Source organism: Mangrovimonas aestuarii, from assembly GCF_028767185.1.
Taxonomy (GTDB): Bacteria; Bacteroidota; Bacteroidia; order Flavobacteriales; family Flavobacteriaceae; genus Mangrovimonas_B; species Mangrovimonas_B aestuarii.
Window position 1 is genome coordinate 172,487 of record NZ_JARACK010000007.1, and the last position, 49,477, is coordinate 221,963.

The 49,477-nt window shown below is 36.8% G+C and carries 51 protein-coding genes and 1 tRNA gene (1 of these 52 only partly in view); 37 read left to right on the plus strand and 15 right to left on the minus strand.

Annotated features, from left to right (window positions below):
* Positions 1-72, minus strand: partial view of an NUDIX hydrolase gene (locus PWU04_RS10575; protein ID WP_274476071.1) — the 5' end (the start) only. The gene continues 510 nt to the left of window position 1, outside the view; only the first 72 of its 582 coding nucleotides appear in the window; its start codon is at positions 70-72; its stop codon lies beyond the left edge, outside the window.
* A 121-nt stretch (positions 73-193) separates the two neighbouring features.
* Here PWU04_RS10575 and pyrE point away from each other — a divergent pair, with 121 nt between their 5' ends.
* Positions 194-841: an orotate phosphoribosyltransferase gene (pyrE, locus tag PWU04_RS10580; RefSeq protein WP_274476122.1), complete on the plus strand. Its 648-nt coding sequence runs from the start codon at positions 194-196 to the stop codon at positions 839-841.
* A 14-nt stretch (positions 842-855) separates the two neighbouring features.
* Positions 856-1,251 (plus strand): SRPBCC family protein, encoded by a 396-nt coding sequence (locus PWU04_RS10585; protein WP_274476072.1) that lies wholly within the window; start codon positions 856-858, stop codon positions 1,249-1,251.
* Here the strand turns inward: PWU04_RS10585 and PWU04_RS10590 are convergent.
* Positions 1,248-1,979 (minus strand): biotin--[acetyl-CoA-carboxylase] ligase, encoded by a 732-nt coding sequence (locus tag PWU04_RS10590; protein WP_274476073.1) that lies wholly within the window; start codon positions 1,977-1,979, stop codon positions 1,248-1,250. The two genes, PWU04_RS10585 and PWU04_RS10590, sit on opposite strands and share 4 nt — an antisense overlap.
* Before the next feature lie 95 nt (positions 1,980-2,074).
* Here PWU04_RS10590 and rsfS point away from each other — a divergent pair, with 95 nt between their 5' ends.
* The 6 genes from rsfS to PWU04_RS10620 all read left to right on the plus strand — a co-directional run bounded on the left by rsfS (position 2,075) and on the right by PWU04_RS10620 (position 6,868).
* Positions 2,075-2,446 carry a ribosome silencing factor gene (rsfS, locus tag PWU04_RS10595; RefSeq protein WP_274476074.1) on the plus strand — a complete coding sequence of 124 codons (372 nt, stop codon included), beginning with the start codon at positions 2,075-2,077 and terminating at the stop codon, positions 2,444-2,446.
* A gap of 8 nt (positions 2,447-2,454) precedes the next feature.
* Positions 2,455-4,407, plus strand: coding sequence for an ATP-dependent zinc metalloprotease FtsH (gene ftsH, locus PWU04_RS10600; RefSeq protein ID WP_274476075.1), 1,953 nt, complete (start codon positions 2,455-2,457; stop codon positions 4,405-4,407).
* Positions 4,408-4,525: 118 nt separating this feature from the next.
* Positions 4,526-5,134 carry an LUD domain-containing protein gene (locus tag PWU04_RS10605; RefSeq protein WP_274476076.1) on the plus strand — a complete coding sequence of 203 codons (609 nt, stop codon included), beginning with the start codon at positions 4,526-4,528 and terminating at the stop codon, positions 5,132-5,134.
* Between the two features lie 3 nt (positions 5,135-5,137).
* A complete protein-coding gene (locus PWU04_RS10610) occupies positions 5,138-5,959 on the plus strand; it encodes a phosphatidate cytidylyltransferase (RefSeq protein ID WP_274476077.1) in 822 nt (273 codons plus the stop codon).
* Complete coding sequence (locus tag PWU04_RS10615) at positions 5,949-6,599, plus strand: phosphatidylserine decarboxylase family protein (protein ID WP_274476078.1); 651 nt, start codon at positions 5,949-5,951, stop codon at positions 6,597-6,599. The genes PWU04_RS10610 and PWU04_RS10615 overlap by 11 nt, the downstream gene beginning before the upstream one ends.
* A gap of 2 nt (positions 6,600-6,601) precedes the next feature.
* Complete coding sequence (locus PWU04_RS10620; protein WP_274476079.1) at positions 6,602-6,868, plus strand: acyl-CoA-binding protein; 267 nt, start codon at positions 6,602-6,604, stop codon at positions 6,866-6,868.
* Between the two features lie 50 nt (positions 6,869-6,918).
* Here the strand turns inward: PWU04_RS10620 and PWU04_RS10625 are convergent, their stop codons facing one another.
* Entirely contained in the window at positions 6,919-9,549 is a 2,631-nt protein-coding gene (locus PWU04_RS10625) for a valine--tRNA ligase (RefSeq protein WP_274476080.1), read from the minus strand.
* 187 nt (positions 9,550-9,736) lie between these two features.
* Here PWU04_RS10625 and PWU04_RS10630 point away from each other — a divergent pair, with 187 nt between their 5' ends.
* On the plus strand, positions 9,737-10,177 hold the full coding sequence (locus tag PWU04_RS10630) for a DUF1573 domain-containing protein (RefSeq protein ID WP_274476081.1): 441 nt from the start codon (positions 9,737-9,739) through the stop codon (positions 10,175-10,177).
* A gap of 56 nt (positions 10,178-10,233) precedes the next feature.
* Here PWU04_RS10630 and PWU04_RS10635 read toward each other — a convergent pair whose 3' ends face one another.
* Complete coding sequence (locus tag PWU04_RS10635; RefSeq protein WP_274476082.1) at positions 10,234-11,571, minus strand: retropepsin-like aspartic protease; 1,338 nt, start codon at positions 11,569-11,571, stop codon at positions 10,234-10,236.
* A gap of 124 nt (positions 11,572-11,695) precedes the next feature.
* Between PWU04_RS10635 and PWU04_RS10640 the strand changes: the two genes are divergently transcribed.
* The 10 genes from PWU04_RS10640 to PWU04_RS10685 all read left to right on the plus strand — a co-directional run bounded on the left by PWU04_RS10640 (position 11,696) and on the right by PWU04_RS10685 (position 21,540).
* A complete protein-coding gene (locus PWU04_RS10640) occupies positions 11,696-12,886 on the plus strand; it encodes a pyridoxal phosphate-dependent aminotransferase (protein WP_274476083.1) in 1,191 nt (396 codons plus the stop codon).
* On the plus strand, positions 12,886-13,899 hold the full coding sequence (murB, locus tag PWU04_RS10645) for a UDP-N-acetylmuramate dehydrogenase (RefSeq protein WP_274476084.1): 1,014 nt from the start codon (positions 12,886-12,888) through the stop codon (positions 13,897-13,899). The genes PWU04_RS10640 and murB overlap by 1 nt, the downstream gene beginning before the upstream one ends.
* A 65-nt stretch (positions 13,900-13,964) precedes the next feature.
* Positions 13,965-14,495, plus strand: coding sequence for an RNA polymerase sigma factor (locus PWU04_RS10650; protein WP_274476085.1), 531 nt, complete (start codon positions 13,965-13,967; stop codon positions 14,493-14,495).
* Positions 14,496-14,508: 13 nt separating this feature from the next.
* Positions 14,509-15,309: an anti-sigma factor gene (locus PWU04_RS10655; protein WP_274476086.1), complete on the plus strand. Its 801-nt coding sequence runs from the start codon at positions 14,509-14,511 to the stop codon at positions 15,307-15,309.
* Between the two features lie 115 nt (positions 15,310-15,424).
* Entirely contained in the window at positions 15,425-15,628 is a 204-nt protein-coding gene (locus tag PWU04_RS10660; RefSeq protein WP_274476087.1) for a membrane or secreted protein, read from the plus strand.
* Positions 15,629-15,634: 6 nt separating this feature from the next.
* Positions 15,635-16,747: a glycosyltransferase gene (locus tag PWU04_RS10665; RefSeq protein ID WP_274476088.1), complete on the plus strand. Its 1,113-nt coding sequence runs from the start codon at positions 15,635-15,637 to the stop codon at positions 16,745-16,747.
* Complete coding sequence (locus PWU04_RS10670) at positions 16,738-17,286, plus strand: RNA polymerase sigma factor (protein WP_274476089.1); 549 nt, start codon at positions 16,738-16,740, stop codon at positions 17,284-17,286. The genes PWU04_RS10665 and PWU04_RS10670 overlap by 10 nt, the downstream gene beginning before the upstream one ends.
* Before the next feature lie 104 nt (positions 17,287-17,390).
* Complete coding sequence (gene lipA / locus PWU04_RS10675; protein WP_274476090.1) at positions 17,391-18,269, plus strand: lipoyl synthase; 879 nt, start codon at positions 17,391-17,393, stop codon at positions 18,267-18,269.
* Positions 18,269-19,267: a type I glyceraldehyde-3-phosphate dehydrogenase gene (gap, locus tag PWU04_RS10680; RefSeq protein ID WP_274476091.1), complete on the plus strand. Its 999-nt coding sequence runs from the start codon at positions 18,269-18,271 to the stop codon at positions 19,265-19,267. Before lipA ends, gap begins: the two co-directional genes overlap by 1 nt.
* A gap of 47 nt (positions 19,268-19,314) precedes the next feature.
* Positions 19,315-21,540: an ATP-binding protein gene (locus PWU04_RS10685; RefSeq protein ID WP_274476092.1), complete on the plus strand. Its 2,226-nt coding sequence runs from the start codon at positions 19,315-19,317 to the stop codon at positions 21,538-21,540.
* Here PWU04_RS10685 and lpxK read toward each other — a convergent pair.
* Entirely contained in the window at positions 21,537-22,541 is a 1,005-nt protein-coding gene (gene lpxK / locus PWU04_RS10690) for a tetraacyldisaccharide 4'-kinase (protein WP_274476093.1), read from the minus strand. The genes PWU04_RS10685 and lpxK overlap by 4 nt on opposite strands.
* Before the next feature lie 52 nt (positions 22,542-22,593).
* On the opposite strand from lpxK, the gene PWU04_RS10695 reads away from it, so the two are divergent.
* The 3 genes from PWU04_RS10695 (at position 22,594) to msrA (ending at position 25,244) form a co-directional block, all read left to right on the plus strand.
* Entirely contained in the window at positions 22,594-23,688 is a 1,095-nt protein-coding gene (locus tag PWU04_RS10695) for a Nif3-like dinuclear metal center hexameric protein (RefSeq protein WP_274476094.1), read from the plus strand.
* A gap of 3 nt (positions 23,689-23,691) precedes the next feature.
* Entirely contained in the window at positions 23,692-24,471 is a 780-nt protein-coding gene (locus PWU04_RS10700; RefSeq protein ID WP_274476095.1) for a zinc ribbon domain-containing protein, read from the plus strand.
* A gap of 104 nt (positions 24,472-24,575) precedes the next feature.
* A complete protein-coding gene (gene msrA / locus PWU04_RS10705) occupies positions 24,576-25,244 on the plus strand; it encodes a peptide-methionine (S)-S-oxide reductase MsrA (RefSeq protein WP_274476096.1) in 669 nt (222 codons plus the stop codon).
* A gap of 59 nt (positions 25,245-25,303) precedes the next feature.
* Here msrA and PWU04_RS10710 read toward each other — a convergent pair whose 3' ends face one another.
* Positions 25,304-28,648, minus strand: coding sequence for a hypothetical protein (locus PWU04_RS10710; protein ID WP_274476097.1), 3,345 nt, complete (start codon positions 28,646-28,648; stop codon positions 25,304-25,306).
* A gap of 534 nt (positions 28,649-29,182) precedes the next feature.
* Positions 29,183-29,602, minus strand: coding sequence for a (4Fe-4S)-binding protein (locus tag PWU04_RS10715; RefSeq protein WP_274476098.1), 420 nt, complete (start codon positions 29,600-29,602; stop codon positions 29,183-29,185).
* A 121-nt stretch (positions 29,603-29,723) separates the two neighbouring features.
* On the opposite strand from PWU04_RS10715, the gene kynU reads away from it, so the two are divergent.
* The 8 genes from kynU (at position 29,724) to PWU04_RS10755 (ending at position 37,546) form a co-directional block, all read left to right on the plus strand.
* On the plus strand, positions 29,724-30,995 hold the full coding sequence (gene kynU, locus PWU04_RS10720) for a kynureninase (protein WP_274476099.1): 1,272 nt from the start codon (positions 29,724-29,726) through the stop codon (positions 30,993-30,995).
* Positions 30,988-32,391, plus strand: coding sequence for an FAD-dependent oxidoreductase (locus tag PWU04_RS10725; protein WP_274476100.1), 1,404 nt, complete (start codon positions 30,988-30,990; stop codon positions 32,389-32,391). Before kynU ends, PWU04_RS10725 begins: the two co-directional genes overlap by 8 nt.
* 22 nt (positions 32,392-32,413) lie before the next feature.
* A complete protein-coding gene (locus tag PWU04_RS10730; RefSeq protein WP_274476101.1) occupies positions 32,414-32,830 on the plus strand; it encodes a RidA family protein in 417 nt (138 codons plus the stop codon).
* Between the two features lie 45 nt (positions 32,831-32,875).
* Positions 32,876-34,318 (plus strand): aldehyde dehydrogenase, encoded by a 1,443-nt coding sequence (locus tag PWU04_RS10735; protein WP_274476102.1) that lies wholly within the window; start codon positions 32,876-32,878, stop codon positions 34,316-34,318.
* A 45-nt stretch (positions 34,319-34,363) separates the two neighbouring features.
* A complete protein-coding gene (locus PWU04_RS10740) occupies positions 34,364-35,149 on the plus strand; it encodes an SDR family oxidoreductase (protein WP_274476103.1) in 786 nt (261 codons plus the stop codon).
* A gap of 106 nt (positions 35,150-35,255) precedes the next feature.
* Positions 35,256-35,777, plus strand: coding sequence for a 3-hydroxyanthranilate 3,4-dioxygenase (locus PWU04_RS10745; protein ID WP_274476104.1), 522 nt, complete (start codon positions 35,256-35,258; stop codon positions 35,775-35,777).
* A 45-nt stretch (positions 35,778-35,822) separates the two neighbouring features.
* Positions 35,823-36,905 (plus strand): amidohydrolase family protein, encoded by a 1,083-nt coding sequence (locus PWU04_RS10750; RefSeq protein WP_274476105.1) that lies wholly within the window; start codon positions 35,823-35,825, stop codon positions 36,903-36,905.
* Positions 36,905-37,546 (plus strand): O-methyltransferase, encoded by a 642-nt coding sequence (locus PWU04_RS10755; protein WP_274476106.1) that lies wholly within the window; start codon positions 36,905-36,907, stop codon positions 37,544-37,546. Before PWU04_RS10750 ends, PWU04_RS10755 begins: the two co-directional genes overlap by 1 nt.
* A gap of 36 nt (positions 37,547-37,582) precedes the next feature.
* Here the strand turns inward: PWU04_RS10755 and PWU04_RS10760 are convergent, their stop codons facing one another.
* The 5 genes from PWU04_RS10760 to PWU04_RS10780 all read right to left on the minus strand — a co-directional run bounded on the left by PWU04_RS10760 (position 37,583) and on the right by PWU04_RS10780 (position 42,483).
* Complete coding sequence (locus tag PWU04_RS10760) at positions 37,583-37,873, minus strand: Sec-independent protein translocase subunit TatA/TatB (protein ID WP_274476107.1); 291 nt, start codon at positions 37,871-37,873, stop codon at positions 37,583-37,585.
* 81 nt (positions 37,874-37,954) lie between these two features.
* On the minus strand, positions 37,955-40,261 hold the full coding sequence (locus PWU04_RS10765; protein ID WP_274476108.1) for a M1 family metallopeptidase: 2,307 nt from the start codon (positions 40,259-40,261) through the stop codon (positions 37,955-37,957).
* Between the two features lie 68 nt (positions 40,262-40,329).
* Positions 40,330-40,839 (minus strand): DUF6702 family protein, encoded by a 510-nt coding sequence (locus PWU04_RS10770; protein ID WP_274476109.1) that lies wholly within the window; start codon positions 40,837-40,839, stop codon positions 40,330-40,332.
* Positions 40,840-40,904: 65 nt separating this feature from the next.
* A complete protein-coding gene (locus tag PWU04_RS10775) occupies positions 40,905-41,627 on the minus strand; it encodes a carboxypeptidase-like regulatory domain-containing protein (protein ID WP_274476110.1) in 723 nt (240 codons plus the stop codon).
* 58 nt (positions 41,628-41,685) lie between these two features.
* Positions 41,686-42,483 carry a carboxypeptidase-like regulatory domain-containing protein gene (locus PWU04_RS10780; RefSeq protein ID WP_274476111.1) on the minus strand — a complete coding sequence of 266 codons (798 nt, stop codon included), beginning with the start codon at positions 42,481-42,483 and terminating at the stop codon, positions 41,686-41,688.
* 170 nt (positions 42,484-42,653) lie between these two features.
* On the opposite strand from PWU04_RS10780, the gene pepE reads away from it, so the two are divergent.
* A complete protein-coding gene (pepE, locus tag PWU04_RS10785) occupies positions 42,654-43,361 on the plus strand; it encodes a dipeptidase PepE (protein ID WP_274476112.1) in 708 nt (235 codons plus the stop codon).
* Between the two features lie 36 nt (positions 43,362-43,397).
* Here pepE and PWU04_RS10790 read toward each other — a convergent pair.
* Positions 43,398-43,470, minus strand: a tRNA-Gly gene (locus PWU04_RS10790).
* Positions 43,471-43,540: 70 nt separating this feature from the next.
* Here PWU04_RS10790 and PWU04_RS10795 point away from each other — a divergent pair.
* The 4 genes from PWU04_RS10795 (at position 43,541) to PWU04_RS10810 (ending at position 45,338) form a co-directional block, all read left to right on the plus strand.
* Positions 43,541-44,479 carry a GNAT family N-acetyltransferase gene (locus tag PWU04_RS10795; protein WP_274476113.1) on the plus strand — a complete coding sequence of 313 codons (939 nt, stop codon included), beginning with the start codon at positions 43,541-43,543 and terminating at the stop codon, positions 44,477-44,479.
* A 76-nt stretch (positions 44,480-44,555) separates the two neighbouring features.
* Positions 44,556-44,714 carry a hypothetical protein gene (locus PWU04_RS10800; RefSeq protein WP_274476114.1) on the plus strand — a complete coding sequence of 53 codons (159 nt, stop codon included), beginning with the start codon at positions 44,556-44,558 and terminating at the stop codon, positions 44,712-44,714.
* Positions 44,715-44,726: 12 nt separating this feature from the next.
* Positions 44,727-44,855, plus strand: coding sequence for a hypothetical protein (locus PWU04_RS10805; protein ID WP_274476115.1), 129 nt, complete (start codon positions 44,727-44,729; stop codon positions 44,853-44,855).
* 18 nt (positions 44,856-44,873) lie between these two features.
* The gene (locus tag PWU04_RS10810) at positions 44,874-45,338 is read left to right on the plus strand and encodes a M48 family metalloprotease (protein WP_274476116.1); all 465 of its coding nucleotides are present in this window, start codon (positions 44,874-44,876) and stop codon (positions 45,336-45,338) included.
* A gap of 19 nt (positions 45,339-45,357) precedes the next feature.
* Here PWU04_RS10810 and PWU04_RS10815 read toward each other — a convergent pair whose 3' ends face one another.
* Entirely contained in the window at positions 45,358-45,756 is a 399-nt protein-coding gene (locus PWU04_RS10815) for an ankyrin repeat domain-containing protein (RefSeq protein WP_274476117.1), read from the minus strand.
* A gap of 261 nt (positions 45,757-46,017) precedes the next feature.
* Between PWU04_RS10815 and gpmI the strand changes: the two genes are divergently transcribed.
* Both gpmI and PWU04_RS10825 read left to right on the plus strand, forming a co-directional pair.
* Positions 46,018-47,535 (plus strand): 2,3-bisphosphoglycerate-independent phosphoglycerate mutase, encoded by a 1,518-nt coding sequence (gpmI, locus tag PWU04_RS10820; protein ID WP_274476118.1) that lies wholly within the window; start codon positions 46,018-46,020, stop codon positions 47,533-47,535.
* 122 nt (positions 47,536-47,657) lie between these two features.
* On the plus strand, positions 47,658-48,068 hold the full coding sequence (locus tag PWU04_RS10825) for a BT0820 family HAD-type phosphatase (protein ID WP_274476119.1): 411 nt from the start codon (positions 47,658-47,660) through the stop codon (positions 48,066-48,068).
* Between the two features lie 103 nt (positions 48,069-48,171).
* Here the strand turns inward: PWU04_RS10825 and ypfJ are convergent, their stop codons facing one another.
* The gene (ypfJ, locus tag PWU04_RS10830) at positions 48,172-49,071 is read right to left on the minus strand and encodes a KPN_02809 family neutral zinc metallopeptidase (RefSeq protein ID WP_274476120.1); all 900 of its coding nucleotides are present in this window, start codon (positions 49,069-49,071) and stop codon (positions 48,172-48,174) included.
* Between the last annotated feature and the right edge of the window lie 406 nt (positions 49,072-49,477).

Genomic DNA, 49,477 nt, shown 5'->3' on the forward strand with positions numbered 1-49,477 from the left:
CTTAAAGTGGGTTTCCTTTTCTACTTTATCCGTTAAAATAATTGGCTTATCATTTACAAAAATGGTATGCATACAGTAATTGTATTACTAGCAAAAATATTAAATTTTACCGAATCGCAAATTAAGGCATTTTTTCGCTCCAATCACATTTTTCAATTACGTTATGATTAAATTTATGCGTAGTTTTGCAACTATGATTTTCAATACACACACAGCCAGAAAAACCGCAGAAGTTTTATTACAGGTTAATGCTATAAAACTTAACCCTCAGACGCCTTTCACCTGGGCATCGGGTTGGAAGTCACCCATTTACTGCGACAATAGAATTATCTTATCGTTCCCTCCTATTCGCAACTACATTCGGGAAACCATGGCCAGACAAATAGAGGAAATTTATGGAAAGCCAGATGTTATTGCTGGAGTTGCCACTGGTGCTATTGGCATAGGTATGCTGGTTGCTGAATATATGGGCGTCCCTTTTGTCTATGTAAGACCCGAACCTAAAAAACACGGACGCCAAAACCAAATAGAAGGTTTTCTGCAAAAAGGTCAGAATGTTGTGGTGGTAGAAGACCTAATTAGTACAGGAAAAAGCAGCCTTAATGCCGTTAAAGCCTTGGAAGAAGCCAATGCAAACGTAAAAGGAATGATTGCAATTTTCTCTTACGGTTTTGATATTGCTAAGGAAAACTTCAAAAAAGCTAATGTAAACTTGCATACACTTAGCAATTATGAGCATCTTCTAGAACAGGCAGTAGCGACTAACTATATTTCGCCAAACGAATTAGAAACCCTTAAACTTTGGAATGCCAACCCTAGTGAATGGCAGGTAAACGCCTAAAACCTTATTTATTTATGAATCTTGAATCTCCTAAAGTAACAATAGACAAATCGGCACAAGATACTTTTAACTTTTTAAGCGATGTAAGAAACTTCGAAACATTAATGCCTGAAAACATTAGTAAATTTGAAATTCTTGGAGACGACACTTTTTTGTTTGCTCTTAAAGGGATGCCCGAAATCACTCTTCAAAAGAAAGAAACCATAGCCCCTAACAAAATTGTTTTAGGTGCCGCAGGTGGAAAAATCGACTTTTCCCTTACTGGACTGATAAATGAAATTGAAGCAGATAAAAGTGAGGTTCAACTTCTTTTTAGTGGAGATTTTAACCCTATGATGGCCATGATGATCAAAGGCCCCATCACAAAATTTATTGAAACATTAGCTGTTAATATGCCTAAGGCGGTTTAATACAGTAATTTGATTTCCTTGAGCTCATAGGTATTAACTACGTCATCTTCTAAAAGCAGTTCAAGGTTCCCATATTCAGTAACGCCCTTTATAATACCCATAAACATTCGGCCTTCTACATCCTTAAAAGTAGAAGGCTTGTTTTTTCTAAACAGCACAGATTCGTATTCCTTTTTTATCTTATCATATTCACCAGCCTCCAAATCTTTAAAATACTTCTTAATGTTTGTCACGAGTTTATCTAGCACTTCTTCCCTATTAAAATTAACACCACTCAACAACTTAAGAGAAGACGCTTGGGGCAAACCCTCGAAATTAGTTTGATTAAGGTTTAAACCAATGCCAATCACAGAGCCAGCTAACTGGTTGTGTTTAATGACATTTTCTATTAGTACCCCACAAACTTTCTTGTTATCTGCCAAAATGTCGTTCGGCCATTTTATACTTAAATGCTGTAAACCTAAATTTTTTAATGTTTTATAAATGCTCAATGCAGTTGCCATACTCAAATAAAAGCTACGCTCTACAGGCATAAAATCAAGCCCCTTAAACAAACTAACCATAAGATTTTCACCATTTTGAGACTCCCACTTTGCGCCCATTTGGCCTTTACCCTGTGTTTGATAGTTAGCCATTACAACAGTATAGTCTTCTACCTTCTCGACCGCACTGAGCTGTTTTAAAAAGGTATTGGTGGAATCGATGGCATCAAGTTTGATTATACGCATAATTAATGGTTATATTCGTATTGGGAAAACTTAAGTTTTTTTTAGAGAATAAAGAACCAAAAAATAATAACTTTGCACAAACTTAAATCAAATTAATGGCGAAAGAAAATACCAATGCAGACCAATTAATTGCAGTAATAATTAATGGAATTGAAGATGTAAAGGGAAAAGGGATTAATATTCTTGATCTGCGTGAAATTGAAAACACGGTTTGCGACTATTTTATTATCTGCGAAGGAACCTCTAACACTCAGGTGAACGCCATTGTAAACTCAATACAAAAGAAAGTTAGCAAAGAACTCAAAGATAAACCTTGGCATGTTGAAGGTACCGACAATGCCGAATGGGTTTTAATGGACTATGTTAATGTAGTGGTGCACGTATTCCAGAAACATATTCGTGAATACTACGACATAGAAAGCCTTTGGGGCGATGCAAAAACAACTGTTATAGAAACAAACTATTAATCGGATTAATGGCAAACGACAATAAAAACCTAAATAAAAAACCTAAATTCAGCCCTTACTGGATTTACGGAGCAATCATTGTATTTTTTATAGCAATGCAACTGTTTAGTGGGGGCACTTTACAAGAAGCCAATACTACAACCCCATCTCAGTTCATGCAATTCTTAAAAAACGGGGATGTTGCAAAAGTTGAAATTGTTAACAGGCGTGAAGCCAAGGTATATTTAACAAAAGAAGCTCAAGACAAGGATGTCCATAAAAAATCAAAGCCTTCTTCTTTGTTACCAAGTACGACTCCACTCCCGAACTACAGATTTGAATTTGGTGATCTTCAAAACTTTGAAGACAACATCTCTAAGGTTATCGAAGATAACAACCTAAGTCCAAAACCAAAAGTTGAGTATAAAACTGAGCAAAATCTTTGGGGTGATTTTATTATCAGTCTTCTACCTTTTATTTTGCTTATAGGGGTATGGATTTTCATAATGAGACGCATGTCTTCAGGATCTAGTGGAGGTGCTGGAGGTCAGATTTTCAATATTGGAAAATCAAGAGCTAAACTTTTCGACCAAAACACAGACGTTAAAGTATCCTTTAAGGATGTTGCAGGATTGGAAGGTGCTAAAGAAGAAATACAAGAAATTGTTGATTTCTTGAAAAACCCTGAGAAATATACCTCTCTTGGAGGTAAAATACCTAAAGGCGCATTATTGGTAGGTCCTCCTGGAACAGGTAAAACACTTTTGGCTAAAGCTGTTGCTGGAGAAGCTAAGGTTCCCTTTTTCTCCTTGTCTGGATCTGACTTTGTAGAAATGTTCGTTGGTGTTGGTGCATCACGAGTAAGAGACCTTTTCAAGCAAGCTAAAGAGAAATCACCGTCTATTATCTTTATTGACGAAATAGACGCTATTGGCCGTGCTCGTGGTAAAAGTAATTTCTCTGGTTCAAACGACGAAAGAGAAAATACACTTAACCAGCTTTTGACAGAAATGGACGGATTTGGCACTAATACAAATGTTATTGTTTTAGCGGCAACAAACCGCGCCGATGTACTCGACAAAGCCTTAATGCGGGCTGGTCGTTTCGATCGTCAGATATTCGTGGACCTTCCAGATGTTCGTGAACGTAAAGAAATTTTTGAAGTACATTTAAAACCTCTTAAGAAAAAAGAAAACCTAGACACCGAATTCTTGGCCAAGCAAACTCCTGGATTCTCGGGAGCAGATATTGCCAATGTATGTAATGAAGCAGCCTTAATTGCTGCTAGAAATGGCAAAAAAGAAGTTGATAAACAGGATTTCCTAGATGCAGTAGACCGTATTATAGGTGGTCTTGAAAAGAAAAACAAAATCATTACTCCAGAGGAGAAAAAAGCAATTGCATATCATGAAGCTGGTCACGCTACCGTAAGCTGGATGTTAGAGCATGCCGCTCCTTTGGTAAAGGTAACTATTGTTCCTCGTGGTCGTTCACTAGGTGCTGCTTGGTACTTACCAGAAGAACGACTTATTGTTAGACCAGAGCAAATGCTTGACGAGATGTGTGCCGCACTAGGTGGTCGAGCTGCTGAAAAAGTTATATTCAATAAAATTTCAACAGGTGCATTAAGTGACTTAGAAAAAGTAACAAAACAAGCACGTGCTATGGTTACCATTTATGGCTTGAGTGATAAAATAGGAAACCTTACCTATTATGATTCATCGGGTCAAAACGAATATGGATTTACAAAACCATATAGTGAGCAAACCGCAGAACTTATTGATAAGGAGATTTCAGATATTATTGAAGAACAATACCAGAGAGCGATTAAAATTCTTGAAGAAAACAAAGACAAACTAAGCCAATTGGCCGACGTACTCCTTGAAAAAGAAGTAATCTTTAAAGATAATCTAGAAAAAATATTTGGAGAACGTCCTTTTAAAAAGTCAAATACAGCTGAACGAGAATTGTTGGACAAGTAATTTCCTCTATTTTTGTTATCGGTAATTAAAAGTCTTAAATTGACCCAACGGTTAATTTAAGATTTTTTATATTTGAATAAAGCCCCATATATATTGAGATTAATAGCGAATTTTTTGAATGAGTCTATTTAGAAAAATTTTTGGCTCCAAATCCAATAAGCCAGAAGAAGAATTAAAATCGAATGATCACGGCAAATATATGCCAGAGGTTAAAATACCTCTAGATGAACGGTTTACAATAAATTTTAAGGCAAATGGAGGAAAGTTTCTTTACTGTGAAAATTTAAAGGAAATTTCCCTATGCATTGATCACATCTTAATTGAAAACGATTGGGAAGATGAAAATGCACTAATTTTAGACCATCAATTAAAAACTCAATTTGAAAAAAATGGTTTAAAAACAACCTCAACCATTGGAGATGCCGCTTTTTTCCTTACAACTTGTGAAAATCTTATTGCTGATGACGGTTCTATTCTAATTTCATCCAATCAAATTGCAGAAAAAAAGCTTCATGAACTTCCTGCCAATCTAGTAGTATTTGCTACAACTAGTCAAATGGTAGAAAACATTGGCGAAGGGCTTCGAGGAATAAAAAGCAAAAATTCGAAAAAAATCCCTTCTAACATTACTACTATAAAATTATTTAAGGCTGAAGACGACAAGGATTTTATGACTTACGGCAGTAGTTCAAAAAACCTATATTTGTTACTTCTTGAAGACCTCTAATAGATGAAGGAAATTTTTGTACGATCACTTTCGGGGCTACTGTATGTTGCCTTACTCTTGGCTTCTCTGTTTAATGAAATTGCATTGACTTCGTTGCTTTTTGTTTTTGGATTAGTTAGCATTGCTGAATTTAAAAAACTGATCTCTCTTAAGTCTCAGTTGCCCTACCTTATTTTCACCATTTTATATGCCCAATTTGGGTACTGGCAGTTAACAATAGAAACCAATACCTTCTTAGCTTATGGTACACAAATACTTCTTGTTATAAGCTTGTTTGTTCTACTATTCCTTATCAGGGATTTGTTTACCGAAAAAGAAATTCCCCTTATAGGGTCTAAGCCCTATTTGCTAACAACTTTTTATGTTGCTACAGGATTTCTCTTTTTATTACTCATCCCTTATTACAACTATACCTTTACACCTAAGATTTTATTTGGTACTTTCATCATTATATGGGTAAATGATACCTTTGCCTATCTTGTTGGTAAGAATTTTGGAAAACAAAAACTTTTTGAGAGAATTTCACCAAAAAAAACCATTGAGGGTTTTCTCGGAGGCCTCTTTTTTGCTTGCCTTGCAAGCTATTTTATCACTACCTTTACAAAAACATTAAATTTCAGTAACTGGCTCATTTTAAGCGTTATTATTAGCGTTTTTGGGACTTTGGGAGACTTGGTCGAATCCAAGTTTAAACGACAGGCCAATGTTAAGGACAGTGGAGTAATCATGCCCGGGCACGGGGGGTTGTTAGACCGTCTGGACAGTTTGATTTTTGCAGCACCATTTATCTATCTATTTTTAAGCATTTTAGACTATGTTTCATAAAGAAGGACAAAAAATAATTTTCTTTACGTTTGTTGCGGTAATCGCTCTTTTCTTTGTTGTAGATAATTTCATAGCCATAAATTGGTTACGAACATCTATTATGATTGCCCTTTTAATTTTTCTTATCCTGATTTTACAGTTTTTTAGAAACCCAAAACGCAAAACGGTAGTCAATGCCAACAATGTACTTTCACCAGTTGATGGTAAAGTTGTTGTAATAGAGGAAGTTTTTGAAAAGGAGTTCTTTAACGATAAGCGTATTCAAGTAAGTGTCTTCATGTCTCCTGTAAATGTACATGTTACCCGCCACCCTATTGGTGGAAATGTGGTGTTCAGTAAATACCATCCGGGAAAATATCTTGTAGCTTGGCACCCTAAGGCTAGTGAAGAAAACGAACGTACTACTGTGGTTGTAGAAAACGACAGCTTTGGTAAAGTGCTTTATCGTCAAATTGCAGGAGCTTTGGCGAAACGCATAGTAAATTATGCTAAAGTAGACCAAAAGGTAATTCAAGGAAGTGACTCTGGTTTTATCAAGTTTGGATCGAGAGTAGATGTGTTCTTGCCTTTAGATGCGGAAATAAAAGTAGAACTGAACCAAAAGGTACGTGGTGGAGAGACTATTTTAGCGTCAAGATAATAATGACAAACAAAAAATTAGATATGGAGTTTAAGGAGGCCGTTGATCGTATCAATGCGCATAAAGATCCTTTTCCTGCTGATTTTTTGTTACGCCTATATGCTTATTACAAACGTGCCACTAACGATTATAGCAGGCCTAAAAGTAGGCGCCCAATTATCAATGCCTTTAAAACAAATGCACTTTTTCAAATAGGAAATATTTCTGAAAAACAGGCCAAAAAAAAATATATAGAGCTGGTCAAGAATTACTTTCTGTATAGAAAATAAAAAAAGCGCTTACTGTGAACAGTAAGCGCTTTTTTATTCTAAACTTGCTCCTAGTTTAAACTGGCTAAACTAGCTTTAAGTGTTTCTATTTTCGCTAAAGCATCTGCTTCCTTTTTCTTCTCATTGGCTACCACCTGTTCAGGTGCTCCGCTTACAAAACGCTCGTTAGCTAATTTCTTTTGAACAGATTTCAGGAAACCTTCTGTATAATTCAACTCTTCTGTCAACTTTTCTCTTTCTGCCTCTACATCTATAGCTCCGGAAATTGGAATAAAATATTCGTTAGATTTCACTCTAAAGGTCAAGGCCCCATTAAGAGCTTCATCTACATATTCTATCCCTTCTAAATTCCCCATTTTAACAATCACGTCATTAAACAGGCCATCAACCTTTTCGTTATTGATTACCGACAACGCAATACTATCCTTAAACGAGATATTCTTTTCCTTTCTCACGGAACGGATTCCTGCAATTACTTCTGAAGCAAATTCAAATGATGAGATTAAATCGGCATCAATTTTCTTAACCTCTGGCCATTTTGCAACTATTAAAGCTTGTTCTGGGGTTCTTTCCTCCATATAATGCCAAATCTCTTCGGTTAAGAATGGCATAAACGGATGAAGAATTCTCAAATTATCTTCAAACATTGCAATTACCTGTTTGTAAGTAGTAGCATCCATTGGCTGGCCGAAAGCAGGCTTCACCATTTCCAACAACCAAGAACAAAAGTCGTTCCAGATTAATTTATAGGTTTCCATTAGCGCATCACTAATACGGTATTTGCTATAATGATCTTCTATAAGCTCTAAAGCTTGTTGGAACTTAGCTCGATACCATTCCAAAGCAATTTTGCTAGAATTAGGCTGCTCAATACTATCACTTACTTCCCATCCTTTCACCAATCTAAAGGCGTTCCAAACTTTATTGGCAAATGCCTTTCCTTGTTCACAAAGCGCCTCATCGAAAGGCAAATCGTTACCTGCAGGAGAACTCATTAACATTCCAACACGAACCCCATCAGCTCCATATTTCTTCATTAAATCGATAGGGTCTGGAGAATTCCCTAAAGACTTAGACATTTTTCTACCTTGTTTATCCCTTACAATACCCGTATAATAGACATTCTTGAACGGTAGTTCATTTTTATATTCATATCCCGCAATGATCATCCTTGCTACCCAAAAGAACATAATTTCTGGAGCGGTTACCAAATCATTCGTTGGATAGTAATAGTTTATTTCTTCGTTATCCGGATTGTTGATTCCATCGAACACAGACATAGGCCATAACCAAGATGAGAACCAAGTATCTAATACATCTGGATCCTGTTTCAAATCTGCAATCTTAATGTCAGGGTTTCCTGTTTTCTCTTTGGCTTTATCTAACGCTTCTTCGGCTGTTTTGGCAACAACAAAATCCTCTACTCCATCTCCATAAAAGAAAGCTGGAATTTGGTGTCCCCACCACAACTGACGGGAAATATTCCAATCGCGAACATTTTCCATCCAGTTTCTATATGAATTCTTGAACTTTGGAGGGTGGAACTGAATAGTATCGTTCATTACGTTATCCAAAGCTGGTTTAGCCAAATCTGTCATTTTAAGGAACCACTGTGCAGAAATCTTAGGCTCAATAACAGCTTTAGTACGCTCAGATGTTCCAACTTTGTGAACAATATCTTCGGTCTTAACCAAAATTCCCATTTCAGTAAGCTCGATTACCATGTCCTCCCTTGCCTGCTCTCTAGACTTACCTTCATGGTGAAGACCATAAACATTTAAAGTAGCATCATCATTTAAAATATCAACCACATCTAGTTTATGGCGATCTCCAATTTCCTTATCATTAACATCGTGAGCTGGAGTAATCTTTAAACACCCTGTTCCAAATTCTATATCAACATAATCATCCTGAATAATTGGCACGACACGGTTACAAACAGGGACAACAACACTTTTACCTACAAGGTGCTGATAACGTTCATCTTCAGGATTCACACAAACAGCCGTATCTCCAAGAATAGTCTCCGGACGTGTTGTAGCTATAGTTACAAACTCTTCAGTTCCTTCAACTTGATACTTTACGTAATAGAGTTTATCGGTTCGTTCAATATGTACAACCTCTTCATCAGAAAGTGTCGTCTTTGCCTCAGGATCCCAGTTGACCATTCGATAACCGCGATAAATCAATCCCTTATTGTACAAGTCAATAAAAACATTGATTACAGACTCAGATAAATCGTCGTCCATTGTAAACTTTGTTCTTTCCCAATCACAAGAAGCTCCAAGCTTCTTTAATTGTTCCAAGATAATACCTCCATGCTTATGGGTCCATTCCCAAGCATGATCCAAAAACTCTTCGCGACTTAGATCTGCCTTATTAATACCGTCAGCCTTTAACTTAGCCACAACTTTTGCCTCAGTAGCAATAGATGCATGGTCTGTTCCCGGCACCCAACAAGCATTATAGCCCTTTAGTCTGGCACGACGAATTAACACATCCTGAATGGTATTATTGAGCATATGCCCCATATGCAACACCCCTGTTACGTTCGGTGGAGGAATCACAATGGTATATGGCGTTCTTTCATCTGGTGTTGAATGAAAATAGTTGTGTTTCATCCAGAAGTCATACCACTTATCTTCTACTTGACTTGCATCATATTTTGATGGAATGCTCATACTTTGGAATAGTTTTTGAAAGTTAATGCGCAAAAGTACTTATATTTCTTTTTTCTGTGAAATTATGTACGGATTAATACTTGAGTCTCTAGGTATTGCCTGACAACTCTTGGCGCTTTGACCGTTTTATTTTGCAGAATGAAGAAAAGTAACTAAGTTTACAATCTATTTTTAAAAATCTAATGTGATGAAACATTTTATAACCATCTTGTTTATAGGGATAATAAGTTTGACCGTAAACGCTCAAGAGAAAGTAGCTAAAATTGAATTCAAATCTACTACAATTGACTATGGAACAATCGAAAAAGGTTCTAACGGTATTAGGACTTTCGAATTCACCAATACTGGTGATGCTCCTCTTATTATTTCTAAAGTAAGCTCAAGCTGTGGATGTACCGTACCAAAAAAACCAGACGGTCCAATCATGCCTGGAAAAACAGGAGAAATTCAAGTAAAATATGACACCAACCGCGTTGGTCCAATTAGAAAAACCATTACAGTAATTTCTAATGCCCAAACCCCAACTCTTGCAGTCAAAATAAAAGGAGAAGTATTTGACCCTTCTGCTAAGCCTACTAGTGAAACAAGTATCTTACAGAAAAAACAAAAAAGTGTTATTGAACAATAACAACAAGTAATGATATCAAAAAAAAAAAAAACCTCAAGCATAACCTTGAGGTTTTTTTATAATAAACTTTCCAACTTAAACTCGTAAGAGAGCACACTACCGTCTCTCTCAACCTCTAATTTTATACGCTTACCATCATCATCATAAAACATTTTGATAATTTCCTGTAAACTGTAGTGGTAGGACTCTTTGTTGTTTACCGATATAATAACATCTCCCACCTGTAGTCCTGCACGTGCTGCTGGCGAACCTTCTCTTAACTCTACAATACTAAATGCAGGTTTGAAAGCAAGCTTAAATGTTCTTGTAACATTAATGGTTTTCTGGTTTTTAGTCTCATAATCATTACTCAACAAGTTATCGGGTCCTTTACTTTCCACTTCTTCCTTAACCAATCTTATCCCTTCATGCTGTAATTCAATTCCACTTTTATTATAACTAAAGCTTTCTTTAAAGTATTTGTTCTTTTTCAAAGTGATCTTTTGGTTTGGATAATCTATAATCATATTAAAACGTTTTAATATATGCCCTGCTAAACTCCCGTTTCTCTCCTTAAATCGCTTAGCACCTCCTATGTAATTAGAATCTGGGTAGGAAACATTTACTCCATTGAGTTCAAAACCACTTAAACTGAATGTTTCTACTTTGGATCGCTTGCCATAAACACTACCTCCAAGCCCAAAACCTAAAAAATCATGAAAAAATTCATTACTTGATTTAATACCCTGTTCGTAATCTTCAAACAGCCATAAAGCATCAGCACCACCTGAATCTAATAACAACTTCACAGGAATGGTTTCTTGATTCAAACTTACCTCAGCATTGACATATGGCTTTTTATTATAAAAATCCAACGGAACAACCTCACACTTCTTGCATTTTTTATACTTATAAGCTTCTGGCTGTGTCAACCTAATATATCTAGAAACATAGTTTACCTCTACAATCAAATCCTTGAACAGGTCATATCCAATAATACCATGAACAGGAATCCCTAGTCGAGGGGCAAAATTCAATGCTGGATCAAATACGGCAAATATTTCCTGATTAACATTAACGGCATCACCTATTCTGAACATATTTCCCTCAGACCTTATAGCTTCTATAGCTTCTCTGTCGCCAAGCCCTCTTAAAAGCACTGTTTCTGCTTTATTCAACTCCAAAGAATCTGAATCATTAAGAAAACCAAATAAGATAGGTTTACTTACTCCTGTATCGAGTAAAAATGATAATTTCACCCCATTTATTTCAACTGGGACAATTACCAAATTACTTATTAACTGAAATCGAACCTTATCCGATTTCGACTTGTTCGGCACAGTAAAATGGCCTTGGGAATAGGATAAGAGAGAACTACAGCAAATAAGCATCAATATGAACACTAACCGTTTCATAATTAACCTTTCTGCTTTCCTCTCATTAATTTACGAATCTTAAAAAGAAGTTATGTTTTTAAGGCCCGTTTTTAAAAAAAATTTAAGATAAATTTCGCAACTTTGTGGCCTAATAAAAAAAGCCATGCCAGCAATATCACATAAAGGGCAACATATGCCAGAATCACCAATTAGAAAATTGGTGCCATATGCAGAACAAGCATACAAAGAAGGAAAGACGGTTTACCACTTAAACATTGGTCAACCTGATATTAAAACTCCAGAAATTGCACTTGATGCCGTTAAAATCCACTCTCTTGACATCTTAGCCTATACAAGATCTGAAGGTTCTGAAGAATACAGAAAGAAAATTGCGGCTTACTACCATAAAAACAATATTCCAGTAGAGCATAACGATATAATTGTAACCACTGGAGGAAGTGAAGCATTAATGTTTGCTTTTGGAACAATAATGGACTCTGATGATGAAATTATTATTCCCGAGCCATTCTATGCTAACTATAATGGTTTCTCTACAGCATCTGGAGTAAATATTGTTCCTGTTATTTCTAATATAGATGACAATTTTGCTCTTCCTGCTATTGAAGAATTCGAAAAACTTATCACGCCAAAAACAAAGGCAATCCTTATTTGTAACCCAGGTAACCCAACTGGATACCTTTACTCTAAGGAAGAAATCCAAAAATTGGCAGAGATTGTAAAGAAACATGATCTTTTCCTAATTGCAGACGAAGTATACCGTGAGTTTACATACGATGGTGTTAAGCACTATTCTATTATGGAAGAGGAAAGCTTAAAAGATCACGCTATAATCATCGACTCTGTATCTAAACGTTATAGCATGTGTGGTGCACGTATTGGATGCTTAGTATCTCGCAATAAAAATGTTATTTCTACAGCTCTTAAGTTTGCTCAGGCCCGTTTGAGTCCTCCAACTTTGGCGCAAATTGCAAGTGAAGCTGCTTTACAAACTCCACAGAGTTACTTTGACGATGTTATTACTGAATATGTAGATCGTAGAGATACTCTTATTGCTGAACTTAACAAGATTGAGGGTGTTAAGGTTGCCAAGCCAAAAGGAGCTTTTTACTGTATAGCTGAACTACCAATAAAGAACGCAGATAACTTTGCGCAATGGTTATTGGAGAGTTTTGATGTAGATAACGAAACGGTAATGGTTGCTCCTGCAGCAGGCTTCTATTCTACTCCTGGTGTAGGTTTAAACCAAGTTAGAATTGCATACGTTCTTAACAAAAACAGTCTTATTAAAGCCGTTAATATCATTAAAGAAGCGTTAAAAGTTTATAAAGACTAGTGCATATTCAACAAAACATACCCTTAAAACCATATAATACCTTTGGTATTGATGTAAAAGCCAAATACTTTGTGTCAGTTTCTTCCAAAGAGGAACTGATACAAGTATTAGGTATTGATGATTACCCCAACAAACTCATACTTGGCGGCGGCAGTAACATGTTGCTCACCAAAGACATTGATGCTTTAGTTATTCATGTGAATATTAAGGGCATTAATATTTCTGATGAAACTCCAGAAAGCGTTATAGTAACTGCCAATGCTGGTGAAAACTGGCACCAGGTTGTCTTGTGGTGTTTAGACAAAAACTTCGGAGGCATTGAAAACCTCTCTCTTATTCCAGGAAATATAGGTACTGCCCCAATCCAAAATATTGGTGCCTATGGTGTAGAACTAAAAGACGTTTTTGTTTCCTGTCAGGCTATAGACATAAAAACAAAACAAGAGATTACCTTCAAGCTAGAAGATTGCGATTTTGGTTATCGTAATTCCATTTTCAAAAATGGAGCAAAAGGTCAATATATTATCATCTCAGTTTCCTTAAAATTGAGCAAAGGTAACCATCAACTACATACAGAGTATGGAGCAATTCAGTCTGAACTACAAAACATGAATGTTAGTAAACCTACCATTCAAGATGTTTCCAAAGCCGTAATCAGTATTAGGGAAAGCAAACTACCTAATCCAAAAGACATTGGCAATAGTGGTAGTTTCTTTAAAAACCCAGTTATTCCACTTTCTCATTACGAAAGTTTAAAATCCAATTTCCCTGATATTCCCTGTTATCCAGTTTCAGATTCAGAAGTAAAAGTTCCCGCTGGATGGCTAATAGAAAAGTCAGGATTTAAAGGTAAACGCCTTGGCAATTATGGTGTTCATAATAAACAAGCTTTGGTTCTTGTAAATTACGGCAATGCTAAAGGTGGTGATATCTACGCCTTAGCAATTCTTATAAAAAAAACAGTTGCTAGACTGTTCAATATTTCTATTGAACCAGAAGTTAATGTGCTGTAATTTCAAAAGAAATCAATAAATTTGGTTTTACCATACCTACTTTAACCTACTAAAAGATTTAAACTTTGAGCACCCCTATTGAACAAGAAATCGTTGCACTGCTTAGGCTTAAAGACAAAAAGGCCATGACTTTGCTTTACGATAATTACGCCGACGCCCTATACGGTGTAATTCTCAAAGTGATTCGAGATGAGGATTTAGCGCAAGATGTATTACAGGAGAGTTTTATAAAAATATGGAAAAACGCAAAAAAATACGATGCCCAAAAAGCAAAACTATTTACTTGGCTGTATCGTATAACCTATAATACAGCAATAGATAAAGTTCGCTCTCAGTCAACCAAGACCAGTAAAGAAGTCCAAATTGAATCTTCAAACGTATATAGTATAAGCGCCGAGGGATTAAACCAAGATGTTATGGACATAAAAAAACACCTTAATACCCTCGACGAAAAATATCAAATAGTTCTTAACGCTCTCTTTTTTGAAGGGATGACGCAGCAGGAAGCAAGTGACGAATTAAATATTCCACTTGGTACTATTAAATCGAGATTGAAAATTGGATTACGTGAATTGAAGAAAATTTACAATCCTTAATGTAAAAAACGTCATGAATGAGAAAATAACTACTTTTTTAAATTCTGACCTATTAGAAAAATATCTAGTGGGTGCTACCACGGCCGAAGAAACAGCCTTGGTAGAATCTTATATTTCCAAATACCCAGAAGTTCAAAACGCATATAACACTCTACAGCACAACCTTGAAATTTTCGCCAAAAGCAATGCTGTAGAAGCCCCTAGGTTCATTATAGATTCTATTTTGGAAGAGTTGGACGAAAGCCCTGTAATTGCATTGAAACAAAGTACACGAAAACGCAAATATTGGCACAAATTTAGTGTTGCAGCTAGTATAGCTGCCTTAATATTTGCCGGAACATCGTTCATATTCTTTGTTCAAAACAAAAAACTCTCTAGGGAAAATCAGGTTGTCGTAGACGAGATATTCGACCTTCGTGGGGATATTGCCAAAAACAATGAACGTCTGGACGAAATCATGAAGCAATTTAAACAGCTTAATGATCCAGAAACACATAAATACATTATTAATGGTAATGAAAGAGCCAAAAATCTTAAAACGGTAGCTTATATAAATTCTAAACAAAAAACATCTATGATAGATGTTGTTTCGTTGCCACAATTACCAGAAGAACAATGCTACCAGATTTGGGCCGAAGTTCAGGATAAAATGGTAAGTTTAGGAATTCTTACCGAAACTGATAGACAACTCAAATCCATTCCTTACCCAGAAGATGCACTTGGCTTAAACATAACCATAGAACCTAAGGGGGGTAATAATAATGCCTCATTAGAGAATTCGGTAGCAGAGATTTCTTTAGACAAGAACGACTAGATTAATAGTTATATAAGGCCCTACTTCATACAAAGCCTCAACTTAATAAGTTGAGGCTTTAATTTTTTTACATTATTATTGAAATACATTATCTTTGCACAAAATTGTTTGACACATGAAGCTTCTTTTAATCACATTAGCATTATTAGGTTTGGGAATTGCCGGTATTGCCATAAAGATATGGGCAAAAAAAGACGGTAAATTTGCTGGTACTTGTGCCAGTCAAAACCCAATGCTAAATAAAGAAGGGGAAGCTTGTGGCTTTTGCGGAAAAACTCCAGATCAATATAAGGATTGTAGCGAACCTCAACACTCCTAATTATCCATGATATTTCTTGATATATTGTTCTACGCCTTCGTGGTAGTAGTCCTAATTCAAGTTTTTTACTACCTCATCATATTTTCCAGATTCGCCTTTGTTAAACCATTAAATACTACTCCTGGCGATCAAGGTATTTCAGTTATTGTTTGTGCTAAAAACGAAGCTGAAAACCTTGAGCGATTTCTACCATTAATCCTAGAACAAGATTATCCTAATTTTGAAGTAGTACTAATTAATGATGCTTCTTACGACGATACCTTAGAAGTTATTGAAGCATTCGCAGAAAAGGACAGCCGTGTAAAAATCGTTAATGTAAAAAACACCGAAGCCTTTTGGGCTAACAAAAAATACGCCTTAACCTTAGGAATTAAAGCAGCCAAAAATGAACAACTGCTTCTTACCGATGCTGATTGCAAGCCAGTTTCCAAACACTGGATTAGTGAAATGTATGCTCACTCTAAAGAAGGTAAAAGCATAATTCTAGGCTATGGTGCACATATTCCAGTTAAAAACTCACTGTTGAACAAGCTCATAAGATTTGAAACACTTCTTACGGCAATTCAGTATTTCTCTTATGCCAAATCTGGAATTCCATATATGGGTGTTGGTCGTAATTTGGCATACACAAAAGATGATTTTTTCAGTGTAAACGGATTTATAAACCATATTCAAGTTCGATCGGGAGATGACGATCTGTTCATCAACGAAGTGGCCAACAAAAACAATACGGCAATATGCTTTTCTGCTAACAGTTTTACCATGACTCCTGCTAAGTCAAGTTTTAAATCTTGGTTCAGGCAAAAAAAGAGACATATTTCTACAGCTTCTCTCTACAAATCCAAACACAAAACACTATTGGGTTTATTTTATTTATCACAATTTTTATTCTGGACCCTAAGCATCCTTCTTCTAGGGTTAACATTCCAATGGGAAATTGTTATAGGACTTATCGTGCTCAGATTCTTATTGCAATATCTCGTTTTTGGAAAGTCAGCAAAAAAATTACATGAAACGGATTTGCTTTGTCTGCTACCTCTTTTAGAGTGTTTTTTAATTGTTATGCAATTAACTATCTTTATATCTAACCGCATAGCAAAACCAAATCATTGGAAATAGAAAACGCCATTAAACAAGCTAAAAAAAACGACCAAAAGGCCTTTAATTTTTTATTGGACACCTTTTGGGATGATGTATACAGCTTTCAGTTGAAGCGCATAGAAAATGAAAATGATGCTGAAGACGTTACCATTCAAACCTTTTCTAAAGCATTTGATAAAATCAACACTTTTGACGAAAACTACAAATTCAAAACGTGGTTGATTACCATTTCCAAAAACATACACATCGACTTGGTTCGAAAAGAAAAAAGTTCTATTTCTCAACGTATTCATGATGAATCGAACGAAAAGCTACAACAAGTTTTAGATGAGTCACCTTCAGCCGAAGACAAATTAATCACTGAGCAAAATTTGGCAAAATTGCTTAGGGATATAAAGCAACTTAAACCACATTACCAAGAAGTCATTAACCTTCGTTATTTCCAAGAGCTTAGCTACAAAGAAATCTCTAGAGAACTTAACGAGCCTATAAACAACGTTAAAGTAAAATTACTTCGAGCCAAAAAGCTTCTTGCAGGAATCATCAAAAAAAATTAAAACACTAGGTAACTAAAGCTTTTTTACTGCAATCCAACTTAACGTTTACTAAGGATTTTTTACGATAATACTTTGTATCTTTGCCATTCGAAATGATAATCGCAATGGAGACACAAACAGTTTCAAACATATTACCAGAACGAGAGAGAAAACCAAAATGGCTTCGTGTAAAACTTCCTACCGGGAAAAAATATACAGAATTAAGAGGATTGGTAGACAAGTATAAGCTGAACACCATTTGTACTTCGGGGAGTTGCCCTAATATGGGAGAATGCTGGGGTGAAGGTACAGCTACCTTTATGATTCTTGGTAATGTTTGTACACGCTCTTGCGGTTTTTGCGGAGTAAAGACAGGGCGTCCTGAAGACGTAGACTGGGACGAACCGGAAAAAGTAGCCCGTTCTATTAAAATAATGAAAATCAAGCACGCTGTATTAACTAGTGTTGACCGTGATGACTTAAAAGATATGGGAAGTATTATGTGGGCAGAAACAGTAAAAGCTGTTAGACGTATGAACCCTGAAACAACTTTGGAAACACTTATCCCAGATTTCCAGGGTATAGAAAAACATATCGATAGAATTGTAGATGTTGCTCCTGAAGTTATTTCTCATAATATCGAAACTGTAAAACGATTAACTCGAGAAGTAAGGATTCAGGCAAAATACGAGCGTAGTATGGGTGTTCTAAAATATATGAAAGAACAAGGGCAGCGTCGTACTAAATCAGGAATCATGCTAGGGTTAGGAGAAACAAGAGAAGAGGTTATTGAAACACTTCACGATCTTAAAGAGGCCAAAGTTGATGTAGTTACAATTGGTCAATATCTCCAACCGAGTAAAAAGCATCTTCCTGTTAAGCAGTTCATACTGCCAGATCAATTTGAAGAATATAGGGAAATTGGATTGAGCTTAGGTTTCCGTCACGTTGAGAGTAGCGCTTTGGTTCGCTCTTCATACAGAGCTCAAAAACATATTAACTAATGATAAATGTTGCCATAAATGGTTTTGGCCGTATAGGCCGTCGCGTTTTTAGGCTCTTACAAAACCACCCAAATATTCGGGTTATAGCAATTAACGATTTGGCTGATGCTAGAACCTTAAGCCATTTATTAAAATACGATAGTATACATGGTATTTTCAACCATGATGTGTCACATAATGAATCTCACATCATTGTTGATGGCAACAAAGTTCCCCTTTTCAATTTCAGTCATCCTAGGGATATCATTTCATGGAAAAACCTAAACGTCGATTTTGTAATTGAAAGTTCAGGTAAGTTCAAATCGAAAATAGATTTACAATACCATATCGATAATGGTGCCAAACGTGTAATCTTGAGTGTCCCCCCAATTGATGATGATATCAAAACCATCGTTTTAGGTGTTAATGATACTATTTTAGATGGTTCTGAAACTATTATATCCAATGCGTCTTGCACTACAAACAATGCTGCTCCAATGATAGACATTGTCAACTCGCTTTGTCGTATCAAACAAGCATACATAACTACTGTACATTCATATACTGCAGATCAAAGTTTACATGACCAACCTCATCGCGACCTTCGCAGAGCTAGGGCTGCAGGTCAATCAATTGTTCCAACAACAACTGGAGCAGCAAAAGCCTTAACAAAAATTTTCCCTAATTTATCAGAAGTCATAGGCGGTTGCGGTATACGTGTACCTGTACCTAATGGGTCTTTAACTGATATTACATTTAATGTAGAAAAAGAGACCTCTATTCAAGAAGTTAACGAAGCCTTCAACAAGGCTGCAAATGGACATTATAAAGGCATTTTAGAATTTACTGATGTCCCTTTGGTCTCAATAGATATTATTGGCAATACACATTCTTGCATTTTCGATTCCTTAATGACTTCCGTAATAGGTAACATGGTAAAGATAATAGGCTGGTACGATAATGAAACGGGATACTCTAGCCGACTCATTGATTTAATCTCCAAATTATCCCCTGAATAGCCTCTTTTCTTGGATAAATATTTATATTTGTTTAAACAGCGACAACTATGTCCCATTTCAAGACCTTTATCTGTGCCATATTCTTGTTGTTAGGTTTTAGTCTTTTTTCTCAAAATTCACTGAGTGAAGACCCTGAAACCATTCAAAACAACATTAACTACCGTATTACTCAAGCACAATATGACCTTGAAAACAACAACTATTATCAAGCTCAAAAAACCCTCGAAGAAGCGCTTGATCTTGCCACTAAAATAGACAACAAAAAAAGCATTGGTTTAATTTATTCTAAACTGGGCAAGCTTCAGTATTTAATAGAGGAATATGACGACGCCATAAAATCGCTTATCAAAGCCGTTGAAGTTCAGCGTTTCGCTAAGGACAACTTGAACATTGCCGAAACTTATAAAACTTTTGGTAATGTTTATATGGAAAAGCATGACTACCAACAGGCATTAGATTATTTTAAGTCTGCCCATACGCTTTTTGAACAAGAAGAGCTCAACGATTATGTTTCTGAAGTTTTGCTAAACGAAGGGAAAGCATATATCGCTTTAAAACAATACAGAAAAGCAAGAGCCAGCTTGGAAAAGTCTTTGGCACTTTCCATACGTTACGAACTTCTTAAGGTACACAGTAGCGCCTTAATCAATTTAGGACAAACTCATGCCATGCTAGGTGAGATTGAAAAAGGCGAAACTTTGGCTAAAGAAGGCCTGCTCATTTCACAGAACAACCATTTTAGTGAAATATCTACAGAAGGATATTTAGCCCTAAGTGAAATTAGTAGAAAACTAGAAAACTACAAAGCTTCAAGCGAATACCTCCATTCCTACATAAAACTATCGGATTCACTGTTAAAAATAAGGCGAGAAAATCTATCGCCTGAAAAACGTATCCAATTTTTAATAGACAACCAAACTGAATATCAAAAACAACAAGCAGCAGATTTAGAAGAGTTAAAAGGAGCCCAAAGCTTGGGAAAGCTTACTACTATTTTAAGTATTGCATTAATCACCATACTTTCACTTCTAACTCTGTCGTTATACAAGAATAACAACATTAGACTAAAAACAAACAATATGCTTCACAAAAAGAACAAGGAGCTTATTGTTGCTAAGGAAAAAGCCGAGCTGGCCTCGAAAACCAAAGCAAACTTCTTATCTACTGTAACTCATGAATTACGCACACCTTTATATGCCGTTACGGGACTCACATCAATGCTGCTTGAAGAAGATCCAAAACCTAGTCAAATACAACATTTAAAATCGCTTAAATTTTCGGGAGACTACCTTCTTACATTTATTAACGACATCCTTCAAATCAATAAAATAGAAGCTAACAAAGTAGATCTCGAACCAGAAGTTTTTAACCTTAAACAAAAAGCGGGTAATGTAATTGCCGCACTTAACAATTCGGCATTAGACAACAATATTAGAATTCATTTTGATTACAGTAATTCTTTACCTGAAACCTTCAACGGTGACCAATTAAAAATTTCCCAGGTATTAATAAACCTTATAGGTAATTCCATCAAGTTTACTAAAGATGGGGATATTTGGGTAAGGATAAGTGATCTTAACAAAAAGAACAATACATATACTGTACGTTTTGAAGTGCAGGACAATGGTATAGGAATAAGCAAGGAAAAGCAAGAACATATGTTCGATAGTTTTTCTCAAGGATCAATACAAATCAACAGAAAATATGGTGGAACAGGTCTTGGTCTTTCAATTGTTAAAGGACTAATTGATATTTTAAAAGGTAATATCTACCTAGAAAGTGAGCTAGGGCAAGGATCTACTTTTACTTTTGAAATTCCATTAGAATACTCTGCAGAAATTGAAATTGAAAAGAAACCAAGTTACTTTAAGGAAATTAATAAATTGGATTTATCAAGTGTTAAAATTCTGGTAGTTGAAGACAACAAAATCAACCAAATGATAACTAAAAAGATTCTTACAAAAATGAATCTTCTATGCGATGTTGTAGACAATGGCGAAAGTGCCGTTGACATGGTTAAGAATAACCGCTATGATGTTGTTTTAATGGATATTCACATGCCTGGAATTAGTGGTATTGAAGCGACTAAAATTATCAGAACCTTTGATAAGGAGTTAACCATTTTTGCCTTGACAGCAGTGACAATTGATGACAAAATGCAGGAATTTGAAGAAGCTGGTTTTGATGATATTATCTCCAAACCTTTCAAACAGGAAGATTTCGAAAAGAAACTTTTTTCTGCCTTGATTAAAGATAAAACTGCTGCTAATTAATTTTTAACAAAATCTCTTATTAGTTCATCGAAAATTTCATGCCTGTCTATTTTTACTTCAATAGGAAGATAGTAGAGCTTATTTTTCAATTCTTCATATTGTTTTAAACGCATATAATCTTTTTCTGTCGTTACAATAATTTCTTTCGTTAGCAACACTTCTATCTCAGGATCTGTGAAATTATGGTGATCCTTATAATTAAGATGTTCAAAATCCAATCCTTTTCCTTTAAGGTAATTAACCAATGGAGTTGCGTTGGCAATTCCCGTCACCAAAGTAAAAGACGATAATTCAAACATGGTCTTGGATTCATTTTCAGAAAGAACTGAATTTGAATAACTAATACTGCTGAAAAACACATGCTGATAAGACTCATGATAGGTAGCCTCAATTATTTTTGACTTTTCTTCGTCACTAAGATTATCAGGACATTTGGTAATTACTATAATATCTGCTCGTTTAGCTCCATTTCTCGGTTCACGCAGATCACCAGTAGGCAAAACAATATCTTTAAAATAGGGTTTGTTATATGTAGTCAGTAAAATATTAAAACCAGCTTTTACCTTTCTATGTTGAAATGCATCGTCCAAAAGAATCACCTCAGATTTATCGTCTATATTCCTTAAAAATTGAATTCCTCTTTGCCTATTACTGTCTACAGCAACTTTAATACTATCCCCAAACTTAGTGTAAAACTGATAAGGTTCATCCCCTATAGTTTTAGCAGAAGCCTTTTTATCTGCCAAAACAAATCCTTCACTATCTCGTTTATACCCTCGGCTAAGTGTCGCAACTTTATACTCCTCTTTAAGCAAACGAATCAGATATTCTATCATCGGAGTTTTCCCCGTACCTCCCACACTAAGATTACCCACACAAATTACGGGAAAGGGATATGATATAGATGATTTCACCCCCCAATCAAAGAGTTTATTACGTAACCAAGTCACAGAATAATACGCCGGTACTAACGGAAAGGCGATGTTTCTTATCAATTTCATTAGAGCGAATGTAATTATTTTATCTTTGTTTCAAATCAACAAATGCAAATATATGATTGTTCAGGATGTCATAAATTATTTAGAGGAGCTTGCTCCTTTAAACTATGCTGAGGATTTCGATAATGTTGGACTTTTGGTTGGAGATAAAAGTGCTTCAGTAACCGGTGTCCTGGTTACATTAGATACGCTTGAAGAAGTTGTAGACGAAGCCATTCAAAATAATTGCAACCTCATAGTCACCTTCCATCCCATTATCTTCAAAGGACTGAAAAAAATAACTGGAAAAAACTATGTGGAAAGAGTTGTCCTAAAAGCTATAAAAAAAGACATTGCCATATATGCCATACATACTGCTTTAGATAATGCCTTCACTGGAGTTAACCATCAAATTTGCGAACAACTGGGACTAATAAACCGAAACGTTTTATTACCTCAACCAAGGACCATTAAAAAACTCGTCACTTTTGTTCCAAATGCTCAAGTCGAAAATTTGAGAAGTGCTTTGTTTAATGCAGGTGCAGGAGCTATAGGGAACTATAACAACTGTAGTTTCAACGTAAATGGAACAGGAACATTTGAAGGCAATGAAAACTCAAACCCAGTAGTTGGTGAACGTGGAATAACACATTATGAAAATGAAACTCAAGTTTCGGTAACTTATGCGCGTCACATTGAAGGAAAAGTGCTAAAAGCTCTGTTTTCTGAGCATCCTTATGAAGAAGTAGCCTACGAAATCACCACCTTAGAAAACAATAACCAACATATTGGCATGGGAATGATTGGTGAATTTGAAAATTCGATGGATGAAAAAAAATTCCTATCTTTCCTTAAAGAACGCATGCAAACCAATTCTATTAGACATACTGCCCTTCGCGATAAACCCATTAAAAAAGTAGCTGTATTGGGTGGCTCTGGAAGTTTTGCCATTGGTGCCGCTAAAGCTGCTGGTGCCGATGCATTTGTAACTGCTGATTTAAAGTACCATGATTTTTTTACGGCAGAAAATAATATCATATTGGCAGACATAGGCCATTACGAAAGTGAGCAGTTCACAAAAAAACTATTAGTTTCGTATCTTACAAAAAAAATCACTAATTTTGCAATCGTTTTATCTAAAACAAATACCAATCCTGTTAAGTATTTTTAAAGTATGGCAAAAAAGAAAGAAGTATCTGTAGAAGAGCGTTTAAGAGCTTTATACGATTTACAACTTATCGATTCTCGTATCGATGAAATTAGAAACGTTCGCGGGGAACTTCCTTTAGAGGTTCGTGATTTGGAAGATGAAGTTGCCGGACTAAACACTAGACTTCAAAAGCTTGAAGCAAGCTTGGAGACCATAGACGAGGAAATCAGCGGTAAGAAAAACTTAATTGAAGAGGCTAAAGCCTTAATCAAAAAATACGCCGATCAACAAAAAAACGTAAGAAACAACCGTGAATACAATTCTTTAACAAAAGAAGTTGAATATCAGGAGTTAGAAATTCAATTGGCTGAAAAAAATATTAAAGAGTTCAGGGCCCAAATTGAGCACAAAAAAGAAGTTATCGAGCAAACCAAAGAGCGTCTAAAAGAACGTGAAACGCATTTAAAGCATAAACAAGGGGAACTTGATGCCATTCTTGGAGAAACTGAAAAGGAAGAACAAGCTTTGATAAAAAAGTCCTCTGAGTACAAAGACGAAATGGACGATCGCTTAGTTGCTGCTTACGACAGAATTCGTGGTAACGTAAAAAATGGTTTAGCCGTTGTACCAATTGAACGTGGTGCATCTGGAGGATCTTTCTTCACTATTCCACCACAAGTTCAAATGGAAATTGCTTCTCGCAAAAAGATTATCACCGATGAACATAGTGGGAGAATCTTGGTTGACGAAGCTCTTGCTAACGAAGAAAGAGAAAAAATGGAAGCGTTGTTTGCCAAACTATAGAACAACACCTAAAAATACTTTCAAGCCTTTACATATCTGTAAAGGCTTTTTTGTTTTAAAAATTAAGGTTTTTACAATAAATTCGACTGAAGAAAAAAATTAATATGAATTTTCGTTCTTCTTTCCTTTTATCAATCATTTTAATTTGGTTGTTTTCTTGTAATAACACCGCTCAAGTTGACCCAAAACAAGAAGTAATAAAAAATGCCCCTCCGGTAGAAATTCCAATGCAAAACGGCTTAGCTAGAGCTTATTTTTCAAGTGGATGCTTTTGGTGTGTAGAAGCTGTTTACGAAAGTGTTTACGGAGTCAAGGAGGTTATTTCAGGTTACTCTGGAGGTCACACAAAAAAACCGACATACCACGACAGCAACACAGGAACAACTGGCCATGCTGAATCGGTAGAAGTTATTTATGATCCCAAAAAAGTAAGTTTTTCTACTTTAGTTGATATATATTTCGGTTCACAAGACCCTACTCAAGTTAATGGTCAAGGTCATGATATTGGCTCTCAATACCGATCTATAATCTTTTACCAAAACGAAGAACAAAAACAAATCATTCTCAACAAAAAAAAAGCATTATCAAATCAACTTAACGCTAATATTGCTGCAGAAGTTTATCCCTTTCAAAAATTCTGGAAAGCGGAAGACTACCATCAAAACTATTTAAAAAACCATCCCACAGATCCATATGTTCAAAACGTTTCCATCCCAAGGTTAAAGCGATTTAAGGCAAATTTCCCAAACCTACTCAAGGAAAACAACAAATAAAAACCGGCTTACGCCGGTTTTTCTGCTATTAATTACTTCCTCACCTTCTCTCATCTCGCTTATTTTTGCATGAGCTTACCTGTTTTACGTTCACCTCCTACATTTAAAATATAAAACAAAGTGGATGCATTTAACTTAGGTAAGTTTACCTCAAAAGAGTTCTCCCCTTTTTTAAACTCTCCTTTATGAACCGTTTTAATGTGTCTTCCTAAAATATCCATCAGCTCTAGAGATCCTTCCTCTTCTTCAGGAACAAAGATTTTAAAAGTTACATCATTATTAAACGGATTAGGAAACGCCTTAATAGTGGTTCTATTCATAAAAGACTCCTCCTTTACAACTGGCTCCTCTTCTGTTTGTACCACTACTCTTGAAGCATCTCCGCTACAGTCAGAATCAGAACAGCTTACAGGGCCAGATATACAACCCGTGCTTACATTTTGTACGTAAACTTGAGGATTAGATCCAGCCGTTAACCCAGTAAAACTAGGACTATCTTGCCAAATAGTTCCACCAATACTGTAGTGATAATCATCTCCAAGCGGGCTAGTAACCTCAACACTACCTGTTGCAGGACCACATAGCGAAGGTTCTGTTACGCAAATTTGCAGATCCATCGGCTCATCTGTATTTACGGTTACAGTTACTTCATCTGTATCTGAACACCCTGTTAGTGTATTGGTCTTTGTTACTGTATAGGTTACAGTGGCACTTGGGTTTGCTATTGGGTTGCTAATACTATCATCGTCAAGCCCTCCTGATGGTGACCAAGAGTAAGTATATCCTGTTTCACTGGCTTCTCCAATCTGAGCTCCATTTGGATTGGTATCACAAGTCTTGGTAAAATCGGTTCCAGCATTGGCTATTACCTGATCAATAGTTAAACTAACATCAATTTTCGCGGAACATCCCGTACCTGTCAAAGTCACCTCTGCCCATAAATCGCCAATGGCGTTCAAGTTAACCGATGTGGGAGAAACAATTGCCGTACCTCCATTGCCTGGCTCGCCATCGTACCACGCCACCATTCCTGTCTCGCTATCCAATATAGTAGTGTTATACGTATTCAAATTCGTGCTGGTTTCATCTATACAAATAACGATGTTGGCATCTGCCGGTGTCGGTAAATCGTTAATCGTTGTGGTGATATCTACACTTGCCTCACATCCCGTAGCGGTCAAGGTCACCTCGGCCCATAAATCACCAATGGCGTTCAAGTTCACCGCATTATCAGGCGAAATTAATGTCCCCACGGTTCCTGGGTTGCCATCGTACCATGCCACCGTTCCCGTCTCACCGTCCAAAACCGTGGAATCGTATAAATTCAAGTCCGTACTAGTTTCATCTATACAAATAACAATGTTGGCATCTGCTGGTGCCGGTAAATCGTTAACCGTTGTGGTGATATCTACACTTGCCTCACAACCCGTAGCGGTCAAGGTCACCTCGGCCCATAAATCACCAATGGCGTTCAAGTTAGCAGTTGTGGGAGAAACTATTGCCGTACCACCATTGCCCGGATCACCATCGTACCATGCAACCGTTCCCGTCTCACCATCCAATACCGTTGCAGCATTGGCTGTTAAATCTGTTGAAGTCTCGTCTGTACATATTGTAAATGGTGCATCTGCCGGTGTAGGTAAATCGTTAACCGTTGTGGTGATATCTACACTTGTCTCACAACCCGTATCGGTCAAGGTCACCTCGGCCCATAAATCACCAATGGCGTTCAAGTTAGCCGTTGTGGGAGAAACTATTGCCGTACCACCATTGCCCGGATCACCATCGTACCATGCAACCGTTCCCGTCTCACCATCCAATACCGTTGCAGCATTGGCTGTTAAATCTGTTGAAGTCTCGTCAGCACATATAGTAAATGGCGCATCTACAGGTGTTGGCAATGGGTTAACCGTTGTGGTGATATCTACACTTGCCTTACACCCCGTATCGGTCAAGGTCACCTCAGCCCATAAATCTGTAATAGCACCCAAGTTCACCACATTATCAGGCGAAATTAATGTCCCCACGGTTCCCGGGTCGCCATCGTACCATGCCACCGTTCCCGTCTCACCGTCCAATACCGTGATATCGTATGAATTCAAATCCGTACTGGTTTCATCCGCACAGATTACTATATTGGCATCGGTAGGTGTCGGCAATGGGTTAATAATTACTGTATCAGTAGCAGGAGTTAAACAAACACCTCCACTAGGGGTGTATGTAATGGTATAAGTACCTGGAGTACTGCCTGCTAAATTTATTACCCCATTGCTTTGATTACTCCAAACCAAACCTGCTGGTGAAGCACTAAATGTTCCATTTATAGATGTGGGTATAGTTGGAGCAACAGTACCTGATTGACAATATGCAGGACCGTAATCTAACCCTGCCTCTCCAAATTGAAAGTCCACCGGAATAGGATCAACAAAATCCTTAAGAGCCGCATTATAAGAATCAGATGCTTTGGTTTTTACGAATACCGTTCTAATATTTACTCCTGTACACCCCCCTATACTGCTCAAAATTCCATCAATGTTTACGGCAGCCTCTACAAAAGCATATTGAATATAATTAACACCTCCAAAGGCTCCGTAGGGTACACTTACCACTCCCTCTCCATTTGTTTTACCAAATGCCAAGGGATCCATGGCTACCTCTGGAATGGGATATTCTACAAATTGGTATGAATTAGGAACCCCTTCAGTTCCTTCCCAAACATAGTAATGAACTGTGGCATTCGTCCCTCCGTTGCTATATTCCATAGAAAGCACAAAATCATTCGGAGTTCTACCATTTGTATCCGCCAAAGAAGTATCATCAGCGGCAACGGAAGAGAACGTTCCATCTTCATTGCGAGTAAAATTTCCTTGCGAAAATTCAAAATCTATATAGCTAGTACCATTAGTAGTTAATCGGTCTCCAGCAAGAATAACCCATTTTTGGGTAGCCGAGCTTGTAGCATGTACTATAGCGGTATTGATATCACACTTACTGGTTGGTTTACCCGTTGACCAATTCCAGTCATTAGGGTTATCATCAAACGAACTTCCCCCCGTGAAACTCAAATCGGATTGCGCATTGAAATCGTCCCGGACAAACTTTGTGATATCAGAATTTACTGCTTGCCAAACTCCTCCAGATTCTTCAAGAACATACCCCCCTGAACCACTATCATAAATCCAATCTCCTGTACTATCATCAGTCATAAGGTCCCCATCAATATCAAACTGTCCTGTTGGAGGATTAACCGGAGCTACTTGAGAAAAGGTCAGAATAGGAAAAAACAAAGCCATGACTAACATGACCGATTTTAATTTTGAAGCATATAAAACAAAAGATTTTGTTTTTTGAGGAATAGATAAATTGGCACTCCCCTTACCTGAATGAGTTGAAAATGTTTCCATTGTTTTTTGGTTTAATTAGTTATTGAACAACCACATAAACAAAAAGGAAAGTTTTAGGCAAACCGGGGAGTAAGGTCACCAAACAGGGAAAGGATAAGCATTAGCAGTTTGTGGCCAATACTAAGACTTTTTGCTTCTTAATTATGCAAAAGCCATAACTATATAAGCAACTTCAAATTAAAGGGATTTATAAATTTTTGCTATTAAAGGATTTTTTGGGAAAGTGTATCGTAATAAAAATTATTTCCTTAGCTAAATTTAGAACAAAATTTAATAAACTGTTCATCTCAAAAGATTAAACACACAATAAAACGGCAAACAACATTCGTTTAGCTAAAAAACCCACTAATCAACCCAACAAAAACCATTTAAAACAATGATTTACAACGTCTAACTCAAATTGTTAAAAATTTTATTGGGTTAAATAATCCAAACTTACAAACCTTACCGTAAATAGAATAACAATCTGCCTTTTGGCATCAACATAAATTCAAAAAGCGTTTTAGTTTATCTATCTAAAACGCTTTTTTCTTTTTAGCCTTTAAAGTCTTCCTTGGTATGGGTACCATCACAATAAGGTTTGTTATTAGAACAGCCACACCTGCAGAAGGCTGTCGTTTTATTTTTAACCTCCTCACTTCCATCTTTGTGTGTCACTTTTAAAGTGCCATAGACTAATAACGGACCATTTTCCAAAACCTCAACTTTTGTTTCCATACTTAGGGCTTCTTTATTTTTTTCTGCGTTCATATAATAACTTAAAGCCCCTGAAGGGCAATGTTTTACTTGTTTTACCAATTCATCAGTACTAGCTGCATTAATATCTATCCAAGGACGCTCTTTTGGCTTAAATACATCAGGCAATCCTCCGGCACATATCCCCGAATGAATACACATTTCTGGTTTCCAAACAATTGTTACTTCTCCATTGGTATATTCTTTTGTTTTGTTCATGATGATTCAGTTTTATTTAAAGATACAAAAATTCAATGGCTCCTAATTAACTCCTCCAACAATAGCTTTGCCCTTTCGTTTTAATTGTTATTTTTGCTAAAATCAGTAAAAATCTAGAACATTGTCAACATATAAACCCGGTCTGGATTACGCCAAAGAACAAGACCAAAACGATCCGTTAGCCAAGTACAGAGAGCAATTTCATATTCCAACAGACAATAATGGAAACGAACTGGTTTACCTCTGCGGAAATTCACTTGGATTACAACCCAAAACAACCAAAGAATACTTAAATCAAGAGCTTGAAGATTGGGCTAAATTAGGTGTGGAAGGTCATACCGAAGCTAAAAACCCATGGTTACCTTACCACGAGTTCCTTACCGAGAGTATGGCTAAGGTAGTAGGCGCGAAACCTCTAGAGGTTGTAGTAATGAATACCCTTACTGCAAACCTTCATTTTATGATGGTTTCATTTTACAAACCTACCAAACAACGCTATAAAATTGTGATTGAAGCCGATGCTTTCCCTTCGGACAAGTATGCTGTAGAGTCGCAATTACGCCATCATGGTTTTGACGATAAAGAAGGTTTAATCCTTTGGAAAGCGAGAGAAGATGAAGAGCTGGCTCGTTTTGAAGATCTGGAAGCTATCCTAAATGAACAAGGTGATGAAATCGCCTTATTGCTTATTGGCGGTGTAAACTATTATACAGGTCAGTATTTCGACTTAAAGAAAATCACCGAACTAGGTCATAAACACGGTTGTGTTGTTGGATTCGACTGTGCCCATGGCGCAGGAAATGTTGAATTGAACCTTCACGATTCTGGAGCCGACTTTGCAGTTTGGTGTACTTATAAATACTTGAACTCAGGTCCAGGAAGTTTGGGTGGATGTTTCGTTCACGAACGTCATGCCTATAACAAAGACCTTAACCGCTTTACTGGTTGGTGGAGCCACAACAAACAAACACGCTTTAACATGCGCCATGAGTTTGATGTGATTCCAGGTGCCGAAGGTTGGCAATTAAGCAATCCTCCTATCCTATCGATGGCTGCCATTAGGGCTTCATTGGATATTTTTAACGAAGTAGGAATTAAAAAACTTAACGAAAAGTCCAGAAAACTTACCGGTTACTTTGAATACCTTCTTGGTCAATTGAACAATCCAAACATCAGAATCATTACTCCTACAAACACAGAGGAACGTGGATGTCAATTATCCATCCAGGTTAAGAATGCTGATAAGGGCCTTCATAAAAAGCTTACCGAAGCTGGTGTAATTAGCGATTGGAGAGAGCCGGATGTAATCCGTTGTGCTCCTGTGCCACTTTACAATTCGTTTGTAGATGTTTACAATATGGTTGAAAAACTGAAAGCGATTTTAAATGACTAATAAAGATAACATACTCATTATAGGTGCCGGACTTTGCGGTTCGCTTTTGGCGTTACGTATGGGACAACGTGGCTATAATGTTACCGTATACGAAAAACGTCCAGACCTACGTAAAGTAGACATTAGTGCTGGTCGTTCCATCAACTTGGCATTTTCCGACAGAGGAAATAAAGCCATGAAATTGGTGGGTATAGAAAATAAAGTTGAAGAATTATGTATCCCTATGAACGGGCGTATGTTACACGACCGCAAAGGAAATACCATGCTTTCCCCATACAGTGGTCGCGAGCATGAATATATTAATTCCGTATCCAGAGGTGGATTGAACGCTTTGTTGTTAGATGAAGCCGAAGCCTTGAATAACGTAAACATCGTGTTCAACAAAAAATGTACAGGAGTTGATTTTGAAAATACTCAGGCTACATTTTACGATTACGACACAAAAACCGATACCACTGTTAATGCCGATGTTATCATTGGTACTGACGGAGCTGGATCGGTATTGAGAAAAAGTTATTATTTAGGTAAGAAGTTTCTATTTAGCTTTTCTCAAAACTACCTTACCCATGGGTATAAGGAACTTTGTATTCTTCCGACTGAAAACGGAGATTACAAAACCTATAAAAACGCACTCCATATTTGGCCGAGAGGTGATTTTATGCTGATAGCACTCCCTAACCTAGATGGTAGTTTTACGGTAACGCTATTCTTGAGTTTTGACGATGGGGAATATAATTTCAATAACCTGACAAATCCAGAAATTGTTGAAGAGTTCTTTAAAAAGGAATTCCCGGACGCGTTGGAATTGATGCCGGATTTGGCTGAAGATTTCTTCGATAACCCAACATCACCATTGGGAACTGTAAAATGTTCACCATGGCACTATAAAGGGAACACACTTTTAATGGGTGATGCCGCTCATGCCATAGTACCTTTCTACGGACAAGGGATGAACGCTTCATTTGAAGACGTTGTAGAATTCGATCAGGTATTGGATCAGTACGAAGGCGATTGGGACATGGTATTCAAATCCTACGAAAAAACCCGTAAAAAAGATACCGATGCCATTGCCGACTTGGCTATCGACAACTTCTTCGAAATGCGTGATCATGTCGCGAATCCTATTTTCCAACAAAAGCGCAAAATCGAAATGACCCTTGAAAACACATTCCCGACAGAATATTCATCGAAATATTCTTTGGTAACTTTCAATGAAGATATTGGGTATTTAGAGGCAATGAGCCGTGGTCGTGCCCAGGATAAAGCTATCCTGAACATGTTGGCAGACGAAACCATTTCACCTGAAGATGACCCAAAAGTCATTTTAGAAAAAGTAAAAACAGAAACCGAAAATATATTGGACGAAGATCGCATTGCTAAAACCATGCATCACTAATCCTAAAAGCTGTAGAATGATTATGAGTACAGGAAAAGTAATTGAAGGAAAAGCAACCCCACGTGGAGCATATCCACATATCAAGCGCGTTGGCGACTTTATTTTTGTGTCGGGAACAAGTTCTCGTAGACCGGATAACACTTTTGAAGGTGTTGAAGTTGATGAACTTGGAACTACCAACCTAGATATTAGAAAGCAAACTAAAGCTGTTCTGGAGAACATCAACGATATTCTTAAAGAGGAAGGAGCTAGTCTTGCTGATGTTGTCGATGTGACTACCTTCTTGGTGAACATGAACGATTTTGGTGGTTACAACGAAGTTTACGGTCAGTTTTTCGAAAAAGGTTCTGGGCCGACTAGAACCACTGTAGCCGTGCACCAATTACCTCACCCACACCTTTTAATTGAGATTAAGGTGATGGCGTATAAAAAACAGTAAAAAGAGTATTAGGGAATTGCCCTCGGCAACCTAAATAAAGAGGCTATGAAAACCATTCAAAACTATATAAACGGACAATACGTTAACCCCATTGAAGACCAATGGATAGACAACTATTGTCCGGCAACTGGGGCTATTTACGGAAAGATTCCAAACTCATCCCAAAAGGATGTCACTGAGGCACACAAGGCTGCAAAAGAAGCATTTCCTAGATGGTCGCAAACCACATTGGAAGAGCGCAGCAGAATCCTAATTAGGATTTCTGAGTTATTGGAAGCTAATCTGGAACGCTTTGCAAAAGCAGAAAGTGAGGATAACGGTAAACCCGTATCCCTAGCAACTACTGTTGATATTCCGAGAGCTGCTAGCAACTTCCGCTTTTTTGGAAATGCTATTACCCAGTTTGCTAGTGAAAGTCATGAAAGTGTTGGGCAAAATGCGGTGAACTACACCCTTCGCCAAGCCATTGGTGTTGTTGGATGTATTTCGCCTTGGAACCTTCCACTTTACCTGTTCACTTGGAAAATAGCTCCGGCTTTGGCTGCAGGAAACTGTGTCGTTGCCAAACCTAGCGAAGTAACTCCTATGACAGCTTATATGCTGGGAGAGATTTGTAATGAAGCTGGATTACCAGAAGGCGTTTTGAATATTGTCCATGGTTTGGGTGGATCGACCGGTCAAGCTATTATTGAACATCCAGATATCAAGGCTATATCATTTACGGGAGGAACTGCAACCGGTGCACATATTGCAAGAGTTGCAGCACCTATGTTCAAAAAACTGTCGTTGGAATTGGGTGGTAAGAACCCAAACATGATTTTTGCCGACTGTGATTACGACGATATGTTGAACACTACTGTTCGTTCATCTTTTGCAAATCAGGGACAGATCTGTTTGTGTGGCAGCCGTATTTTTGTTGAAAAACCTATTTACGACAAATTTAAAGCAGACTTTGTTGCAAAAGTACAAGCACTTAAAGTAGGGCATCCATCAGATGACAGCACCAATATTGGTGCTTTGGTTTCTAAACCACATATGGAAAAAGTTCAGGAGTACATCAATATTGCAAAAGAAGAAGGTGGCACTGTACTTTGTGGTGGTAATGAAGTTACAATTGAAGGTTTTGAAAACGGTTACTACTTACAACCAACCGTTATAGAAGTCCCTACAGATGAATGCCGCGTAAACCAAGAAGAGATTTTTGGTCCAGTTGTTACAATTATGCCTTTTGAAACCGAAGAAGAAGTATTGGAAATGGCCAATAAAGTGAAGTATGGTCTTTCTTCTACCCTTTGGACAAACGACTTAAAGCGTACTATGCGCATGAGTAATAAAATACAAGCTGGAATTGTTTGGGTAAACACTTGGATGATGCGTGACCTTCGCACACCATTTGGAGGCGTAAAAGCTTCTGGTGTAGGACGTGAAGGTGGTTTTGAAGCCTTACGTTTCTTTACCGAACCTAAGAATGTTTGTATAAAATATTAAAGAATTTAAATTAAAAAACATCACCACTTTTAGTGGGCAATACATATGAACTTAAACCTAAATAGTAAAAATGCATTGGTTTGCGGAAGCACCCAAGGAATTGGAAGATGCTCTGCCATAGCCCTAGCAGAAGAAGGGGCTAACATTACCTTAGTAGCCAGAAATGAAGAAAAGCTAAAAGAAGTATTGGCTGAATTGCCTAACAATGGTCAGACTCATAATTATATCGTAGCAGACTTTACAAATCCTGAGGATTTAAAAGCGAAAATTGAAGCTTTCATCTCAGAAAACTACGGTTTCCATATTCTAATTAACAATACTGGAGGCCCAAAAGCTGGTCCTATTTTCGATGCGGATATTAGCGAATTCGAACAAGGCTTTAAACAACATATTGTTTGCAACCATATTTTAGCACAAGCTGCTGTACCATTTATGAAATCAGAAGGTTATGGTAGAATTATTAATGTGATTTCTACTTCGGTAAAAGAACCTATCCCTGGTTTAGGAGTTAGTAACACCATTAGAAATGCCGTTGCAAATTGGAGTAAGACCCTTGCCACTGAACTTGGCGGTTTCGGTATTACGGTTAACAATGTGCTTCCTGGATTTACAGATACAGAGCGTTTAACACAAATTATAAAAAACAAAGCTGCTAAAGCCAATACAACCGAAGAGGAAATGGCCAATACCATGAGAGGCTATGTTCCTGCTGGTCGATTTGCCAAGCCTGAAGAAACAGCCAATGCTGTAACGTTTTTAGCCAGTGAAGCAGCCTCATATATCAATGGAATTAATCTTCCTGTTGATGGTGGACGCACAAAAAGTTTGTAACTTTACCTTTTAACCTGCGTGAGGGATTGAAGCTAGCTACTATGTAGCGCGTAAAGCCCGACTACAAGCGAGAAACGCTTTGTAGACACGCCTAAAAAATATTGTAATGAGCAAATTAGTATCACCTCTTAACTTCAAGGAATGGATTGATGAACACCGCCACCTTTTAAAGCCTCCTGTAGGTAATAAATGTGTGTGGGACGACGGTGATTTTATTGTAATGGTGGTTGGCGGACCAAATAGCCGTAAAGACTATCATTATAATGAAACTCCAGAGTTTTTCTATCAGGTTGAAGGCGACATGGTATTAAAAATTATAGATAACGGCGTGCCTAAAGACGTTCATATTAAAGAAGGTGATATTTACCTTTTACCTCCTAAAGTTCCACACTCTCCGCAAAGAGGTGCAAATACCGTGGGATTGGTAATAGAGTATCCTCGTGCTGAAAATATGATGGACGCTTTGGAATGGTATTGTGAAAACTGTAACGAACAGTTGTACCGTGAGAAATTCGCATTGGACAACATAGAAACAGATATGCCAATTATTTTCGATCAATATTATAGCAACACCGAAAAGCGCACCTGTAAAAAATGTGGTTCGGTTATGGAACCACCAAAAAAATAGATCTATTAAAAAACCCAATAAAACGCTCTTAGTTAGACCATAAATATGAAACGTAAACTTCGCATAAACGGGCACTCTCACCTACTTCCTTACCCTGAAGAAATTCCGCAGTTCATGAAAGACAAAGGAATTTTCTGGGTAGATAAAGACAGAAAGTTCATGCTACAAAAAGATTGGAGCCGCCCAGTTACCGATTCCAGCTTTTTCCTGAACGAGAAGTTAGAGTGGATGGAACGCTATAAAATAGACCATGCCGTTGTGCTTAACCTATCGCAACTTTACGGTAACGGTCTTCGTGTTGAAGAGATGAAGCAAGCTTTGCGTTTTCAAAACGATTTTAATGCTAAGATTCAACATGATAATCCAAGCAAGTTTACTTCTGGGTTTGTGGTGCATCCTGGTTTTGTGCGTGGTGCCCTTTGGGAAATTGAACGTTGTGTAGAGGAATTGGGCATGCAATTATTGTGTTTGCCTACCCACTACATGGATACCATTGGTACTTGGCGTTGTATTTTTGATGAGGAAAACGAACCGATTTTCGAATTGGCTAGCAAATATAATTTGGCTGTAGAAGTACATCCATACGATGGAGAGAAGTTCATTAAATTGGAAAACACCTCTTGGCGTTTTCACTTAATCTGGATGTTGGCTCAGTGTGCTGATGCATACCACTTCCTTACCCTAAACGGTTATCAAGACAGATTCCCTGGAATGCGCGTTTGTTTTGCGCATGGTGGACAGTTGGCTCAGATAAACCTAGGAAGAAGAATACAGGGGTTCGATGGTCGTCCGGATTTATTTGAAGGCAAGCATCACCCACGTAAGGCTGTAGGCCATAAAAATATTTTCTTCGACACCTTGGTTCACGATACAGGATCGTTAAAACTCCTTATTGAAAACCAAACCTCTAAACAAGTGCTTATGGGGCTTGATGACCCCTATCCACTTGGTGAGATGGAAAGCATTAAGCAATCGTCTTACCCTGGTAAGATATTGGATTTGGCTATGGAGCGCAACATCATCAATCAAGCCGAATACGATGCCATTTGGGAGGACAACGTTATCCGATGGTTATGCGGTGATGATGAAGAAGCTAAAAAGAAATTGGTTAACAGAATTCTATCGTAATGCATTTTATTCCTGAAGCATTGGACAACTATGTGGTAGCGCATAGTGAAAATGAACCAGAATTATTACAAAAACTAACAAGGGAGACCTTCCAAAAGATACTCCAACCAAGAATGCTCAGCGGCCACTATCAAGGCCGCGTTTTGAGCATGATGTCTAAATTGGTACAACCAAGGAACATTTTGGAAATAGGAACCTATACTGGTTATTCTGCTTTATGTCTTGCTGAAGGGATGAAAAAAGATGGTGTGTTACATACCATCGATATTAATGAAGAACTGTTCGATTTCCAAAAGAAATACTTTGACCAATCTGAGTATAAAAACCAAATTGTTCAGCATTTAGGAAATGCCTTGGAAATAATTCCTGAGTTGGAACTTAACTTCGACTTAATTTTTATTGATGCCGACAAGGATAACTACCCGAAATACTTTGATATTGTAATTGACAGATTAAACCCTGGCGGAATTATACTGTCTGATAATGTATTGTGGAGTGGTAAGGTTATTGAGAAATTAAAACCTGATGATGAGTCTACAAAAGCGCTTTTAGAGTATAATAAACTCCTTAAAGAAGATCCTAGAATAGAAACAGTTCTTCTGCCAATTAGAGATGGATTGACCATTAGCCGAAAGCTTTAGTCAATTAATACATCATTCCCTAAAAAATTATAAGGATTACATTTTACGACGGATAGAGCCTGTAAAATCCTCTAAATCGTCCTTAACCTTTTGTACCTCGTCGTTAAGTTCTTTCGTTATATCGGTATCTATACCGTGTTTTTCTGCGCTCTTTGTTACTTCATGCTTAATATCGTTAGTAGCATTTTTTATCATGCGCATTCCCTTTCCTAGTCCTTTGGCTATTTCAGGAATTTTATCGGCTCCAAAAACCATTACCACTATAAATAGGATAAAGGTAATTTCTGCACCGCTTATAAAAAGTAATATGGCTCCATGTTGTATCACACTGCAAATATACTGAGTAGTTTATTGATAATAAAAAAAGCCGACTTTAAAAAAGTCGGCTTTAAGTAAAATTTATGGTTCTTAGTTGTCAAGTTGACTCTTAAACTTATCGAACTCACTTTGCTGAACTTGTCTTGGCCAGCTATTGTTTGATGTATCTATATCTGCAGTTTCCAACTTAGGATCTACTGTAATCTTTACAATTTCCTTTTCAGAAGCAACCGCTTTACTTACTTCATTGTCGTTCAATCTCCAGATTTGTGCTGGATAGTGCTCAATTTTAGACGTACCATCTGAATAAGTGTACTCAACGATTATTGGCATTACAAGCCCACCTGGCTTTTCAAAAGTAACATTGTAGAAATACTTTGGCTCCTTAATGCTTTTACGCTCTTCTGGAGTAAAATTATCCATAATATATTCCTTAACCGTAGGAGCGTTATCCATGATAGAACCATTTTTCATGGCTTCACTGTAATCTTCACTTCCTTCTTCCACCATATAAACTAATGGAGGTAAATCACTCAATTGCATTCCTCTTTGTTTGACTATGTCCTTAACATAGGCATTTGGTTGAGAAGACACGAAGTATTTTTTAACATCTTTAACTCCTATATCAACATAATCTGTTGTGTAGAACCATCCTCTCCAGTACCAGTCTAGGTCGAATGCTGAAGCGTCCTCCATTGTTCTGAAGAAATCTTCTGGTGTTGGGTGTTTAAACATCCAACGTTGTGCATATTCTTTAAAAGCATAATCGAACAACTCTTGCCCCATAACAGTCTCTCTTAAAATATTAAGTGCTGTTGCTGGTTTTGAGTATGCATTATTACCAAACTGATAGGTGTTCAACCCCTTAGTCATAACCGGAGCAATATGGCTTTGGTCCCCACTCATGTAAGGAATAATATTTTCTGCTGGTCCGCGACGTGAAGGATATGTTTTGTCTCCAGGAGAAAGTGCATCTGGATACCATTTTCCGAAATCTTGCTCTGCAATGTACTCTAGGAAAGTATTTAATCCTTCATCCATCCAAGTCCATTGACGCTCATCACTGTTTACGATCATTGGGAAATAGTTATGTCCTACTTCATGAACAATCACACTCATCATACCGTACTTTACACGGTCACTATAAGTACCATCAGGATTAGGACGTCCATAGTTCCAACAAATCATTGGATATTCCATACCTTGGTTCTTAGCGTGTACAGAAATCGCCTTGTGGTAAGGGTAATCAAAAGTCATTCTTGAATACGACTTTAATGTACTTGCTACTACTTTAGTTGACCAATCTTCCCATAATGGATTACCTTCTTTTGGATACATGGAAACGGCCATAACATCTTTATCGCCAACCTTAACAGCCATCATGTCCCAAATAAACCTTCTTGAAGTTGCAAAACCAAAGTCACGTACGTTCTCTGCGTAAAGCTTCCAAGTCTTAGTTTCGTTAGAGAAGTTATTCTCAGCAGCCTCAGCTTCTTCTTGAGTTACAATCATTACTGGTTCAGTATAAGACTTTTTAGCCTTTTCGTAACGCTCCATCATTGTTTTGCTGAAAACCTCTTTTCTATTCGTCAGCTTACCAGTTCCGTCAAGTATATGATCTGCAGGAACTGTAATGTTCACCTCAAAATCTCCGAATGGTAACGCAAACTCATCACGTCCCCAAAATTGCGAATTCTGCCATCCTTCTACATCATTGTAAACAGCCATTCTTGGATAGAACTGAGCGATAACATAAGCTCTGTTTCCGTCTTCTTCGAAATATTCGTAACCAGAACGACCTCTACCATCTACGTGGTTATTGATGTTGTACCACCATTTAATAGAAAAAGAGAACTCATCTCCAGGTTCCATTGGCTGTGGTAACTCAACACGCATCATCGTTCTGTTAATCGTATGAGTTAAAGCTTCCCCTTTTGTATCGGTTACAGCTTCAATATTAAAGCCACCATCAAAAGGCTCTTTCATATATTCTGATGCAAAAGACGCAGGTTGCATTGCTGGAGCTACACCACTAGCTTCGATAAGAGGAGACTTAGAGTCTTTTGCTCTCATATTTTGGTCTAACTGAACCCATAAGTAATCCAATACATCTGGTGAATTATTGGTATACGTAATGGTTTCATAACCGTGAAGTTGAGCTTTTTTATCATCTAAGGTGATATCCATTTTATAATCGGCCTGTTGCTGATAATAATTTGGACCCGGTGCTCCTGAAGCAGTTCTGTACATGTTTGGAGTAGAGAACTCATCGTACAACTGTTTAAATTTGTTGTTGTTTACATGCCCCGGTTGGCGCTCTGTTTGTTCTTTCTCTTGGGCAAAAGTTCCCGCAGAGACAAATGCAACTGAAAGAAATAAATACTTTAGTCTTTTCATATTAGGTATTTAGTTACTGGAAAATAATCGCGAAATATATAAAACTTTAGAGGTTTGCCTAGTGTTAATTAAAAGTTTAACACTCCTTTTTCATTTTGGGCTATGAGAATGAAACTATCATTCTTGGAATTAATCTTTGTTCGAATAATATTCTGTTGATCTTCAAAAATATCGAAAAGTACAGCATTGGTAATCTCAAAGGTATCGATTGACTTTATTCCCACTACTTCTAGGTAACAATATGCCAAATCGTTATCATACTCCTTCCCTAAATATTTCAAAGGAACTTCCTCTCCATTTATTTTTATTCGAATTTTTTCTTGAAGATATCGTCCCATGTACAAGTCTGCACTTTTAGGTTCATTTTCTCCTGCCAATGTGATTGATTCGTCGTAACGTTGACGTAGAAGGTTTTCGAAGTCGTCAATAAAAATTCGAGAAATGACTTGAAGAGATTGCTTTTCCTCGACATACTCTATCTGAGTGATGCTTACATAATACTTATGCATAGCATTAAAAGCCATTGTTAACATTAAAACAAGTCCTAACAAAATAAACTTTCCTCGTCGTCTTACCATACCTTAGTTTTTTTGACGCGTAAAAGTATTAATTTCCATTAGTTTAAATAATTTTTTGTGAGTATTTAACCCTTTTTAATCTTCATATTCTCTCGATATGCACCCAATTTTTCTTTCAAGAATATAAAAATTTCAAGATCACTCTTTCCCTTGCACCTTAATTCAAATTCTGGATCATCAGAACAAAAATACCAGAAGTCCATTTGCCGGTCTTCCTCCAACGAATGTGTTTCAAAAAATTCTTTGGCTAAATTAGTTCGTATTTTGTGAAGTAAATCGGCCTTAGCATCTAGCTTAACATGTTTTTTTAACTTTTTAGTTCTTCCCGTTATGGCATTGATGATTGGATTTAAAGGAACACTTGTAACCATTCCTAAAGTAATCTGTTTACCTCCTTGAGCCTCATGTAGTCTTCTTTGAGCGGGTGTCATCCGCGGACCTTTATAGCCAGGAATCCCCACATCATAAAAATTAATCTGAGGTTTAGCATCACTATTGCCAACATCCATCATCAAATCTCCTGTAAGCACTTTTCCAACTATAACTTCGTCGAGTGCTGTAACTGCTTCGTCCAACTCGACTTCCAAATATTTCATGTCTACAATATCCTTTGTAATCACTATTGTAAGTGCTTTATACTTAACTCCAGTAAATTCTAGTGTATCGTTGATTGAAGCTCGAATATTAAAACGTCCTTGAGCATTGGTGACAGTAAACAGTTGAGCCGTAGTATTAATAACATGAATGTTTTCAACGTCGTCGTTGGAAATGACTTTGCCCGAAATCATTTGAGATTGACCACAAACAGACAAACCCAAAAAACAAAAGGACAGAAAAAGTAGAACTCTAGTTACGGCCACTCTTTCCTTTTAAAAACATCTGACTTTGCGCACTAATGTATTCAAGTAAGTCCATTTCCTTCCCTTGCTTGTACAGAGATTGGTCTACATCTTGAGAAGCCATATAACTTAGAAATTCCTGATACTCATCTTCGGGAATATTAAAACTTTCGCAAATAAAGTTTTTGGTGTAAACATCCTGAAGCGCTTTATAAGAATAGCTACCTTCAGCTTTATCTCCATCACCCCTTAACAATGGTGCTAAAAGCCCCTTTCCTATTCTTGCCAAATCAACACCGTTATAATACTCGCCTTCGCGCATTATAAAATTGTCTGCTTTCGGGCGGTAATCATCATCATATCCATATACTCCTAAATCATTTACTCCAAAATACAAGTCTTGTAAATCGGGATTAAAAGTCCTTACTGAATTCAAATCGGCAGATAAATCTCCTGTTAGTCCAAAAGGTAAAATCACAATTTCATTAAGCTTATTGATTCGCTCAACCATAAACACTGTAAGTTTTCCAGACTCCATGATTTGTTGATCTATTGTAATCTCAAAAGGTTCAAATTGTAAAGCGGAAACCTCCAAACGATCGTTCAATCCAGCATTAATCATAAACTTCCCGTCACTATCGGTTATAGTCCCTTTATTTATTGACGTATTAAAAATCGTAACCCCTTCTACTTCATTAGCTTCAGAAATGATACGTCCTTCAACCTCTATCCGTTTGGATGGTATTTGGGCTGTTAATGATAATGGCAATAAAACCAGTGAGAATAGAATGATTAGTTTTTTCATAAGATTGAATTAAACACTGTTATAAATTATGCCAACTCTAAGTTAATTTACTTACAAATGGCCTCTAAACTTTTGTTAAAACAGCCGAATAACTAAATTTACAACAAAATACCAAACAATAAAAACACCTTATTCAACTCATTAAGAACTAATTAAACAACCATATAAATATGAAGAAAATTCTTATTGCCAGTACTTCTACTGTTCATGGAAGTGGTTACTTGGAATACATGTTAGAGCCTTTATCGAAATTCTTCGAACACACAGACACCATTCTTTTTATCCCTTACGCTCGTCCTGGAGGTATTAGTTATGACGACTATACAGAAATAGTATCTAAAGCATTTAAAGCAATCAATAAAGTAGTAAGAGGCATTCATGAATTTAACAATCCACAAGAAGCATTAAAACAAGCTAAAGGTATTTTTACAGGTGGCGGTAACACTTTCCTACTGGTAAAAACCATATACAAGAACAATGTATTGGAAGCTTTGCAAAGTGCAGTAAACAATGGAACACCTTATTTAGGGACCAGTGCAGGCAGCAATATTTGTGGACTCACAATGAACACCACTAATGATATGCCTATTGTTTATCCCCCAAGTTTTAAAACCTTAGGTTTGGTTCCCTTTAATATCAATCCTCATTATCTAGATCCAGATGCTAACAGTAAACATATGGGGGAAACCCGTGAAACCAGGATTAAAGAGTTTCATAAATTCAACTCACAACCGGTTATCGGACTTAGAGAAGGTAGCTGGCTGGAAGTAAATGGCAATTCGATTGTATTGAAAGGAGACTTGAATGCTCGCATTTTTGAACAAGAACAAGATGCTTACGAAATTGAACCTAATACTGAGCTTAAAGAATTAAACTAAAATAAAAAAAGCTTCACTTTTCAGTGAAGCTTTTTGAGCGGGAGACCGGGTTCGAACCGGCGACATTCAGCTTGGAAGGCTGACGCTCTACCAACTGAGCTACTCCCGCCTTTGCGTTGCAAATATATAACTATTGCTTGAATTAAAACAAGTATTTTTTTAAAAATATTTTCATTTTTATGAAGCTCATAATCCAAACCCAAAGGCTCTATCTACGGGAGTTATCTCAACACGATGAATATGAGATTTTTAAACTAAATCTTGATCCTGAAGTTTTAAAATACACAGGGGATATTCCTTTTAAAAAAGTTGAAGATGCTAAGAAATTTCTTCAAGAATACGACCAATACTCCAAGTATAACATGGGGCGCTGGGCGGTTTGCTTGAACGAAACCGATAAATTTATAGGTTGGTGCGGATTAAAATACCACACTAATCCACGCATGGTGGAAGTAGGTTATAGATTTTATAAAGAATTTTGGGGAAAAGGCTATGCAACGGAAAGCACAAAAGCTTCTATAGACTATGGTTTCAACACACTTCTTTTACATGAAATTTATGCTCATGTTCATAAAGACAACTTAGCTTCAATAAAAGTGATTGAAAACTGTGGACTACAATATCTGAAAAGTGATATCTATGATGGTATGCCAGCTCAACTATTCAAAATAACAAATCCAAACTATACAATCAAACAAATAACTGCTATAGAAACTTATTCTGTGAGACAGCCAGTACTGCGTCCCGGAAAACCATTGGAGAGTTGTGTTTTTGAGGGAGATGATTTAGAATCTACAATCCATTTGGGACTATTTCATAATAGTCAATTGGTTGGAGTGGCTACTTTTATGAATAACAAAACAAATGATTTGGACTATCCCAATCAATATCAATTAAGAGGAATGGCCGTGCTATCTGAATACCAAAGTAAAAACCTTGGAGAAGAGCTACTCAAAAACGGACAAAATATTCTAAAAAAAAACGGGGTCGAAACTATTTGGTGCAATGCCCGTGAAAAAGCATCCTCGTTTTATATAAGAAATAGCTATAAAACAATTGGACAACCTTTCGAAATTATGGGCATTGGCATACACTATAGAATGTTTAAAAAACTTTAAATCAGAGTAAAACACTTTATTTGCCCATACTTCATCATACATTTTCGTAAATTTATGAAACTATAAACCTGTAGGCATGCGAAGTAAGAAATTATTAATTCGACTACTCATCGGATTGATTATTGTGGCTTTTGCTTTTTTCCAAAAGTGGAGCCGAAGAGAGACTAACCCTTATACTGGTAGAGCACAAACCATCAACATGATTTCAGATCAAGAGATTTCTATTGGCCTATAAAGCGCTCCACAAATGGCTCAACAACATGGCGGACTTTACCCAAACGAAGCTTATCAAGCACTTGTTGATAATGTTGGAAACAAGCTTGTCAACATAAGTATAGCTGGCGAAACTCCAATCGTTCTGACTTTCATCTTTTAGCAGATCCAAATACCATAAATGATTTTGCGCTTCTTGGTGTTCAGGTTTTTATCACTTATTCACTGTTCAAATGAAGATCAATTAGCGGGTGTTTTGGGGCATGAAATAGGCCATGTATTGGGTAGACATTCTGCTGAACGTATTGCCGAAAGTGAATTTTGGAAAACTGTTGCAACGGGAGCTTCGGTTGGTGCCAATGCAGGCGATTTGGTTGGTGGAATTGGTCAAAAAACACTATTAACAAACGGAAGGAAGGATGAATTGGAAAGTGATAAACTTGGTGTTAAGTTTATGATTGATGCAGGGTACAATCCTGAAGAAATGATTGGAGTAATGGAAATCTTAAAAACAGCAGCTGGTTCTTATCGAGTTCCTGAATTCCAAAGTACTCACCCAGACCCTGACGATCGTATAGAACACATCCAAGCCTCTATAAGAGATTATTACAAAAAAAAAAGCCTCATAAATACGAGGCTTTTTTAATCAATTCATTTTTAATTGATTAATTCTTCTTTTTTTGTAAAGTAGCTTCAATAAGTTGATAAGCATCTGTAGCATTAGACAGCTCTGCATATTCTTGGGCTGTATATCCCTTAGAGCCTCTCACTTTTAAATTGGCTCCATTATCAATTAGAAGCTTTAAGATTTTAACTCGATTATAACGAGCTGCATACATACTTGGGGTCATGCCATTTGACATCTTGTTTACATTGGCTCCTCGTTCAACTAGTTTTTTAACAGTTTCAAAGTCTCCTTTTACAATCGATGTGCAAAACGGATCTACATCGTTAATGGTGACTGTTACAATTTCGTTATCCGAAGATTGCACAATAGGAGTAGCTTTGGCTGTGGCATACGATACCACTAAGGCAATTGCTGAAATAACTAACGCTTTTTTCATGATGAAAGAATTTTAAAGGTTGATAGTTTATTAAAAGTTCGTTTTTTGATATATTAAAGAGACGACATTTTTCTTAATGTGTTACCAATATTGTTCTTTCATAACAAAATTTTAACTTACTGTAAACAAATATGTTAAAGAACCCTTAAATTAAAATCTACTATAATACCTATTATAACTATCTAATTTATTACAGTTTGCAGGTATAAATAAAGATGTCATTACATAAAAAGTTATATTTGACAGAATAAAGCAATACTTATGAACAAAAAAGTCATATTAATGATTTTAGATGGCTGGGGAAAATCTCCAGATCCAAAAGTTTCCGCAATCGATCAAGCTAACACTCCATTTATTGATTCTCTTTATGGTGAATATCCCAACGCTACATTACGCACAGATGGTCTTCATGTTGGGCTTCCCGAAGGGCAAATGGGGAATAGCGAAGTAGGACATATGAACCTAGGTGCCGGTCGTATTGTTTATCAGGATTTGGTTAAAATTAACCTAGCCGTAAAAAATAAAACTTTAGAGCAAGAACCTGCTTTGGTAAATGCATTTACTTATGCTAAAACACAAAACAAAAGCGTTCACTTTTTAGGACTTTTGAGTGATGGTGGTGTACACTCTCATATAAATCACTTATTTGGATTATTGGATGCTGCCCATAATTTTGGACTTAAAGATCTATATGTGCATGCCTTTACTGATGGCCGTGACGTAGATCCAAAATCAGGTTATGGCTTTGTTACAGAACTTGAAGAACATCTTGAAAAAACCAATGCAAAATTGGCTACCATATCAGGGAGATATTATGCTATGGATCGCGATAATAGATGGGAGCGTATCAAACTAGCTTACGATGCTATGGTCAATGGTAAAGGTGTTATGTCTAAAAATGCATTATACGCCATAGAGAAAAGTTATAATGAAGATATTACCGATGAGTTCATCAAACCCATCGTAATGGTAAACTCAGATAACACTCCTGTTGCGACCATTAAAGATGGGGATGTAGTAGTGTTCTTCAACTTCAGAACGGATAGAGGCCGTCAATTAACTCAAGCGTTATCGCAAAAGGATTTTCATGAGCAAAACATGCATAAACTAGACTTGCATTTTGTGACCATGACTAATTACGATGATACTTTTACAGGAATAAATGTAGTTTACGATAAAGACAACCTAAATGATACACTGGGTGAAGTCTTGGAAAGAAACCACAAAAAACAAATAAGAATAGCCGAAACAGAAAAATATCCTCATGTGACCTTTTTCTTTTCTGGTGGAAGGGAAAAACCTTTTGAAGGAGAAACCAGAATCCTAAGAGCCTCTCCAAAAGTGCCTACATACGATTTACAACCAGAAATGAGTGCATATGAATTACGTGATGCTTTAATTCCTGAATTGGAAAAAGAAGAAGTGGATTTTGTGTGTTTAAATTTTGCTAATGGAGACATGGTTGGTCATACTGGAGTAATGTCGGCTGCCATTAAAGCCTGCGAAGTTGTTGATAAATGTGTGAAGGATGTTGTAAACACTGCTCTGGCTCATAATTACACAACCATTTTAATTGCCGATCATGGTAATGCAGATACAATGATTAATCCTGATGGCACACCTAATACAGCCCATACCACCAATCCTGTACCAGTCATTTTAATCGATAAGAATATAAAACATATAGAATCAGGAATTCTAGGAGATGTTGCTCCTACTATTTTAAAACTAATGGATATTGAACAACCAAAAGCAATGACAAGACATTGTTTGGTGTAACCCTTATTTAACTACTGCTATGGTAGTGTATAATAATTGTTGTAATTTTAAAAACTATTTTTCAAATTACACACAATGTTTCTTACCAATTGAAACAAAATATACTTGAATAGTTTTCAGAAATGAATTTCAGTAATAAACTTACCATAGCAGTAGATTTTGACGGCACCATCGTTGAGGATAATTATCCTGCGATAGGTAAACCTAAAATTTTTGCTTTCGAAACATTGAAGAGGTTACAACATGAAGGACATAGATTAATTCTATGGACCTATCGTTGCAATTCCAAATTGGATGAGGCTGTAGACTATTGTAAATCTAATGGTATTGAATTTTATGCTGTGAATAAAAGTTTTCCTGAAGAGCAACTAGATAATGACCGTAGTAGAAAAATACACGCCGATTTATTCATTGATGATCGTAATGTAGGTGGGTTTATTGGCTGGGGTGAAATCTATCAGTTAATCACTAGTGAAGAAGCTCCAAATCACATTAAAGAGAAAAAGCGTGGTTTTCTTTCTTTCTTCAGGTAACAACAGCTATCCTTTTTCTTTTAAATTGTTTTACATGCTTGCTACGCCAACAAAATCAACACTATAAAGACATTTCATAAATTGATCAAATTAAATAGGAAATCTATAATGGATTTGCATTGAAGGTATCTCCTTGGTTTAAATCACCTGTGTCAAACCCTTTCTTAAACCAGCGTATACGTTGTTCAGACGTTCCATGCGTAAAAGAATCGGGCACAACTCTTCCTGTGGCTTGCTTTTGCAAACGGTCGTCTCCAATCGCAAACGCTGCATTTAGGGCTTCTTGGAGATCACCAGATTCCATCATTTGTGTCATTTCTTGAGAATGATGTGCCCAAACACCTGCAAGGAAATCAGCTTGTAATTCCAATCTTACTGAATATGTATTGAATTCTGTTTTGCTTAATTGTCCCCTCAACCTATCGACCTGATCTGTAATGCCCAATAAATTTTGTACATGATGACCAACTTCATGAGCAATTACATAGGCTTGTGCAAAATCGCCTGGAGCATTCATTTGACGTTCCATCTCATCAAAAAAGCTCAAATCTAAGTACAGTTTTTGATCTCCAGGACAATAAAAAGGACCTGTTGCGCTTGATGCATATCCACAGGCAGAACTCACAGATCCAGTAAACAACACTAAAGTAGGCTCACGATAATTATCTAATAGTTGATTCCAAATATCTTCTGTATTTGCCAAAATAGTAGCACTAAAGTCTGCCAATTCCTCTTCCTTTGCTGTACCTTCATATGGAACAGTGGATTCTGTTTTTACAGTATTGCCCGTAAACAGTTGACTAATGATACTTATAGGATTATTACCAGTAATAAAAGAAATTATCAAAAAGCCCCCTATAATAACTAATCCTACTTTTGAAAACAACAACCTTCCCAAAGTCACCAACAGCATTGGATTTAATCTTCCAAAACTCATGCCTCCTCCAGTTTGACCTCTTCTATCTTCTACATTTGAACTTTGTCTTTTTCCTTTCCACTTCATAGCTAATCAATTAATTATCTTACACTTAATACAAGTTAAAGAATATTTTATTTGAAGTAAGAGTTTTGAATAAGATTTTGAATAATTAGGTTCTAAAAACAAAATCTAAATTTTGGAAATGGAAATCGTAATGAAAAAAATACTGCTAGCTATACCGGAATGAAGTTAGAATTTATAACGTAATGGCTAGAGGAGTTATTAATGAATATAAAATACCATAAAAATCAAAGCTTAATAAAACTAGCATGTTGAAGAAATGGGTAGACAACAAATTGCCTCTTCAAGAGAAAGAAATGGCTGTAGAGCTCTACAGAACGACATAGATTATAATCCAGAAACGATAAAAGCAATACATTCTGCTTAAAACCCAATTCGAAGGATACCGGAAATGTACTTTTGTTGGGAA

Bases quoted from the DNA above. Each gene is read 5' to 3' on its own strand.
- ypfJ (WP_274476120.1), bottom strand. From the start codon at position 49,071: ATGAAGTGGAAAGGAAAAAGACAAAGTTCAAATGTAGAAGATAGAAGA.
- PWU04_RS10805 (WP_274476115.1), top strand. From the start codon at position 44,727: ATGGCTCAACAACATGGCGGACTTTACCCAAACGAAGCTTATCAAGCA.
- PWU04_RS10585 (WP_274476072.1), top strand. From the start codon at position 856: ATGAATCTTGAATCTCCTAAAGTAACAATAGACAAATCGGCACAAGAT.
- PWU04_RS10815 (WP_274476117.1), bottom strand. From the start codon at position 45,756: ATGAAAAAAGCGTTAGTTATTTCAGCAATTGCCTTAGTGGTATCGTAT.
- lpxK (WP_274476093.1), bottom strand. From the start codon at position 22,541: ATGAAATTGATAAGAAACATCGCCTTTCCGTTAGTACCGGCGTATTAT.
- PWU04_RS10795 (WP_274476113.1), top strand. From the start codon at position 43,541: ATGAAGCTCATAATCCAAACCCAAAGGCTCTATCTACGGGAGTTATCT.
- ftsH (WP_274476075.1), top strand. From the start codon at position 2,455: ATGGCAAACGACAATAAAAACCTAAATAAAAAACCTAAATTCAGCCCT.
- PWU04_RS10605 (WP_274476076.1), top strand. From the start codon at position 4,526: ATGAGTCTATTTAGAAAAATTTTTGGCTCCAAATCCAATAAGCCAGAA.
- PWU04_RS10620 (WP_274476079.1), top strand. From the start codon at position 6,602: ATGACAAACAAAAAATTAGATATGGAGTTTAAGGAGGCCGTTGATCGT.
- PWU04_RS10810 (WP_274476116.1), top strand. From the start codon at position 44,874: ATGATTTTGCGCTTCTTGGTGTTCAGGTTTTTATCACTTATTCACTGT.
- msrA (WP_274476096.1), top strand. From the start codon at position 24,576: ATGAATTTTCGTTCTTCTTTCCTTTTATCAATCATTTTAATTTGGTTG.
- PWU04_RS10625 (WP_274476080.1), bottom strand. From the start codon at position 9,549: ATGAGCATTCCATCAAAATATGATGCAAGTCAAGTAGAAGATAAGTGG.
- PWU04_RS10745 (WP_274476104.1), top strand. From the start codon at position 35,256: ATGAGCAAATTAGTATCACCTCTTAACTTCAAGGAATGGATTGATGAA.
- PWU04_RS10640 (WP_274476083.1), top strand. From the start codon at position 11,696: ATGCCAGCAATATCACATAAAGGGCAACATATGCCAGAATCACCAATT.
- PWU04_RS10730 (WP_274476101.1), top strand. From the start codon at position 32,414: ATGAGTACAGGAAAAGTAATTGAAGGAAAAGCAACCCCACGTGGAGCA.
- PWU04_RS10660 (WP_274476087.1), top strand. From the start codon at position 15,425: ATGAAGCTTCTTTTAATCACATTAGCATTATTAGGTTTGGGAATTGCC.
- gpmI (WP_274476118.1), top strand. From the start codon at position 46,018: ATGAACAAAAAAGTCATATTAATGATTTTAGATGGCTGGGGAAAATCT.
- PWU04_RS10755 (WP_274476106.1), top strand. From the start codon at position 36,905: ATGCATTTTATTCCTGAAGCATTGGACAACTATGTGGTAGCGCATAGT.
- PWU04_RS10695 (WP_274476094.1), top strand. From the start codon at position 22,594: ATGATTGTTCAGGATGTCATAAATTATTTAGAGGAGCTTGCTCCTTTA.
- gap (WP_274476091.1), top strand. From the start codon at position 18,269: ATGATAAATGTTGCCATAAATGGTTTTGGCCGTATAGGCCGTCGCGTT.
- PWU04_RS10800 (WP_274476114.1), top strand. From the start codon at position 44,556: ATGCGAAGTAAGAAATTATTAATTCGACTACTCATCGGATTGATTATT.
- PWU04_RS10750 (WP_274476105.1), top strand. From the start codon at position 35,823: ATGAAACGTAAACTTCGCATAAACGGGCACTCTCACCTACTTCCTTAC.
- PWU04_RS10775 (WP_274476110.1), bottom strand. From the start codon at position 41,627: ATGATTTCGGGCAAAGTCATTTCCAACGACGACGTTGAAAACATTCAT.
- PWU04_RS10630 (WP_274476081.1), top strand. From the start codon at position 9,737: ATGAAACATTTTATAACCATCTTGTTTATAGGGATAATAAGTTTGACC.
- PWU04_RS10735 (WP_274476102.1), top strand. From the start codon at position 32,876: ATGAAAACCATTCAAAACTATATAAACGGACAATACGTTAACCCCATT.
- PWU04_RS10685 (WP_274476092.1), top strand. From the start codon at position 19,315: ATGTCCCATTTCAAGACCTTTATCTGTGCCATATTCTTGTTGTTAGGT.
- rsfS (WP_274476074.1), top strand. From the start codon at position 2,075: ATGGCGAAAGAAAATACCAATGCAGACCAATTAATTGCAGTAATAATT.
- PWU04_RS10700 (WP_274476095.1), top strand. From the start codon at position 23,692: ATGGCAAAAAAGAAAGAAGTATCTGTAGAAGAGCGTTTAAGAGCTTTA.
- PWU04_RS10710 (WP_274476097.1), bottom strand. From the start codon at position 28,648: ATGGAAACATTTTCAACTCATTCAGGTAAGGGGAGTGCCAATTTATCT.
- PWU04_RS10615 (WP_274476078.1), top strand. From the start codon at position 5,949: ATGTTTCATAAAGAAGGACAAAAAATAATTTTCTTTACGTTTGTTGCG.
- PWU04_RS10740 (WP_274476103.1), top strand. From the start codon at position 34,364: ATGAACTTAAACCTAAATAGTAAAAATGCATTGGTTTGCGGAAGCACC.
- pyrE (WP_274476122.1), top strand. From the start codon at position 194: ATGATTTTCAATACACACACAGCCAGAAAAACCGCAGAAGTTTTATTA.
- PWU04_RS10770 (WP_274476109.1), bottom strand. From the start codon at position 40,839: ATGGTAAGACGACGAGGAAAGTTTATTTTGTTAGGACTTGTTTTAATG.
- PWU04_RS10725 (WP_274476100.1), top strand. From the start codon at position 30,988: ATGACTAATAAAGATAACATACTCATTATAGGTGCCGGACTTTGCGGT.
- PWU04_RS10715 (WP_274476098.1), bottom strand. From the start codon at position 29,602: ATGAACAAAACAAAAGAATATACCAATGGAGAAGTAACAATTGTTTGG.
- PWU04_RS10610 (WP_274476077.1), top strand. From the start codon at position 5,138: ATGAAGGAAATTTTTGTACGATCACTTTCGGGGCTACTGTATGTTGCC.
- PWU04_RS10825 (WP_274476119.1), top strand. From the start codon at position 47,658: ATGAATTTCAGTAATAAACTTACCATAGCAGTAGATTTTGACGGCACC.
- PWU04_RS10590 (WP_274476073.1), bottom strand. From the start codon at position 1,979: ATGCGTATAATCAAACTTGATGCCATCGATTCCACCAATACCTTTTTA.
- PWU04_RS10765 (WP_274476108.1), bottom strand. From the start codon at position 40,261: ATGAAAAGACTAAAGTATTTATTTCTTTCAGTTGCATTTGTCTCTGCG.
- PWU04_RS10780 (WP_274476111.1), bottom strand. From the start codon at position 42,483: ATGAAAAAACTAATCATTCTATTCTCACTGGTTTTATTGCCATTATCA.
- PWU04_RS10655 (WP_274476086.1), top strand. From the start codon at position 14,509: ATGAATGAGAAAATAACTACTTTTTTAAATTCTGACCTATTAGAAAAA.
- PWU04_RS10635 (WP_274476082.1), bottom strand. From the start codon at position 11,571: ATGAAACGGTTAGTGTTCATATTGATGCTTATTTGCTGTAGTTCTCTC.
- pepE (WP_274476112.1), top strand. From the start codon at position 42,654: ATGAAGAAAATTCTTATTGCCAGTACTTCTACTGTTCATGGAAGTGGT.
- lipA (WP_274476090.1), top strand. From the start codon at position 17,391: ATGGAGACACAAACAGTTTCAAACATATTACCAGAACGAGAGAGAAAA.
- PWU04_RS10665 (WP_274476088.1), top strand. From the start codon at position 15,635: ATGATATTTCTTGATATATTGTTCTACGCCTTCGTGGTAGTAGTCCTA.